Here is a 54,165-nt window from a genome sequence, read left to right on the forward strand (position 1 = left end):
ATCCGTATAATGGATGTCCCGGGCATTCTATTGTCTTTTTTCAGGTTAGCGAATCATTCGGAAGGTGAATTCCATTCCTTACTTCAATACTAAGGCATTAGGGATTTTCACAGAAAAAAAGCACGCTCTCGCTGGTGATGAGCACGTGCTTCTTCCCGATCAGAAAGTTATACACAAGAGCATGCTGCATTCTGTGCATAACCTGTATATAAGCTGTTTATAACTGGGTGAATCTCTGCCGGCTGTGCCCCTGTCCGTCCTGTCCACGATTAGAAAAGACGGCAGCCGCAACTGGTTTCCACCTGCCGCTATTTCCCCTCTGCAGCAAGTTCCTTTGCGATTTTGGCGTGGCAATCGCAAGTAACAAGATGATCATTGACCATCCCTACAGCCTGCATAAACGCGTAGCAAATGGTCGAGCCCACGAAGGTGAAGCCCCGCTTCTTCAGGTCTTTGCTCATTTTGTCGCTCACTTCTGTCATCGCCGGCACTTCTCCCGCGGAACGGAACTGGTTCTGGATAGGCTTGCCGCCGACGAACGACCAGATGTAGTCGCGGAACGAGCCGAACTCCTCGACGACGCGAAAGTATGCCCTGGCATTGGTTACGACTGCCCTGACCTTCAACCGGTTGCGGACGATGCCTTCATTGTTCAGCAGCTCTTCGATTTTTCGCTCGTCGTAGCGGATGATTTTTTCCGGCTCGAAATTGTCAAATGCCTTGCGATAGTTTTCCCGCTTTTTCAGGATCGTGTACCAGCTAAGTCCCGCCTGCGCGCCTTCGAGATTGAGGTATTCAAACAGGAGCCGGTCGTCGTAGACGGGGACTCCCCACTCATGATCGTGATAGTCTATGTACAACGGATCTTCATTTACCCAGCCGCAGCGATTCATAACATGCATCCCCCTTATTTTTGCGAACATATATTCCTGTCTACAGAATATACGATCATAAGGGGGATGGCAAGTTTACTATTTTCCGCTTCCTTCCTGTGCGCCTGCCGAACGGGCTTTCCCGAAGCCTTCCGCTATTTCACCAGATCTGCCATTTTGACAAAGGTATACCCTCTGCTCTTCAGACCATCCAGCACAACAGGCAGCGCCTCGATCGTATGGATGTCGTCGAGCATGTGCAGGAGGATGACGCTGCCATTTTTCGTCTGGGTAAGCACGCCTTTCTCGATGTCCGCCGCGCTGTGCCGGTTGTCCCAGTCGAGTGTGGTGACGTCGTACATGGCGATGACCTTGTAGCCCGTTGCCGCAATCACCTTGCCCGTGTGATCGTCGACGACCCCTGTCGGCGGCCGGAACATCATGACGGGAGGCTGCTGGATGGCTTCGGTGATGACCTGATGGGCTTTCACAATGTCCTTTTGCAAATCCTCATCACTAAGCGTCGTGACGACGGGATGGCTGTAGGAATGGTTGGCAACGTCGTGTCCGGCCTCCACTATGGCCCGTGCCAGATTCGGATTGCTCTCGACTCCTTTGGCTCGCAGGAAAAAGGTCGCTTTTACATCATGCGCTGCCAGGATGTCCAATATTTTGGTGATCGTTTTGTCCGATCCCCAGTCGTCAAAGGTAAGGGCAACTTGCTTCTTGTCCGTCTCTGCCCTGTAGAAGAGCTTGTACTCCGCCGTTTGATCATGCAGATTCACCTTTGCCGCATCGTAGCCCGGGATCTGCTCCAACGGCTTGCGCTCCCCGCCGTTTTTCACCAGCTCGCTTAGCGTGGTGAACTTGTAGCCGATCTCCTTTGCTGCTTTGGCAATGATCGGGATGGACGGGATGACTTCCGGATTCAGGTCCGTGTTCATGGAAATGATGCCGCCGCGGGACAGGTAGCGGGCGACGTACTCGCCGATCGCCTTGGCATCCTTGGTCAGATCCCGGTCCTTCGGATTGATGTTGTAGCTGACGACCGCCTCCATCCCCAGTTGGGCTGCCGCCAATCGGACGTCGTCTGTGAAATCGCCGGATTTCGTCCGGACATAGCGGGGAGTAACTCCCGTCTCCCGCTTGATGACTTCATTGCTCAACTCGATTTCCCGATAAATCTGCTCGTAGCCAAGCTTGGTCATATCCAGCTGGTTCAGCGTGTTATTTTCAATCTCGTGTCCACGCGCGAGGATCTCCTTTGCAATGTTCGGTTCCTCGGCTACCCGCATACCCGGCAGGAAAAAGGTCGCCTTGATCTGATAGGCATCCAGTTGATCCAGCAAACGTTTCATCGTTTGTTCGTCGCCCATGCCGTTGAACGTCAGCGCAAACTCTTTGCGGGCTGTATACACGTACGGCAGCACCTTGCTTTTTTCCCCGGTGTAGCGGTCGATTTTCTGTGCGGAATGGGCTGTGCTCGTCCCGCTTTTCTCCGTAGCGCCCATGCCCGCAAACATCGAGCAGCCTGACAGAAGCACCATTGTCATAAACAGGGCGAATTTGCTGCAGATTGCACCTCTTAGGCGCGCGCTTCTTCCCATGGCCGTCCTCCTTCACTATCCATCTGAAGTATCTTCGCTGTGGCCATTCCTGGTCAGGAAATATGATAACACCAAAATTCCCCCCGGTCACAGAAAATGAGTCCCCCTAAAAGAAAAGCTAGTATCGAGGACAAAAACCACATACTATCATAGTAACAGGTACGAGCAGCCGACGAGAACTCGCCCGCTGCCTTTCCAAAGGAGGAACCTACCCGTGAAAGAGTTAGTGATTGCAGGGGCCATTATTGCCGCTATTTCTTCCATCGTTTTAAGGGCGTCGCTGGCTTCCCCTATGGATGCTCCTGACGGCATGATTGCGCTGCATGATGTGGTCGACGGAGTGTTCGTGCGAGACGGGATGCTGCTCGACTACCACTAAATAGCAGAACGGCAGCCACACCCAAAAACCCACTAAAAAACGAGACCCGCTTCACTCGGGCCTCGCTTCCTGCTTTTGTCCCTACGCCTTTCTTTTCCGACGCAGCTGGTAGTACGTCACTGCCAGAGCCAATGCCAGCACGACGCCTTTGATGATGTCGTAGGCATAGTAGGGCAGATTGAGCATGGTCATGCCGTTGAGCAGCACCCCGATGAGGATCGCTCCCACGAAGGTGCCAAAGACGTTCGGTTTCCCCGCTCCAAAGACGGAGAAGCCGACGAACGACGCTGCCACCGCATCCATCAGCATCGAGCCGCCGCTGCTGACCTGCCCGGTTCCGATCCGCGCAGAGAGCAGCATGCCGCCCAGTCCCGCGAACAAGGCCGACAGCACGTAGGCGAGTGTCCGATAGCGGTCGACCGGGATACCGGACAGGCGCGCCGCTTCGAGATTACCCCCGGTCATGTAGAGCATCCGCCCTTGACGGGTATAGGTCAAATAGACGTGCGTAATCGCCACGAGCAGGAAGGTCAAAATCACCGGCACGGGAACGGATGCAATCTCCCCCTGGCCCAGCCACAGGAACCAGTCCTGGAATTTCCCCGGTGCGGTCGTGCCATCTTCCAACGGCATGTTTGCGTAGATGGAATACCCTTTGGAGTATGTCATATGAATCCCGTTTACAATATAGAGCATCGCCAGCGTCGCGAGCAAGTCCGGAATGCGGATCTTGACCACGAGCAGCGCGTTGATGAGCCCTACCAGAAGGCTCAGTGCGATCGGTACGACCAGCGTCAGCAACGGACCTTGTTCGTACCACACCATCATCGAAGCCGCCGCGACCGTCGTCAGAGACACCGTCGATCCTACCGAGAGATCGAAGCCGCCGACAATCAAGGAAAAGGTCACCCCGATGGCCACGAAGGTCACGATCGAAATGGACCGCAAAATATCGGTAATGTTGTCATAGGTAAAGAAATACGGGTTGGTCAGGCTGAAGAGGAGCATGACGAGGACAATCACCGCGACCGTCCCATACTTGTATACAAAATCAAAAAGACTGGATTTCTTTCCTTCCAAACTACTCACCTCCGCTTGCGTAGTACATGATCAATTCCTGGGTAGCCTGCTCGCGGTCCAGCTCCTTCACGATCTGCCCCTCGAACATGACGAGAATCCGGTCCGCGATCCCGATGACCTCCTGAAACTCGCAGGAGAAGTAGAGAACCCCTTTTCGCTGCTCGACCAGTTTCCCGATCAGGCGGTAAATGTCGCTTTTCGCGCCGATGTCCACGCCTTTTGTCGGCTCGTCGAACATAAAGACGCTGGCGTCCGTATCCAGCCATTTGCCGATGGCGACCTTCTGCTGGTTGCCCCCGCTCAGGAAGCCGACCAGCTGGCTGATGTCCGCCGTCTTGACCCCAAGGCGCTGAACCAGTTCTTTTGCTTGTCCTGCTTCCAGTCCGCTGCGGATAAAGCCAAGGGGCGACCATTTGGCAATCGTCGCGACAGACAGGTTGTTTTTGACCGATTCCTCGACGAAAATGCCCTCCTTGCGCCGCTCCTCCGGGACGAGCACAATACCCGCGTCCACCGCGTCTTTCGGGCTGCAAATCCGCAGCTGCGCCCCCTTCAGCCTGATCTCTCCCGCTTCAGCCTCATCGGCTCCGAACAACAGCCGGGCCAGCTCGGTTTTCCCGGCCCCGACCAAGCCGACGACACCGACGATCTCTCCCTCGCGCACCGACAGATCGGCGTGGCGCACCTTGCCGCCTTTTGCCCCGGTTACCTCGAGCAGCGTTTCCCCGATGGGGACATGCGCTTTCGGAAACTCCTCCGCAAAGCTTTTGCCGAGCATGTGCCCGATGACCTCATCCATGTTCGTCCTGGCCGTCTCGGTCGTAATCACATGCTGGCCGTCCCGCATGATCGTGATCCGGTCACAAATCTCGAAAATCTCCGGCAGGCGATGGGATATGTAGATGATGCCGACGCCCGCTTTTTTCAGCTGGTCGATGATCTGGAACAGCCGCTCGCATTCCTTGGTGCTAAGCGGCGCGGTCGGCTCGTCGAAAATGACGAACTTCGCCTTTTGCACGGTCGCACGCGCAATCAAAATCAGCTGCTTCTCCGAAAGCGAGCACTCCTCGACCGTCATCCTCACCGGGATGGAAAAGCCAAAGCCGCGCAAAAGCTCCTCCGACTCCGCGTACAACTGCTGCCAGCGAATCAGGCCTGCTCCCTTCGACTGAACGAGTCTGTCGAGCAAAATGTTTTCCGCTACGCTGAGGTATGGAATCAGCGCCGTATCCACTTCCTGGTATACGCATTGGATGCCCAGCGCCTTGGCGTCCTGCGGCGATTGGATGGAGACCTGCCGTCCGTCGATGGAGATGGTGCCTCCGTCCGCCTGATAAGCACCTGTAAGAATTTTCATCAGGGTGCTTTTCCCGGCCCCGTTTGCTCCGAGCAAGGCGTGAACTTCCCCTGCCTTCACCTCGAAGCTGACGCTTTTAAGTGCAGGCACACCGGAAAACTGCTTCTCGATTCCTTGCATGCGCAATACAGACATTATGTACACCCCCTATAGAAAGGAAGATTCCCGTTGAGCGTTCAACGGGAATAGCCAACCATCCGATCCGAGCTTACTTGCCCCAGTCTTTTACGTATTGGGGAAGATCAGCCATCGTCACTTTTTTGTCCTTTGGCAAATCTTCTTGTTTCACGAGCACAGGGTTCAGGTTGACCAGATCAGGCACTTGTTCCCCTTTGATCTTTTTGAACACGGTCTCAGCCTGCAGGCGGCCGATATTGGACGGGTCTACCGCTGCCGTTGCAGCCCAAGGAGAATTCGCTTCCTGGATCATTTGCAGGTCTTCGTCGCTCAAGTCAATGGAATACACTTTGATCTCCGTGCGTCCCGCTTGCTGGATCGCGCGGGTCGCACCTTTGGCGAATTCGTCCCATGATGCCCAGACTGCAGTGATGTCGCCCTTGTTCGGATATTTTTTCAGAATCGCTTCCATTTGCGATTGCGTGTCAAGGGCCGTGTTGTTGGTCGCCGATCCGAACGCCGCGATTTCTTTAATATCCGGGTATTTTTTCTGGAACGCCTCATAGGTGATCTGGCGCTTTTCCATCGGCGCAAAGCCCGCAACCCAGATTTTCACGATGTTTCCTTTGCCGCCGCCGTCCGCAGCCAGTTTTTCCAGGCTAAGTTCAGCCAGCTTCTGGTCATCCTGGGCAACTGTCGGAACGCCCGGGATACTGATGTCGGTGTCGAACAGGACGACCGGGATCTTTTTGTCTACGGCCTTTTGCGTACCTTGCTGCAGCGCTTCTGCTGTACCGTGGTCGATCAGGATGCCGTCAAAGTGCTGGTTGATGGCTGCATCGAGGTTGGACGCCATTTTCGCGAGGTCGGTATCCGCGTTGAAGACAGTCAGTTCGCCGCCGTTTTTCTCCACTTCGGTCTTGACGCCGTTAATGTACTGGGCCGAGAAAGTCCCAACATTCTGCCGCATGATGAGCGCGATTTTCTTTTTCTCGCCGCCGGATGCGCCTCCGGAAGCAGCTGTTCCGGCTCCCCCGCCGTTGCCGCAGGCGGTCAGGGCGAGTGATGCTGTCAGGGCAAGTGTGACCAACAGGCCAAATTTCTTTTTCATGGTTGTTCCCCCTTGGTAATCAGCTCGTCGCAGAAAAGGGCTCGTTCTTTGCCAATGAGAAAAGCCTCTTCCCACCAGAAAGAGGCTAAAATCAGCGATTTTCCGCCTCTCATCTGTCAGGTATCGCTACCTGTTGGAGTTAGCACCTTGGCGCGGGAGAAATCCATCTCGCGTGCTAGGTTGCCGGGCTTCATAGGGCCAGTCCCTCAGCCTTCTCTGGATAAGAGTAGTAATTGTTTTCCATACGTTTGCTTGAATATATACAGACTATAATCAATGTATTTCCATCTGTCAACTAGGTTTTTTGTAAAATCCAGTTCTTTTATGGCAAATTCCCCTCCAAACTGGAAGGGATTGGCGCAGGAGATGTCGAAATTACGGGAGGTGATTGAGAGTCAGCTCGCGGTGGAGATGCTTGATGAATTTATTAAAAGATGTAATTCTTCAGCTTTTCTTTGTTCTGATTCCGTTTGTCTTCTTCAATATTTATTATCGTGACAAAATGCGAAACTACAGCCGTGCCTTCATACTTGTCACCAGTTCGATCAGCTTGTTCCTCGGCATGACTTTTGCAGCCAGTGTAAAAGAGGGCGTCATCTTTGACGTTCGGTACGTCATCATGTTTTTCGGCCTTGTTCACGGCGGTATCCGGACAGGCTTGATCCTGCTTGGCGAATTTGCCGTTTACCGGCTCTACCTGGGAGGGGAGGGAACGCTGGTCGCCCTGATCAATTCGATATGCTCCTTTTCGGTGTCTCTCCTCATGTACAAAACCTACAAGCTTACTCACCGGAAATCGTTGTTCGTCCTGATGACCGGCTTCATTTTTTCCATCAACGCCCTTGCCCTTACCTATGCTTACTTTCCCCTCTATTTTGTAAAAAACCTGACGTACCACCTGGTAGTCATCACGACGCAAAATTCTCTCGGCATCTGGATTCTGATGTCCCTGTTCAGCAAAGCGATCTCCGACAAGGAGCTTTTCATCCGGCACGCACAGAACGAAAAAATCGAAACGATGAGCCACGTCGCCGCATCCCTCGCCCACGAGGTGCGCAATCCGCTCACCGCTGTCAAAGGCTTTCTGCGCCTGATGCAGGAGAACCCGACGGACCTCGCCAAGAGCCAGCAGTACATGAATATTTGCATGGACGAAATCCAGCGGACGGAAATGATCCTCTCCGAATACCTCGCCATCTCCAAGCCGCTGACCATTCGGCACGAGAGTGTGGACGTCGTTGAGCTGCTCAAGGTCATGCGCGAGGTGATGTCGCCCTTCGCCATCCTGCACAACGTCGAGCTGGAGGTGCGCACGCCGGAGTTGTCTGTCAACATAATGGCCAATCCGGACGAAATCAAGCAGGTGCTCGTCAACTTCATCAAAAACGCGATCGAAGCCTGCGCCAATGTGCGCAAAGGACGGGTGCATCTCGCGCTGTCCGTCGAGGAAGGCAAAGCGGTCCTGGTCATCAAGGACAACGGCGTAGGAATGGACGAAGGGCAAATCAAGCGACTGGGTTCTATCTACTTTTCTACCAAGTCTAGCGGGACCGGGCTTGGGCTGACCTATTCCTACCACGTGATCCACACGCTCGGCGGGACCGTGAGCGTGAACAGCAAGCCGAACGTCGGCACGAAATTTTCCATCACGTTTCCTTATCTGGAACAATAAATCATCCCCATACCCGGCTGGCGGAGGTATGGGGATTTTCGTGCGGTGCCGGAATCCGTAAATGAGCAAAATATCGAGTCTGCCTTCGAGACGATGAAAACGTCCGACAGCCCGTTAGGCTATCGGCTCCAGCGCTCTGTTCTGCTTGCCCTCTCCCTCACGGCCAAAAACAAAAAGCCGCCTACCCGTGCAATCCTCCCTGCAGCCTGGGACGATGCCGATAAGGCCCGACCGGAATTTGGATCAGACTCGTTTCTCCCCGCGGGGTAAGCCGATAAAGCTCGTCGCAGGCGTGCGAATCGTAGCCGAGCAGCGGGTGGCCACCCAGCTCTGCGGCTGCGCTCGCCAAAAGCAGCCGCTGGACGAGCATTCCCGCCTCCATCTGCTGGATGCGGTATCCCCGATAGCCCCATAACTCCCGCAGGTGCCCGCGATCCCCCGCCACGTGGAAGCAGAGCGGCACTTGCAGCAGGTTTACATTATCCAGCGACATGGCGTATTGCAGCCGCAGCCGGTGATCTCCCGTCCGGACCGCGCAAAGTGCATGTACTGCCGGATCGTAGCGGTATGCGCCGTCCGCGATGCCATCTACGCAATGCAGGCAGCCGTACAATTTGACACGCCAAGCAGCAGCGGACTGGTTTGCGTCCAGGTCGTTCCGATAAGAAAAGGACGCGGCCGCCTCGTGGAGCAGAGCCGAGAGCTGCAACAAGCTGATCTTGCCCATGCAAAAGTCCAGCTCTGGCGAAAAGCGCCTCCTGCAAGCGGCGGCCATGTCGTACGCCATTCTTGGCACGCGTGGCAGCGCGATGGTCTCCCCTGCACGGGAGTCCGCGTCCGCAGTCGCTTCCTGCGTACGGAACGAGCGCGGTGACTCCAGCTGCGCCGCTGCGTTTATGCGAATCAGCTGCGGATACGGTTTGATCGTTCGCGAGCGGACGTAGTGTTCGTGCGCCAGTGCGGGCAGCTGCCGACACAACTCATCGGCAGTCGCTCCCGCTCCTTCGCCGCCGCTGCTCTGCCACGCGCGCCCGCCGCGATCAACCGACAGCGGCAGGACAGCGTAGACGCTCTCCTCCTGTTCCGACAGCCCGAGCAAATGATGGACCGCCCGATCGAGAAACTGGAAGTACACGCCCGTTTCATAGCCGAACCGTTTGGCCACTTCCAACAGCTGGCCGATGACGACTCCCGCATCCAGCCCCTGCAGCCGGTAGGCGAAGTTGTGGTATTTGAAAAAGTTTTTCCAGTACATCGTCGACACGAACACGGTGGCAAAGCAAGCCGAAAGGTCGCAGCGCCCCCCCAAAGCTGCCCCTACATACTCGTCAAACTGTCCTTCGCGCAGAAAGACCAGACGGTGATGCGCCGAATCGTAATGGTAGATGCCGCGCCGCCCCTCCTCCCGCAAATAGACGTACAGCTCGCAAGGGTACAGCCCCCCGCCGGAAGGAACGAACCGTCTGACCGACTGCAGCAGCGCCCCGCCGCCCTGACCATGCGCCCCCTCTCCCAACACCGTCTGCGTGAAATGGGCGAGGCCGTACACATACCAGAGAAAATGGCCGATTTCCTGCAAGCCAGGCTGAACGGACACCTGCCGATCTGCCAGCGTGAGAGGCACCTCCAGAGACAGCGGCAGCGTCGGCAAACCCCGATACAGCTTATACGGCAGCGGCGCGTCTGCCCAGTCCACCGCATAATCCGGCGGCTTCAGCCGTTCCGAGTCAAAGTGCAGCTCGCGCAAAAAGTCCGTCAGCTCCATCCCTTCTCCTCCTCGCGCGCGGCTCATGGAAACGGGTGCGGGTGCGGATTGAGCTGCCCGTATGTCAACGGCTCTGTCCGATACCCCAGCTCCACCGGCACACGCAGCACCCTCTCCAGTCCGGATACGCGCGTCAAATGATGTCCGAACGTCATCGGCAGCATCCCCGGAATCAGCACCTTGACACAGTGCAGGCCGTTCCGCGATATTTCCGGCGTCGTCTGGTCCACCACGATGACGTCGAGATTGCACGCAGCGAGCTTGCCCACAAGCCCCTGCAAATCGTCGGTCAGGTCGGCATTCCACTCCTGCGGCCTGAATTCCTCGGCAAACTTGCGCAGCGGCCGGCGGTCATCGAGCAAGAAGCGCAGCCGTTCCTCGGCTTCCGGCAGCGCGTACAGCATCGAATGATCGTCCATTTTACGCACCTTGTCCGGGTCGTGGAGCATCTGCACATACTCCTGCCGATTTGCTTCCCATTTGTCGGTCAGCGTCAGGACCATCGCGGCCACCTCGTAGAGCGAGCTTTTCACCGCCCGCACCGGGTCCGGGTGCGCGCCGCCTGCACAAATCACGTTCAGCCCGCTCTCCCGCGTGTTTTTCGCGAGCGTCCACACACTCGGGATTCCGTTTTCCATGGTCGCATTGAACAGATGCACCTCATATCCCGCCACCGCCAGCAGCCGCTCCAGCATCAGGTTCAATTCGCGGTCGCCGGCAGAATACGGATCGAGGCGCGGGAGTCCGAGCTGCGCATACCACGTCAGCAGAAACGAATCCCGCTCCACCACTTCCAAAATCCCGTAGAAGATCGCCTCCTCCAGGCTGCCCCCGAGCGCGCAGCCGTTGGACGTTTCAAAGACGAAGCCGTCTCCATGGCCCAGACTGTAATAGGCAAGCAGCTCCGGCACCAGAATCGGCCTCTTTTGCAAAAAGGAGTAGCCCCATACCCAGTTCAACGGACGGTCGGGATGAAAGGGGCGAAACGGATAGCCGGGCCTGTCGTACTGCTCCTTGGCGTGCAGTCCGACCGTGACCGGATCGAGCGCCTGCTGCCCGAGCCTGCGGTACGTGTCCCGGATGACGGTCCGTTTGCCCCGCGGCGCCATGCCGCAATACCGCTCCAGCCCTTCCAGGATGGCCGTCATTTCGCTCTCCGCATAGGAATGCGTCCGCCCGGCAGTCGCTTCGTCTCCCCGGAACAACGGCAAATTCACGCTCACGTCGGCGAACGGAGACACGAGGTCCGTCATTTTGCCGTTCAAAAAACCTGTCCGCGAGTCCAGATAGTCTCTGCGAAGCACGTTCTGCAGCTCCTCCAGCTTGCGGCAGCGATAACTGCCCGCACTAATTTTCGGGCTGGGCTGCAAGGAAATAACCGCCCGATCCGCGCTGTCCTCGGGAAGGTGCCCGCATATTTGGCAGGACGGATCGGGCAGGATGAAATGACGGGAGCTTTTGAGCGTCTTCAGGTTGAGCAAGTACACATGCCCCTCTGTGCTCGCCCGCTCTCCCGCCAGAATACGCTGTGTCTCCGCAGCCAGCAGGTGAGCCATCTGCAAAAGCGCGCTGCGCGAGGACCAGACATCCCGCTCCGTCCCGCCCCGCTCGTGGAGCCGCTGCTGCAGCCCCCACATCTCTTTGCGGTCACGCCCGCCCATGAGCATCCGCAGCTGCGCGCACCCGGAGCACCCCGACACGCCCGGACGCACCAGCGGCCCAATCACCCCTTCCCCGAAAGAAACGTACGCGCCAAGCCAAGGAATGCCGGCCGGCTGCAGCCGTTTTGCCGCTTCTGCAAGCAGAGCGGGCTGCCAGCCATCGTGCAGGACGAGAACCAAATCGGCTGCTGCGGGAGTGCCCCCCTGCCATCCCGACACCCGCACGACCTGGCAGGCGGCTGTCAGTTCCTCGCTCACCATGTCTGCCAGCAGTCCGGCTCCTGCGACCATCACCTTCGCGCTCACCCGGATTCCTCCTCTCGCAATACCGCGCCATAGACGCCGCCCAGCTCTCCTTGCCAGACAGGCTCCAGTGCCAGCTCCCAGAGAAAAAACCGCTTGCCGTGCTGCTGCAGCGTCTGCAAGGCGCGAAGTACCGCCTCCCTGTGCCAGCCTTCCTCACAAGCCGGAATGTCCAGGTGCAGCGACGCACGCTCCGCCCAGCGCAAAGCGGACGTCTTGCCCGCATACAGCGCGCTGCCCATCTCCCCGTTTTGCTCCCGCAGCAAGGCAAGCTGCAGCGCCTTTTTCAAAGCATCCGTGACGCTTACTCCTGCGCTGCCGCAGCCGATCCCGCCCACCTCCACCCAGACGACGGGCAGACCGTACAGCTCCGCTCCCAGACCGACTTTCGGCGCTGCCTGCATGGTCGCGAGCGCCTGCAAATAATACCGGCAAGCCGCATCCTCCACCCGCTCCAGCAGTACAGGCAAGACCAGCGGAATCTGCCCCTGCAGCTGTTTCTGCCATTCTGCCGCCAAACATTGCTGCAGCGCCCGGCACACGCCCTCTGCCGCTGTTTCCCCCGCGCCTACGCCGACGAATTCGCCCGGCTCTGCTGCGAGATACCGCCCCCTCGTTTCCGCGCATCTCTCCGCCCGCATCGCCTCCACCAGCCGTGCGGCATACGCCTCGATCCCGGCGAGTCCTGCTTCCGTGCGCGCCTCCTCATGTGTCATGCCGCTATAGATCCGCTCCGGCAACAGGTCTGCCGGACCGTCCCCCAGCGGGTCCACCGCCTGAATGAAGCATTGGGACAGCGGCAGCTGAATCAACTCCCCCTCCTCCCAGCGATGAAATACACCCGTCACCTGCGACACAAGCGTGCTGAAAAAAGGAATCAGCCCGCCCGGCTCCCGCTTTTGCCCGTCTGCTTCCAGATGCAGCCCGATGTCTGCAACTGGCGTGGCGGGCGGCAGACCGACTGCAAGCGGATGCGGCAAATACGTATGCCAGCTGCCCTCCAGCGTCTCCATATCCAGCACGAACAAAGAAGGCTCCCCCTCCTGTGCGGTCACACCCGCTGCCTTTTTCAGCCATTCAAAGGCGGCGACATTCGCCAGCATCGCCAAAGCCGTAGCCGAAGGGCCGCACAGCTGCTGGTCTTTACCCGCGAGCACAGACCGATGAAGCCGCCGCCACGCCGACTCCCAGCTCCCTGCCGAATCTGGCCCCGCGAGCGGTCCGACCAGCCCTGCCTGCGCGAAGGCAACGGCCGGCAGAAACTGCTTGCCCTCCTCGCGGCAATCGGCCTGCAGCTGCCGCACCAATTCCACGTTCCCGGTCTGGGAAACGTACAGGATCGCCTCAAAGGGCCTCACAGCCTCCCGCCAAAAACCTTCCCGCTCCGGCCGCCACGCCAGCTCCTCCACCGCCACCTCCGGGTCCCTGCTCCGGGCATGGGCGATCAGCTCTGCCACACGCTTCCGGTTCGTCGGCTGCTCCTCGGTGATCAGCAGGTGAAAGCGGGACAAGCCGGAGTCGAGCAGCGCCCCCACGAGCGCGACCAAAAACGGGCCAGCCCCCGCCGCCACTACCTTCGACTGGCGGAAGCGCATAAACCGGTACGCCCCCGAATCAGCCAGATTGCCCAAAAACTCGATTTGCGGCCCGTACTGCGCGCAGACCTCGTCCGTCAAGGAATGCGGCCGGTCACCGCTCACGTCCCGGGCAAAGCCGTTGCGAAGCAAGCTTTCCGCAATCTCGAACACCCGGTCGCGGTACTCGTCCGGCAAGCCGTCTGTCAACTCCCCGAGCGTGTACTCCCCCGTAAACATCGGCAGCAGCTTCTCGATCCACTGATCGATCATGCCGCCCTCCATGCGAAACGAGCCCGTGTTGTTCCGGAAATATACGCTGCCATCGGGAGACGGGAGATAAAACGTGTCCCGCTTCACCTTCGGCCGCAAAGAAGGGTTCCTTTCTGCCATGTCGCTCCTCCTTAACGAAAAGCCGTTCTCCTGCCCTGCCAGGTCGCCTCTCACCGTAATTGTATGTCCGGCAATTTGTCCGTCATGCCAACCCGGCACCCGCCAAAAAGGAGAACGCCCCTGCGGCTTGTGTCTGCCGCTGCAGGGGCGCTCTCGAATGGGCAGGAGATCGCGCAGCAGTCTACCCGGGAAAACGGGGACAATCAGATAAAGCAGTTGAAAAAGCAAGGGAAGAAACAGCTGCACGAACAGCTGCATGAGCATACGCAGGAACACGAGCAGCTACACGAGCAACTGCACGAGCAACTGCACGAGCAGCGATGACCGCACCGGCCACAGCCGCCGCACCTCCCGCGAACCATCATCGCCTCATTCTGGTTCCCGCTGTCCCATGGCTGTACTTCGCTTTCCTTGAATTTATCCACCTTCAGCTTTTTCAGCTCATTTTTGAATTCGTCCATGTTTACCACCTCCAGCATGAAACGATTGGGTACGAATGTCTTCTACTCGAATACCCATCGCCGTTTATACCATAGGTGTATGTGGCATCCACTGCCAGTGGTGACTCCTGCGCCCGCCTATTTTTTCTCCTCCAGGTAACAAGCCCTCTTGCGGGAAGGGCTGGCCGACACGAAGCTGACAGCGTGGAAGAAACCCGGCAGCAAAAAACAGCGGCTGGTCCCGGACCGGAAACGAACGTCCAGGACAGCCGCTGCTTTCTTTGCAGACTCTTTTCCGATTAATGAAACAGGGCAACGATTTTCCCCAAAATAATTCCGACAACCCCGAAGTCCGCGTCCCCGAAAGTGGTTCCTTCAAACCCAAGGGAGCCAAGGACTGGCAGCAGCATCGCTGGCAGAAAGCTGATCATAAGGCCGTTTACGAATGCCCCGGCAACGGCGCCGCGGCGTCCGCCTGTCGCATTCCCGAATACCCCGGCTGCAGCACCCGTAAAGAAGTGCGGGACGAGGCCGGGCACGATGACTTTCAGTCCGAACAGCGGCAGCAGGAACATGGAGACCAGCCCTGCCACGAAGCTGGCGAAAAATCCGATGACCACCGCATTGGACGCGAACGGGAAGACCGTCGGGCAATCCAGCGCCGGAATCGCGTTTGGCACTACTTTGTCCGCAATCCCTTTGAAGGCCGGGACGATCTCCGCGAGCAGGATGCGTACCCCCGCCAGGACGATGTATACGCCCGCCGCGAATGTAATCGCTTGCAGCACCGCGTAAACCAGATAGTTTTGGCCTGCGCTCAGCTTCTCTTCCACATAGCCGGGACCTGCCGCGAGTGCTACGATGATAAACAGGATCGTCATGGTCAGCGAGACGGACACCGACGTATCCCGCAAAAAGCCAAGCGATTTGGGCACTTTGATATCTTCCGTCGATTTTTCCGGATTCCCGGCGACTTTACCGATATACCCCGCGACCAGATAGCCGATGGAACCGAAGTGACCCATGGCGATGTCATTGGTGCCTGTAATTTTCCTCATGAACGGCTGCAGCATGGCAGGAGACAGAACCATCAAAGCTCCGAGAATAATCGATCCGATGAGTACCAGAGGGAAGCCTTTGACACCGCCAGTGGACAGGATGACGGCAATCAGGCACGCCATAAACATGGTGTGATGGCCTGTCAGGAAAATGTACCTGAAGGGCGTAAAACGAGCCAGCAAAATGTTGACGATCATACCGAACAGCATAATCATGGCGGTTTCCGCGCCGAAGGTTTGCTGTGCCAGCGCTACGATGGCTTCGTTGTTGGGAATGACGCCCTGAATCTGGAACGCCTTGTCGAACATGCTCCCGAATGAGCCGAGTGCGCCAACCAGAATTCCGGCACCGGCACCGAGGATCAGGAACCCCATGATCGTCTTCAAGGTTCCCGATACGACATCAGCGATGCCTTTCCTTTGCAGCAGGAGCCCAACCAAGGCAAACAAACCTACCAGAATCGAGGGAGTTCCCAAAATATCTTTCATGATCACGTCGAGCATCGCTCATCATTCCTTCGTGAAATATTTTTGGAGTGCTTCCTTGATTTCGGACTGATTCAGGATGTTTTGCAGGCCGATCACATACCGTTTGCCGTCTTCCAGCTGGCCGACAATGTCTTTCGAGCCAAGGTACACGTCAGCGTGCTCGGTTTTGCTGGTAGCCAGGTCGGTATGGGATACTTCTGCCTGGATTCCCAGTTCTCCCAAAATCTTTTTGACGTTCATCTCCACGATGAAACTGCTGCCCAAACCATTTCCGCAAACGACCAAAATTTTTGTCATGCCTCAATCCCCCTGTTCCTGGAATACGTTGTGATGTAGCGAAGGATGGTTTCCTTATCCGCGGCGGCGATCAAGCTGTCGATGTTGTTTTCTTCCGAGAGCATCATGGACAGCTGCGACAACGCTTGCAGATGGGTTTCATTATCGACAGCCGCCAGTACGATGATCAACTGCGCCTCCCGCTGTTCCGTTTCTGAAAAAGACACCGGCTGTTTCAAACGCAGCAGGCTCATGCCAACGCGCTGGACCCCTTGCTCCGGTCTGGCATGCGGCAAGGCCACTTTGGGCGCGATGACGATATAGGGACCGTTTTCCTCCACATTGGCGATCATCGCCTGCACATACGCCTCTGTGATGGAGCGGCTGTTCAGCAGCGGTTCGGATGCGATGCGGATCGCTTCCCGCCAATCGCGCACACTGTCCTTCAGCTGGATACATTCGTCTTGCAGCAACTCGTCAAGCATTGGTTTTCTCTCCCTCTTCAGCTGTTTCTGCTGTTGCAGCACTTGTCGGATTTCCTCTGCCAGCTGCCCTTCTTTCTCTACTACCGCATATTTTTTGACGATGTCTACAATCGTCTGCGCGGTAATGTGGGCGGGTGTTCTGCCCGAAGCTGCTTCCATTTGATGGAGCAATTGAACCTTGTCCCGATCTGTCAAAATCGGGTTGACCAAAATAATGCGATGGCGCGGATTCGCGATTTTCGTAGTAGAGACAACGAGGTCGACTTCATCCTGAAACTGCTCATACTGCCGCAGGGTAATCGGCCCGAGCAGATCGATATTGGAAAACAGCCCTTCCAGCTGCTGGGCCAATATCCGCGACGTGCCCACGCCATTCGCGCACACCAGCAGCACCCGCCTGAGCACAGTCGCGGTGATCCCTTGCCAGCGCATCCAGCCCCCGAAGTGAACCGCGATATAGGCGATCTCATCGTCGCTGATCGTCTTGCCGACCAGCTTTTCCAAAGGCTGCACGCTTTTTTTCGTCAACTCGTAAATATCGCGGTACTGGCGCTGAATCACTTCTTTTAACGGATTGGTCGCGTCCATGTCGTACAGGAAGCGATAATAGGCCGGCTGCAGATGGAGATACAGATTGTGCTCCAACTGCGCGCGCTGGTCAAACACGACACACGCGCGGACCTCAAACAGATCGACCATTTCCGCAATCGCCTGCCGCAGTGCGGGAATCCCGTTCGTCTCCGCTGCCTGCCCGAATTCGTTGACCTTGGCACTCAGCAGCAGCATGGTCAGGTAGCAGATTTCATCCGGCGGCAGCTCGAGCGGCAAGGTGCGCTCCAGTGTCTGGACGGCCTCGTAATGCCTCGTCTCCACGATCGGCCTGACTTGCCCCCGGGAAAAAGCAACCGTATGCCCGTACGCGATCCTTTTTATGTAGTAGGGAAAGAGATAGCTCAGAGGCTTCGTCGCATCCTCGGCAAACTGTACCTCCAATTGCCTTTCGCAATCGCTTAACCATTGCAGGATGGCGTCGGGATTCGGGATGTCTTTCTCCCCTCCGAGCAGTTCCTTGAGCAGCGGCTCCTGTCCATCATGCAGCAGGGAGTGGACATGGTGGCTGAGCAGGTTGCGGATCGCCAGCTCATCCCCGGTGATTTCGTACCCGTCTGTATAGGAGTATGCGAACTGCAGGCCGTGCTTTTCCACGTCTTCTTTCACGCTTTTCAAATCGTGCAAAATCGTGTTGCGGCTGACTCCCGTTTTCTCCATGCACTCGTGCGTGGTAATCCTCTCGTCTGCGAGCAGCACGTACAGCAGCAAGTAGACTTGCCTGTCTGCCGCGCGCAGTGCCTGCACATTCGGCTTGTTTTCCCCGATGATCCGGGCCGCTGCCTGCCTACTCGTCTCGTCCAGGTAAAATCCTTTCGCATAGATGTACTGGACCTGCAAAAGCCCTGCCTGTTTGAGCCAGTCATTGATTTTCCGGATATCGTAGTACAATGTTCTTCGTGAAATCGAGAACTGCTCCATCAACTCTTTGACGGACAAGGTATGATGGGACTGCACAAAAAGCTGCAACATTTGCATTGCTCTTTTGTCTAACATGGCGGCCACCTTTAGCACAAGATCATGCACAATTGCTGCACCAGACGTTGTCTTGCCTCGTCTTGATGCCTTTACTTTACAACAGAATCTTTTTGGACAGTTAGACCGAATTTGCCCCATAGAGTTGTGCAAAAAATGTGCTCGGGAGAACCTGTCCGGATTCACTTGTGTAGAGTAGAAATTAACGGCTTGCTGGGCACGCCTGCATGAGAAAACCCCGCACACGGGATTCCGTGACGCGGGGCGCTTGCCTCCGGTATTATGCCGACAGCGGCGATCTTAGCTTTGTATCTGTCTCTTTTCCTCGCCTGCGTGCTCGCGCTTTCAATTGCCAGATGACGACGCCCGTAATCATGAGCACGAGTGGCGTCATGCCAAACAGGAAGCTAAGCCATTTCAGCTCCTCTCCTCCCCAGGTAGCGAAGTGCAGCCCTTTTCTCCATGCGTTGTACAGGTTGATCGCCAAGTTCGGGTTGGTTTTGTACAACACTTCTCCATCTGCCGCATCGATATATACGGTGCTGTTGCTTTTTTCGGAAGCACCGAAGCCTTCTTTCAGGCCGACTTGGTAGTTCTGACCCGGCTTCAGCGGAATCTGAATGTTAACTACCTTACTATTTGGGTATGATTGATGGATGCGGCTGACAATCTGGTCGACCGGCAAAATCGTTCCGGTCTTCTGCTTGGGCGCCATGGCCGACTTCGGCACTTCCTCCTTTGCTTTGAAGCCTACCCATACCGGAATGGATTTTTCAAAAGCATTGATCACCCCAGTCCCCGCGAACACGAGCAGAACCGGAATGGAAATGATCCCGATCGTTTTGTGCAGCCCCATGTTGTGCAGCAGCTTGCCTCGATTGCGGACGATGCGGAACCCGCTTGCCAGCTTGCGTATCCCGGGCCACCAGAGGTACGCACCAGAGAGCAAAATGACCAGCATCCCTACCCCCAGGATTCCTACCACCCAGGCAGCAGGCTGTTTCCCGATGACCGGGGTCAGCAAAAAGTAGCGATGCAGGTTGTAAATCGTCTGAAATGGCTCTTTGCGCTCCTCTGCTATCTGTCCAAAAATCTCGCCTGTCCCGGGATCGGCATAAACCAGTTTGCCTTCCTTGCCATTGGCATCTGCCTTGGAGAGATGGACATGATAAAAACCGTCCTCGCCAGGGAAGTCGATCCGATCCGTTTTCAGGTCAGGACTGACCGCATCCCCATGCTGCTTGATCACAGCCACCCCGACATCGCCTGGAGTCGGCGTCCTGTCAATCGGATTCATCCAGCGCTCGATCGCAGGCTCCAGCATGAGCAGGCTCCCCGTCGTGCAGGTCGTGACGATAAACACCCCCAAAATCAAGCTAAGAAACAAATGGATACGTAAAATGGCCTTTCGCATGCGTAGACACCTCTGGACTTTTGTGATTGACACATGATCGATAATGAATATCACTATCGAAAACACGATAATAAGAATGATAATCAGAATCACTATTTCCGTCAATCGTTTTATGGTCCCGGTTATGAGCAGCCCACTTTGTAACGAATCGTGCGCACTACGCTTTTTCCTTGTGAGGCCGGTTGGCAGAGAGCATGCTGGCATTGCCGGGCCAGGGGCAGACTGGCCGCTTTCCCTACGGATCAATGTATCAGTCCGATTCTACTTGCTGCCCGCTTTTTTTCACGACAAAAAGCCCTGGCCTTACGGCTGCAGGGCTTTGCGCACAAGACGGCTCACACGCTGTCGGTCCTATTCTTCATGAAACCGGTCCAGCATGGAGATCGTGTCGATCATATGGTTGTTGAAGATTTGCCGCGCGACAGCCAAAAGCTCCGTGATCATCGGATCGCGCAGCGAATAGACGACCTTGTTCCCATCCTTCGTGCCGGAGACGATGTTTTTGTTGCGCAGAATCGCAAGCTGTTGGGACACCGCCGATCCTTCACTGCCGATCAACTCCTGCAGCTCATTGACGTTCTTGTCCCCCTCGGACAGCAGCTCCAGAATGCGAATCCGCAGCGGATGTCCCAGCGCCTTGAAAAATTCCGCTTTAAACTTTTGTAGCTCCAGATCCAAAGAGTACTCCCCCATTCTTCAGGTGTGCGGGCACTCCTTCCGACAAAAGCGCACATTCCCGGAAGGCATAATGACGGCAACCCAGGCACTTGTTCTGCTCCAAATGCTTCAGAGCGCAATCGATCGCATCCCCCGTATGTTCAAAAAACTGCCCGTGACCAATCGCCTCGTACAGCCCTGTTCGGGTAATGACCTCCTTGGGCTGCTCCTGAATGCCCGAGATGAACACCATCCCGCCGCGCGACTGAAACTCGCTTACCAGTCCGGCAAGCTTTGACGCACCTGTCGTATCCATGAACGGCACCTTCGCCATTCGCAGTATCAGTATTTTAGGACAAAGAGGAACGGTTTGCCTGATGCAATGCTCAAAATAGGTGGCCGCACCGAAAAAGAGCGCGCCTTCCACGGTGAAGATGCTGATTTGCGGGCAGTCATGCCCTTCCGTGACCATATACGGCTTGACCTTCCCGTGTCTGGCCGCCGGATCGGGGAGAACCTTGGATACCCGCAAGATGTCGCTCATCCGTTTTACGAACAGAACGACGGTCAGCAGCAACCCGATCTCCACGGCCGTCGTCAGCGTCGTCAACACCGTGAGCAGGAACGTCACCAGCAGCACAACAGAATCGCCTGTCCTGGTCTTGAGCAGGTGGGCAAATTCCTTGCGCTCGCTCATGTTCCACGCAACGACCATCAGGATGGGTGCCATGCTGGCAAGCGGGATGTCCGAAGCCAAAGGAGCAAACAGCATCAGAATGACCAGCACGACCAGCCCGTGGATCATGCCGGACATGGGAGAGACCGCACCGTTCTTGATGTTCGTCGCCGTCCTGGCAATGGCGCCGGTGGCCGGAATCCCGCCAAACAAAGGCGTAACGATATTTGCGATCCCTTGCCCGATCAGCTCCCGGTTGCTGTTATGCCGCTGCCCCGTCATCCCGTCTGCCACGACCGCAGACAGGAGCGATTCGATTCCGCCGAGCAAGGCAATGACAAAAGCGGGCGCCAGCAAATTCGCCAGATGCTCCCAGGAAAGATCCGGAACACGAAAACTCGGCAAAGCGCTCGGAATCGGGCCGAACGTAGACCCGATCGTCGGTACCTTGCCCGCAAAAAAGAGCGAGGCGACGACACTGGAAACGACCAGCCCCACGAGCGAACCAGGCACCTTCGGCAACACCCGTGGCGTAATCAGGATCATGGCCAGGCACAGGCAAGACGTTATCAGGCTGTATCCATTGACAGTCGACAGGTGCATCCCGATCTCCTTTATGTTGGAGAGGAAATCTTCATGCTTCTCGATGTTGCTCAGTCCCAGAAAGTTGGCAATCTGTCCCACAAAGATTATAACAGCGATTCCCGTAGTAAATCCAATCGTGACCGGCTTCGGAATGTATTTGATCAGGATGCCGAGCTTGAACACCCCGAGCAGCACCAGCATGATCCCTGCCATAATCCCTGCGACGAGCAAATTTTCATACCCGTACTGCATCACGATCGAAAACAAAATCGGGATAAACGCCCCTGTCGGCCCGCCAATCTGAAACTTCGAGCCACCAAACATGGAAATCAGAATCCCCGCAACGATCGTCGTATAAATCCCGTACTCCGGCCGCACTCCCGATGCAATAGCAAACGCCATCCCCAACGGAATGGCGATAATCCCTACAATCACCCCGGAAATGCAGTCTTTCTGAAAGGATTTCATACTGTACCCCTCAAACCGTCCCGTCCATTTCATGTTTAACCCTTCTTCTTCTAAATATTTGATTATTTGAATATACGTAAAGATTATTCCCAGGGCAGGGGCGGTGTCAATGGGGTAGTTTTGGTGGGGGTGAACTTCCACGGTGCATGAAGTTTGACAGCACAGGACGAAAAAAGCCGGCCCCACCTTGAGACGGTGAAACCGGACTTGCCCACCCTGCTAATTCTCAGGGGTGCTCACGATCGATTCCTTTTTCGCATGCTTGACGACTCCCCAAAACAGCAAAATCCCCGCGATCAGGAAAATATACATCCCCGTGGAAGCGACATTGATCGATTTCCCAAAAATCTCAATCGTTTTCGACATCATAAAACCGATAATGCCCACGATGGAGAGAACAGAACAAATCAAGCCAATCGTTTTGTTGATGCGCTTGTTCTGGATGGCTTGTGCAAAAGGATACAGAAAAAGAAGCAAGAAAAGATACCCTTGTTGTTGAAACCCATTCACGGCTACAATCCCTGCGTCGATCCAATTAAAAAATAAGGACAAAAATGCTACTGCAGTTGCAACCACTACCATTTTACTCCCGCTATCCAATTCCCGGAAATTCACAATCCCCCTCCTAGCATAGTAAATTTTATACAAGACTATTATACTGCATTCTACCAAAAATTGTTAGGCTAATTTGTCGAAAGAGAGAGTCTCGCCCCGAAAACTGACGTACGCATGCACAATGATTTCTGCCAGACCTTCCATGCGTGAATGTGCCATTTTACCCTCCTCCCTTCACCTTGACCAGTTTTGCCCGCATCTGCTGCCTTTGTGCAGCGACGAACATCGGCATCGCGAGCAGCGTCATCATCATCAACAGGCCAAAAACGATTCCGCCTTGCGAAAAGCCAAAAGACTCAAGCAGCACGCCGCCAAACCAAGGCCCTATGCTTTGCCCAATAAACTGAAATCCGCTTGCTCCGAAATACGTGCCGCGCAGATGCTCCGGCGCAATCTCCTGAATCACCACTTCTGCCATTACAAAACTCAGCAATTCCCCTATCGTGAACAAGACCATGGACAGAATGAGCAGGAAAAGGGAATGAAACACGCCGAACCCAAGCATAGCCAAGGCAAGACATACGCTGCCGGCCTGCATGCAAGCCATGGAAGAAAATTTGCGAGCGAGCCGCATAACCGGCACTTGCAACAGCATGACGGCAACCGTGTTCGTCGTGACCAGCACAGAGAAAAGCTGTACCCCGTTCACAAATCCCGGTGCGTTTCCCATGTACTGGACCAAGGTCGATTCCATCTGGGCGTACGCGGCAGTCAGGAACATCATGCCGATCAAGAAGCAGCGGAATACGCCGTCCCGAAGTACGACACCGAACGCCTGCCGTAGACCAATGCGCTCCGGCTGAACGCGATTGGCGGACGCGAGCGGATACATTCCTTTCAGGAGCAAGACCAGTACGAGGAACAAGGCATAGGTGCCTGCCGTAAGAAAAAAGGGCGCTGTCGACTCGGCGCTTCCCAGATAGACACCGGCAATCGGCCCAAGTGCCGCCCCGGCATTGATGGCAAAATACCGGGCATTGAATACGGCCAGCTGATCTTCCGGCTTCGTAATATCGGAAAGCAGCGCCTTGGACGCAGGCTCGAAAATATTCCGGAAAAATCCGTTCAGTCCACTGATCAAAAAGAAGCTGGTGACGGACTCCGCAAATGCATATCCAGCGAATGTCATGCACCATCCCAGCAAGGAAAGAATCATGACGGGATAACGCCCGTACCTGTCAGACCAGACTCCTCCCAGAAAACTGCTAAAGGTCCCGACCAGGAAGCTCACGCCAATAATCGCTCCCGTAATATCCGCCTCGATGCCCCTGCTTTTGTATAAATAAATCGCCAAAAAGGGCATCGTCATGTACGTCGCCGCCCTGGACAAAAACGTTCCGGCGATCATACACCAGACGATCGGATGAAACCGCGCCACATGAACCACCTGCTCTCTTTCTCCAAGGGATATTTGCAATTCCCCCGTTACTATAGCGCAATATTTTGAGCAGGACTCCCCAAGAATTGAAGGCGAACGGAAGCAATAATTGATAGGCAATAAAAAAAGCAGTTTCATGGATCTCTCCATCAAAATGCTTCTTGGCCAAAATGCTATTTGTTTCAATCAGACGCCTTTTCTGAATTCGCTCGCGGACATGCCGTACTTCTTTTTAAACAGCCGCTCAAACGTGCTCAAGCTGCCAAACCCTGCTTCAAACGCAATATCCGTTACTTCATAGGGAGTTGTTCGCAGCAGCAGTTCCGCTTGCCGAAGCCGCAAGTCCGCAATGTACTGGCTGGGCGTCTGTCCAACATGCTCTCGGAACAGGCGGATTAAATAATATTTGCTGATTCCCGCCGCCCTTGACAATGTATCGAGGTCCAGCTCTTTGGCAAAGTCGTCGTGGATGTAATCCATGGCTTTGCGCAGCGAAGGGTGGTCCGTATACGCTGCCGCGCTTCCCCAGGCATCGGAGTGAGCCCCCTTGGCATGCGAAAAGAGCAAGGAGGCCAGTTCGTACTCAAACTCTTGCAGCTCTTCCAGCTGAAGCGAGCTGTCCAGCGTATGCTTCATCACATGGGCAGCGATCTTTTTGAAGCCTTCCACCGAGCTTTCCACCCAGGGCGCAAATTCGAGCCGATCCGCCTTCCCCTCCAGCCGCTCTGCCAGCACCCTCTCCAAAAATGACCGTTGCAAGTTGATCAGCAGCAGTCTCGACCCTTCTTCATTTGAATAATGGTAGTGTGTTTCACCGGGAGAAGTAATGCACCAGCGTCGCTCTTCAAACTTTCGCTCGTGGTTGTTGATTTGAATATACGGAGTCCCGATCAGCGGAATGCTCAACTGAAAATCCGACCCATGGCCGTGAACTTCGGGATCAGCCGTTTTCGGTGAAAATTGAATCATCATCAGCTTGCTCTGTCCCAAATTCAGTTCAAACACTTTCACGGTGACTCCCCCAGCCCTACCCTTTATCGCTCACCAAGACCTTGGTCATAACCTCTCTCAATTCCGACTCGTCCCGGTGCGAAAGAATCATTGCCCTTCGTATTTGGTTTCTCTCAACTCTGGTCCAATCTATCTGGTATCCGGCTTGCAAAGCCAGGCAGCGGATAAACTCACGCTGTGTTCTGCCGTTTCCATCCCGAAACGGGTGCAGGACATTCAGCTCTGTTACGTAATAGGTTAACCTGTCCACAAAATGGTCATAGGCTAAATCTTTCAGGTCATTTTCCTGTTTCAGTTTGTGCAGCAACTCGTCTGTTTGTTCATGTAAAAAGCGGGCTGAGGCAAAACGAAAATTCCCCTTTGAAATATTTTCATCACGCAATTTACCTGCGAAGGGGTAAACATCGCCAAAAATAAACTTGTGGATGTCGCATAAATGCTTTTTATCGAATGTTCCCTTCAATGGTTTCAGATACAGCAACCGCAAACGCTCGGCCGTCACCATCCGCTCAAACGCATCGAGCTGCTCCTGCTTTTTGAAACCAGGAATATTTATGAAAACTTCACTGCCGGGATAACAATACCTGGACTGTTCTGATTCAAACATTTCTCGCAATTTCCTTCGCACGTGCCAAAAATTCGCTATACGTCATGCTTCCATTCGCCCGCTCCAACAACAACCGATCCTCTTGCTCGATTAAAAAGAGATCTTCCATCGCCAAAGTTGCTTTCACATATTTTAGCGCGCGACTTTCCTGTTGCTGTGAGTATTTTCTCAAGTTCGTCACCCTTTTTCGATTGGCAAACTTTTTTTCGTGTAAACTCAATACATGTATATGCAGCGAAGTTTGTCCCGCTTGCCTTTTGAAAATACCCTTGGTTCTATTATAGCAAAATCACATTGGTGATGGTTTCCACAGGATTTTGGTATGACGAGGCTTGCAGCTTGAGCATGAAAAACTGCACCTCCAGCTGTTGAGTATGTCCAGCAATTGGGTTGCAGTCCGGAAGCGGGTAAACACCTCTAAAGCCCTGTCACTTACTCAAGTAGGTTCTATTCAATAAAGAACATTAACCGCCGGTGTCCCCGTTTTCATTATTCATTTTTTCTCAGACTCACCATTCCGGGCGAATATCCCTCGTAAACCAAACGAGCCCCAATTATTTTGTCATTAACCTCATAGATGTGAAAATAAATCTTTCCATGTTCTTGCCGTTCCCGCAAAAGATAAATGAACTCTTTAATTTGCGAGTCAGTATAAGGGGTTATATCCAAACCGACGCTTTTTAGCAGCGTCAGTCTCTCCCCGTTGTAAAAGCCTTTCTCATGCAGTATGGAATCAATTCGTTTCTCAACGTGCCAATTATATGAAGTGATATAATCCTGATGTGCTTTCGGTACTTGCACATCATTACCCGCTTCTGAAGTGCACCCCATCAAGCCAGGTAATATCAACATCAACAATGACAGTATCAAAACATTGACACGGGAAAAAAACATGTGTCTCCACCTCGTGAGGTAAGTGTAGCGGCAACTAATGATGCAACCACATTCAGTTTTCCCTAGGATGTAGCCCAATTTTTTAGATCATGTCAAGGTTACTTGACCAATATTAACATTACATTATGTCTGAACAGTTATATCAAGCCATTTTAGAGCTAAAAAATAATTGACAATTATTAGAGGGAATGATACATTTTTGTGAACAAAGTTCACATTTCATACGTTTTTTTGTGAACAAAATTTGAGGTGATACTTTATGGCTATGATCAATTCCCAAAATATTGTCGGGACAAAGGAGATTGCAGATTTATTTGGAATAAGTTCTTCGGCAGTTGTAAACTTGCAAAACCGTTATACAGATTTCCCCCCTCCAATAAAGAGATTAGAGTCCGGCCCAATATTCAATTTACTGGAAATCCAAGAGTGGGGGGGGAAACACAACCGTATTCCCATTAGAAATACAGTTCCGATTGAAGCTGGAGATCATAAGTCTATAGCAATCGTAGGGCTTCCTAGAACAGGGAAAAGCTACACATCATCGGTGTTTGTAGCAGAACATGAGTGTTTTGTCCTTCGTCGTGCTTTCAGTGGAGCTGGTGATGACTTTACACAATGTGCGGTAAAAATCATTGTTTCCCCAAAAATCTTAGAGCCATATGCTCAATTCAATACAGACAATGAAGAAGAACGTAAATATTCGCGAATAGATGAAAAAAGGCTAATAAATTTTGTTGCTGAAACCAATGACTACTTAAAACAAAAACGAGAGTCTGGCAAAGAGATTTCACCATCTGAATATATTGAAATATTTGTACAGCCAAGCCAACTAGCATCAGAAATCATGAACGAAAACAAATTGTCCTACTTGATTATCACCGATACACCAGGTGTATCAGCTTCTTATGAACTGGTACAAATAGCAGAAGCACATCTTGTAATGCTTGTTTTATCAGACAGCGGTGGCGACACTGCACGGACGGGATTCAAAAAAATCGTAGAAGGCATAGCCCCATTAGTAGCTGCCGGAGATGCTTGTTTTCTATACAATTTAAAAAAACCTTGCGATGATGAGGAAGAATATGCCGATATGCAGCGTGAAGCCGAAAAAGCCATGCAAAGCTTTGAAGCGGATTTCGCACCACTTAGGAAGAGTGTTATCGATACCTCAATGAATATTCTTCATCCTTCTAAATCTGTGTTAGGGATACCAGGAATGAAGGACAGAAGAATAAACTTTGCAGAAGAAACGTTCAGGCAAGAACTAAAAGAAGTCATTAACCGTTCTTTTAAAGGCGAGGGGCTAGATCTAATTGTCAAAGAGTTTCACGACTCGCTAAAAGAAGTTCTCTCAGCCGATGAACGGCATACCGAAGAGCACATATGCAGAGAGTTGGTTAACTTCCTGACGAATGTTCTATCGGATATACCACGCTTGACAAGTGATATTACCAAGGCTGACCATTTCCAAACATTTAAAACTAAAAACCATGCCCGAGTAAAAACTCAGGACGGCTACAGGATCGATAATGCCGTAAAAATAGAACGTAAAAATTTATTGCAAAAACTTTATCACTCATTTAGTGCATACACAGTTGAAAACACTCCAGATATCTTGAAACAAGCTGGAATAAAGCTCTTTTACAGACTTGTCACAGAGGAGCTAAAAAGTGATTCTGGTATCGGTATTGGAGTACACCCTTGGGAGGATTACCCTCCTGTAACAATGCGTGCAATTGAGTATATTTTAGCAATGGAACTAGAAAATGCCTTTCAAAAAGAAACTAATGATCCCGCGAAAACTTATTGTGACACTATGAAGAAGAACGGAATTGTCAGCAAATCATGGAACTGTGTTCGCGTCGATATGAACAACCTATATTTACTATCAATCCTGAATAATAGCGGTGTTTTATCAATGCACTCTTCTAATCTTACGGAACTTGTACGCAATCGATACATTGGTGGGCTTAGAAAAATCGGAGAGTTCAAAGCATGGAAGCTGTGTTTATCAGCTTTCGATGCGAAGATCACAACAAATTATCCCCCAAATACTCTTGTAAGGTTAACAGGAATCTAATGATTCACCTTGCAACAGCCGTAGCCGGCTGTTGCACTCACTTTTTCTCTCTCTATTTCATCCCTTCGCTACAAGAAACTCACCAAAAATTGTTATCTATAAAAAATAATACCTACAATTGTTTGAATGCCTGAAAAGCTCAAAACCAGCTAATAGTTTGTCAATGCTGCTATTGGTTGACCTATAAAAATTTGTTATCCTTATTTAAGGGCTTACCAAATAAACCTCCAGAAACTGGAGGCTTATGGCTTATTTACGATTATACGGTGTAGGGCGACCCGCTTTTTAGCATAGCGTAGACGTGATGGAGTAACTTGTTGGCGCAAGCAATCACTGCCACTTTATGGGGCTTGCCCTCACTTTTTTTCTTGTCGTAATACTCTCGTGTTCGATGGTTAAGCCCTCCTCTTAAACCACAGACTACTGCCAAATAAGTGGCGCGCCTCAATCTTTTGGAGCCTCGTTTCGTAATTCTGTTATCGCTTGCAGTGAATCACCAGAACTACATACACTCGGATCAAGCCCTGTGAAGGCAACAAGTTGTTTCCGATTGCTGATCTGCGAATCATCCCCAATTTCGGCTACAATTGCTGTCGCCAGCTTCGTGGTGAATCGTGGAAACTGATGTACGATCCGATACTTGCTACAGCTATTCTGGATCGAATCTTACACCATTCTCACATCGTCAACATTAGAGGGAATAGTTACCGCCTTCGTAAAAAGTTGAGGACCGGGGCCTACGTCTCCCCCTCTACTACCTAACCAACAAAAAACCGGTGGGTGGGTCCATTCTAAACCGGCGATGGTGGGTCAAAATAAAAACGGTATTGACAGGATATCATCTGCAAACCGCCTGAGTAATTGGCTTTCATAAAAAACAAAAGCGAGAGTCAATAAAGATGACGCTCGCTTTTGTTGAGTAGTTTAGCCAATGTAGTGGTTTTCCCTCTTCATACAAGAATGATGCCTTTGTCAAACTCCATCACAATGGCAATTTCAAAAGGTCGAACCGATTATGCAGCGACCTGCTCTTCTTGTTTTTCAATTTTCCGTTTTTTCAACCAACCCGCCAAAATAACACCCGCAGTAATCACAATGACCCCTACGATTCCTACAGTATCCGGAATATATTCATCCAATCTACGATCATGAACCATCATATCACCAGCTGTGTATGCAAGAATACCTGAACCAACATAGGTAATAATCGGGAATTTCTCGATAGCTTTCAAAATGATGGCCGAACCCAAGAGGATAATTGGAATAGAAACGATAACCCCAATCGCAATCAACAGAATATCCCCATGGCCGACACCAGCAACAGCGATTACATTATCCAGACTCATCAAAACGTCAGAATAAATGATTGTTCCAACAGCTGCGAGAAGGGTCGTACCACCTTTTACCTCTCCATCCCCCTCTTCTTCCACCAGAAGCTTATAAGCGACGTGAAGCAAAAGGAGCCCGCCGACAGCTTGGAGGTATGGTATTTTAATGAGCCATACAACGAGCGCAGCAAAAAGAATTCGCATACAAATCGCACCGAATGTGCCAAGAAAAATAGCCTTGCCTTGTTTATTTTTCGGAAGGTTTCGAGCAGCCATCGCGATAACCACTGCGTTGTCACCACTTAAGATCATATCAATTACAATAATGGAAAGAAGTGCTCCCCATGAGTTAACAAAAAACTGGATTATTGCATCCATTTTTTACATGTCCTCCTATAAGTAAGATTATTATTTGCTGCCAGCTTCCCAGCGCATGCCCCAGCCATAGTGTCGATCCATTTCTCTATGACCGTTGAAGTATTCGACCAACCTGCTTATCTTAAATGAGTCTCCATCCCGCTCAATCATCGCGACGGCACACATGATTTTACGAGGGTCATGTACGTCCATTTTCACAACGATATCGGGATTATCGGCTTGCTTAATGGTAACCACACCATCAGTTTCCGCCCATTTCGCTACACCTTCATAGATATAGGCATAGATAAGAATGCGCTTAAACTCTCGAATTTGGCCACCATTGATCCGAAGATTCTCCCCTTCCGAAATAGAGCCTGTCCGATCATCGCCATCCAGAGAAATATAAGGGAAGTAATTATATTCCCCGAAGGCTTCGCCGAGGGCTTGTACACACCCCTTGTATCCATCCGTCATTTCATAAAGACATCCCAGATCAAGATCGATATTACTGGTACGTCCAAAACCTAAAAATCCTATACCGCCAGTCTGCGACGTTTTTTGATTCCAGTTTAAGTTAACAGTGATTTCCCCAAGAGAACCCGAAGATTTTTTCAGACTTATGGATTCACCTTTCTTTTTCAACTCAATTTTTGAAAGGTTGATCGGAGGTGCTGGCGGAACGGGTGGTGGTACCGCAGGGGGTTGGTGTTGGTTTACAGGTGTCGTAGATTGCTCCTGGGAAACTTGCACACCGAAATTTTCGCAAAGTGCAGCTAGTCCACCATGGAAACCGCTTCCGATTGCATTAAACTTCCATTCACCATTATGACGGTAGAGTTCACCTGTAACGATCGCATTCTCCACAGTAAAATTCTCTATAGGAAAGCGTATCAGTTCTGTACCGTTCATTCCATGCAGAATTCTAAGATACAAATTGGATGTTTGTGCAAAAGTTTGTCTTCGTGCAACTGCATCGTAAATGGTTATCGTGAAGGCGATTTTTTCAACTTTAGTAGGCAACCTAGAGAAATCGATTTCAAACCTTTGTTGATCCCCTGCCCCATCTTGCAAAAGCAGCGCACCTTCTTGGGAACGAGGATTTCCATAGAAGATAAAATCCTCTTCTTTATTTACTTTGCCGGTTGAACCGAGTTGAAATGCCGATGCATCTAATTCCATTCCATTGCCAGCATTCCACCCAAGCCCAACAATTACCTTGGTTAAGCCGGGTGTTGTTTTCGTTACATCAACTTTTTGACCTTTTACAACCGTCAACGCCACGTTTATCACCTGCATTAATAATTGGTAAGAAAAAAGTGCTAGCCCTTGCAGCAACTAGCACTTTTACGTTAATAATTAGCTAACTTGCAGTCCAAAATTCTGGCAAAGTGCTTTGAGACCACCCGAGAAACCACTGCCTACCGCCGAAAACTTCCATTCACCTTGATATCGATAAATTTCGCAAACGACAATGGCAGTTTCAACGGAGAAGTCTTCACCAAGATCATAGCGAAGTACCTCACGACCTGTTACCTCATCAACAACACGTACGAATGCATTAGAAACCTGACCGAAGTTTTGTTTTCTGATATCTGCATCGTGAATGGTGATAGTAATGGCGATCTTCTCAATTTCATTTGGAATGCGAGCAAGGTCTATCTTAATCTGCTCATCATCACCATCGCCTTCACCAGTCAGGTTATCACCGGTATGAATGACCGAATCATTAGCGCCTTTAAGGTTATTGTAAAATACAAAATCTTGAATGCCTGTAGCCTTTCCGCCTGCACGAAGAAGAAAAGCAGCAGCATCGAGGTCAAAATCATTACCGCCAGAGTATTTATTGGTATCCCATCCGAGCCCAACAACCAATTTAGAAAGATTGGTACCTTTCGTAAGATCGATTTTTTGGCCTTTCGTTAAGCTAATAACGGACATCTATGCTCATCCTTTCAGGAAAATGTGTAAGGGACTCCTGAAAGAAGTTCCTTCAGGAGTGCCACAGCTATCCTTAACCGATGTTTACGCCAAAATCACGGCACAGGCCTGCAAGCCCATCTTTATAGCCTGCACCAACAGCATTGAATTTCCATTCAGATCCATGGCGATAGAGCTCAGCAACGACCAACGCGGTTTCTACGGAGTAATCCTCACCGAGATCGTAACGAATCAGTTCTTCACCGGTTGCCTTGTTCAAAACGCGTACGTATGCGTTGGAAACTTGACCAAAGTTTTGGCCACGCTCAGCAGCCTCATAAATGGTAATAGTGAAAGAAACCTTTTCCGCTTCAGCTGGAAGGTTAGCCAGTTTCACTTCAATTGTTTCATCATCCCCATCACCTACTCCAGTACGGTTATCTCCTGAGTGTAATACAGAAGCGCTTGCGTTTTGTTTGTTGCCGTAGAAAACGAAGTCAGAATCTGCCGCAACTTTACCTTGTCCATTCAGAACAAATGCAGAGGCATCCAAATCGAAGTCTTTTCCGCCATCGTATTTATTGGTATCCCATCCCAAACCGATAACGACTTCAGTAAGACCAGGATTTGTTTTGGTGAGATCTACCTTTTGACCTTTTTGCAATGAAACTGCCATTTGAAATACCTCCCATAATTATGATTTGTATAAGTTTTAATTACTACCGAAACATTGCCACATTTGACCTAGTAGCGTCTTGCAAGTTGGCTGATAGATGTATCCGACGTACCTTCCCCAATTGCAGAAAACTTCCATTCTCCGTCATGTCGGTACAATTCCCCGACTATCAAAGAGGTTTTTCCGGAGTAGTTTTCTGTCAGGTTAAACTTGCAAAGTTCTTGATTATTGGTGGGATTAACAACCCGGATGTAGGCATTTCCAATCATACCAAAGTCTTGGCGTCTGCTTACACAATCATAGATGTTTACGACGAACACGAGCCTATGTACATCATTTGGCACCCTGGAGAGATCCACTCGAATTTGCTCGTCATCTCCGTCGCCATCTCCAGTCAAATTATCACCGGTATGTTGAACGCTGCCGCAAGGACTGGTCTTGTTTCCAAAGTAAACGAGATTGTTATTCTTTGACAACTTCCCGTTTTGGTCTAACAAAAAGACGGATGCATCGCAGTCAATATCTGCTTGTCCGCCAAACAAGCCTTTCAAGAATCCGCCACCGGACTTATTAACTGGGTCCCAGCCAAGCCCAACAAGCAACTTAGTTAACCCAGCGTTACCTTTTGTGAGGTCAATTTTCTGGCCCTTTTGTAAGCTAATGACAGACATAGACACCCTCCTGATCTATCAGGAATAATCTCTAAGAACTATCCCTAAAACAAAATTATATAATTACTGTATTCTTCCATTATTCCATATATCTACAAAGATGGCTACAAAATTTTTCATTTTTCGCTAAAATTGTCCAAAATCGAAACGATATGGCATTTAAAATATATGAAAAAACCGAAAAATTCTATCAGCGACTCTATTTAACAAGTCTTTCCTTCAAAACATAATTCAATATTTCTTCTGATGCCAACATCCCGTTGCTCTTTGTAAAGATGACGCGTTTAACAGTCCTTATCTTCGAGGACTGCCTATAAAGTTCTCCGTGATTGGGTGCAATGGCTATATCAGCTATTAACAGCAACGGGAGATCTAACAATGAATCTCCGGCAGCGATGATCATCTCTTCGTTTTCACGCTCGGCGATGAACTGAATCGCATCACCTTTATTTATTCCATTCGGCACAAGATACAGTTTTCTACCTTGAATAGACATGCTCCAATTTCGTTCTTCAACCCAGTTTCCAAACTCTTCTATTTTTTGCAAAGGCAATTTGTCCCGATCAATAATGTAATAAAAGAAAAGATCTTCAGCCATTTTTAACGAGAGAATCCATGTATCATCCCCAAAGATCTGTTTAAATCTCCCATTGATTTCTTTATACGATGCACTTTCATTTTGAATTCGTTTTTCTATAATTTTCTTCCACGACTTGACAATTTCCCCGTTATGCATGATTACACCACCATTACTCATCACGGCATACTGTGGTTGTATGTCATTATGAAATAGGGAAATACGTTGATATTGCTCTACAGTTCTGGTAGTTACTGGAATAAACATGTGTTGTTCATTGATTTTCTTCAGCAAGTCAAATGATTTACACGAAACAAATGAGATTTCTCTGCCTTCATATAATTCAATTGGTTTTACGAAGTAATGATACTCTCCTAAGAACTTGGTTGAATAAATAAGGGTTTGATCAAGATCGCTTGCGAAAATCATGATTCTCCCCCTAATACTGGTTTAATGATACCGCAACACGAGTAAGACAACCCAGGATACTCAATGACTGGCACACCTCTATCTTCTGCCAGTAATAGGATGTGCTTAAGATTTGGATTATCGATTCGATCCACAAGAATCTGCCAAGGGACCCTACGAAGCAAAACTCTGGTTGTCTCGCCAACCCCAGGCTTTATCATGTTAATATCGCAAATGCTGTAGTCGTGTTGGATTCTCTGGATATCCTGAAAACCCTTCCAAGTCGGAGCACTTTCCCCAATCACCAGATGAAGCCGAGCTGCAGCTTTGGCTTCTTCTTCGATGTCTTTAAAATACTTTGAAATCGTATCGACGAATATACGGGAAACATCTTCCTCAAACCATTCTTTGTAGAATTTCGCTCCATGAAAGTCATACTCTCCTACTAAATCACTTCGATGTACCGTTCTACTTATCAATCCTGAAACCGTGGAATTTAAACATGCGCTCGGAATCAAGAAGTCTTCCCTAGTACCAAAAGTGCTAACACAATGACCGGGGTCAGCCAGAACAGCTAAGTCATCGTTTAGTCGAATTCCATATTTATGATCAAACTGGATAACCGCCTCTTGAAGAACTTTCGTAATAGCCCCCTTTCCCGTCCAACCATCAACAAACTGAATCTCAGAGTCAGGGTGATTGGTCAAAATATAAATGAGTGCATTTTCGTCTATACCTTTACCTCGAATGATTGAAATACTATAATGCTTTGCTTCAATTTGATGGATTTGCTTTAAATATCGCCGAATCAATATACCGATCGGTGTACCCGCCCGTGCCAAAGATGCCAGAATGACATTTGACCCTCGCTTTGCTTTAATCAATTCACCAACGATCCCAGTTGCTAGCGCAACTTTTTTTGCGGTACTCTTCAACATTTTGTGAAAGAGATCCAAATATTCGTTAGTGGGTTTATATTCAATGGGCAACATCTCTGAATAATGCACCCCTGACTGAATATTTTTCTCACGATCTTGCGTAGAGGTTTCTTTCATTTTAGCGCCCAACTCTTTTAATAGAAATGTAACGTCCTCTTCAGCATAGCTACCCATCGGAACTGGTGGTTGGATACGCAGAGTCCATAAAGGCTTGGATGTATTTTCCATAGTTACTTCCCCCGTTCTCCCGAGAAAAAAAAGGCAATTTTATTCGGAATGCCAAACTTACTTATTGCTTGATAAAACGACTTTAGACTAATATGATCCGTCTTTCTTTCGATGAATACAAAAAGATCATCATAGTATCCCTCAGGAATGTTGTAAAAATAATTGGTAACTGCAGGATCATCTGGGCAAATAAAAGAGGCTTTATTTTTCACAGCGTATCCTTCGCAATCCGCTGGATGAATTGGACTCCTCGTCGTAGATTGATACCATACTTCTTCTCCCATATAAGCGGATAGCATCATTGGAACGTACATAAATTCTCCGGTCCCCATACATAGCGTTTTACCTGTTCTGTACTTTTGCAAAAAAGTTCCCAGCGCTTCACTCTCAAATTCGAATTTTCTCTGATCTGATACGCACAAGCCAAACCGTCCTGTCGCTTGAAGATAAGGCGTATAATTTACTGATCCAGTAGAATTAATCGAAGGGAAAGCGATCCTTTTCATTCCCACTGTATTTAAATTGATCTCCTTTACGCACTCTACGTCATCACTAGTAAAATACTCAGTTGTATCACTTTCACTTCCAACAGGCGAACCACTTACTTGGATCTCTCCTTTTAAAAGGGATACCGAAGTGATTTGAATCCCCAATTCTTCCTCAGTCTCTTTATATCGCAAACAATCTTCTTTCGATCTCCAATCTAACAGAGAAACCACCGCATAGTGTTTCCTTGGGTACTTTGATTGAATTTCACGAATGATATTCAGTGCAGTTCTACCAGTTGTTATTTCATCATCGATGAGAACAATCGGTGATGTAGATCTTAGTACCTCCAAGTCGATTGGATAAAAACGATGGGCCACAGCGTGAGAATGCTCTTCCTCAAATGTAATGACCGGTTCAATTCCCTCAATTATTTCCCTCGTTGTATGAACATATGTCGCTTGGCTTTGAAAGCGTGAGAAAACGCTATGACCTAAAGCTGTTGCCGTTTCTGCAAAACCAATAAATATTACTGGCTCGGGCAAAGACAGCAACTGACCAGATACTTCTTTAAATACAGAGTTACTTAGATCCGTTTTCACTAAACCCTCAATAATCGCGGAGATTTCAGAAGGTCTCTGATAAAAGACTTCCATGAACCTTGCCGCCAAAGCTGCTCCGCTCAATAAAGAGGTCGATGGTTTGACAGGGATATGTTTACCTAACACTTTGCTTACAAAAAGAAATCCTCTCTTCTTATTAATCCTTGCTGCCATTTCAAACAATGAGTTGAGAGGGATATTATAGGGGTTCTCTTGTATCTGTATAGATACATGTAAGTCACCGAGAATACTGTAGTTGTATATTGGCTGTTCTTGCGAGAAGGTTGATAAAGTTATTGTGTTCATGATAGACTCCAAATAATTTTGACTTAATAAGCACTTTCCTGGCCCAAGAAGTATGGGGTTTTACCTCGTTCATTTTATTAGAGTAGTTACTTTTAAGAACTCCGTTGGATTTACTATGCAAAATGCTCACCGCGTCTTCATATTCTTCATGGCTAACTACAGATAACGAATGAACGATTTTAATGTGACTTGGATGAATGATCGTCTTGCCTGTTAAACCATTTTCCTTGTCTAATAGAACTTCCTTTATGAGGCCATCTTGCCACTGTTTCAACAGTTGCTGCCTGAGGTTTCTCCCAAATGCACCACCCAGTTGTTTTTCAAAAGGAGATTGGCGAAGTTGTGGTTTAAGCAACCGATCACCATTGATAAAATACTCCCATACTGGACCAGAAACAACAAAATTGCTTCCCTCACGAGTGAAGATATTTACAATATCCGCAATACAGTCTCGAATCGTAGAAATGTCATAAATGGTGACGTCTGGCCCTCTCCTAATGCCAAATAAACTGGAGAAATCTGTCGCTCCTATTCTTACGTTTAGAACCAGGTGCCGATATTCTTCCAGAATCTTATGTATACGTAATAGTTCATCTATTCGACTTTCCTTGAAAATTACTTCTGCCGACTCCAAGATCGGCATCCCATATACTATAAATTGATGACGATCGTTACATTCCTGAAGAGCTCGAAAGTACTGCTCACCATTATTACCCGTAAACTTCGGGAATACGAATCCTGTCAGAACACAGAGTGATTCCTCAAGTTTTTGAATAATTATATTCATCTGATTAACATTTCGTATTCGCACAAAAATTAGAGGGATATCAGTAATACTAAGTACACCTTTGCAGATCAGCTGATAAACTTCTCTAATTTGCTCCACTAACTTACCCTCTGCTTCAACTATTTCATGATCTCCAATAGAGTCCTCCAGACAAATGACAGTTGAAATAAGACCCTCGTATTTCTTTGAAAGAATGTCTGATAAGATCGTAGTTTTTGTTGCAGGCGTATACAAACTTGCGCCTAATGCATATGAAAGAATCTCTCTTTCTGTGTTGCGATTTATAGAAATTGGCTTCTGGTAGAAGAGTTCATCCATTTCATCATGTGTCAAATAGTCGAAATGTCTCATGAAGTAAAATTGTCCCTCCCTTGTATTTTCACTTCGCCAGTAAAGCGGGACGAGTAAACCTCTTTTCTTTTGGTTGCTGATAAAATGCTTTATTTCCTCGTAAGGAAAGTTCTCTTCCGTACTTACAAAGAATGTCCGTGTCCAGAGACTGGGCAAGTGATTAAGATGTTCAAACTCATCTCTTAGATGTCGAGAAGTGACACCTTTCAATTTAGTCATAATGTCCTCTGGAGTTGGCAGACTGTGTAGAAGAATACCCATTCCGGTTGAATACTGATTCCAACAACTGCCCAACTATTCTCGTTGCACATCACTAAAACCAATTCTCGTAATCTCGGTCCCACTTGATCCACCAAAATTTTTCTTTAATAGCGAGTGCAAAAAGCAAAACAGTAAGAAATATAGGAAACTAGCGCATTATTTACCTTGTAATCTTTTTCCAACCTAATTCTATCAGTATGTAATATTGGCCGCAACTTGAATTGAGATAATTCTCCCCAATTTAGTAAATACTCAATATTTTACTACAAAAAAAGGAGGTAGACCTAATAACCACTTCCATAAGAATCATTCTTATCGTGAAAAGTGTTGAATTATCTCATCTAAACAATGTGATAGATGACGTCAACAAGAGAGGAGCATCAAAGAACATCTGGTAGCGATCCAGCGAAAATACCCATTTTATGGATATACGCGGATGCAAATTGCTTTGAGAAAGGGCAAGTTCTGTTTCTTGTCAGCGATACAGGATCTTTTCAACAAGGAGATAGTGGCTTGGAAGGTCTCCAAGAGGAACGCTCTTCCATTGGTCATGGACACCGTAGAAAAACTAAACAAGGAAAGAAACGTGCAAGGTGCCATTCTCCAATCATGAACGCTTCCAAAAACGACTAAACCAGTGTGCTCCTGTGTTTGGCAATCTTAAAGTGCCGAATATTGCCGTATATTCATACGGAAAATACACCGTTTATGCGGTGGCTTGACATGGAGCCTAGTATAGTAATGTTATCTCCCCTTCATGTTTGAGATACAATGCTCGTATAAAGGTCGGGGAGCCACGTATGGAGCCTTGGGACAAGATCCCGCTCAGAGAGTGTGGTCCCCGAACTTACGAGTATATACGAATGAGCTGGATGTGGCTTGACCACGAATATCGAACTAGGTTGTATCTCGTAAGTTTCTGCGGGTCCGACCACGAGGGGAGAAAAAATAATGTTTTACTTGGGAATTGATATTAGTAAACGCAGCCATGAAGCTTGCTTAATTGATTCAACTGGAAAACCAGTAGGAAAAACGTTGAAATTTACAAATAGCCAAGCTGGTGGGCAAAAACTTTTACAATGGATTCGTACACATGTACCTTCTAGTGAGGGTGTACTCATTGGCATGGAAGCAACAGGACATTACTGGCTTGCATTACATTCATTTTTACGCAAACAAGGATACACGATCGACATTTTAAACCCGATCCAATCAGATGCCCTACGTAACCTGTATATTCGTCAGACCAAAACAGACTCTAAAGACGCCTTCCTCATTGCAGAACTTGTTCGCATTGGCCGGTACACAAAGACCAAAGTTGCTGAAGAGGGAATGATTGGTCTTCGTCAACTTACACGATTTCGTTTTAGCTTTGTCGATTCGATTAGTGATTTGAAGCGCCAGGTCATTTCGGTTTTGGATACGATTTTTCCAGAATATGAGCAGTTGTTCAGCGATATATTTGGTAGAGCCTCTACCGAGTTACTTATGACTTATACAACTCCAGAGGAATTATTACATGTAGACACTGAAGAGCTGGCTAAACTATTAGCGGAACATAGCAAAAACCGATTGGGCAAACCAAAAGCTGAAAGGATTCAGGAGGCCGCACGGCAATCTTTTGGTGCTGATCTGGCTATTGATGCTTATTTCTTTCAATTGCGAATGATTATGGAACAGATTCGCTTTATGGAGGGACAACTTCAGCGCTTGGAAGAAGAAATCGCCGAACGACTTTCTGAATTCGATCATCATTTGTTAACAATTCCTGGCATTGGTCCAGTGTTAGCTGCTAGCATATTGGCGGAGATTGGAGATATCACGCGCTTTCAAACTCCGAAGCAACTTGCGGCCTTTGCGGGTCTTGATCCTGCTGTTCGGCAATCCGGACAGTTTACCGGAACTACTAATCATATATCAAAGAGGGGTTCTGTCTATTTACGACGAGCTCTCTGGCTTGGAGCTAATTCGGCACGCTTGTACGATCCTGTATTTAAATCGTTTTATGATGATAAAATTTCCCGAGGTAAGCATGGCAAAGCAGCTCTCGGTGCAGTTAGCCGTAAGTTATCGGCTGTAATTTTTGCAATTTTACGGGATAATCAACCCTATGCGCCAGACTTGGCCACAAAGTAACTCTTAGAAATCTGGAGTCAGTCTGTCAAGGCATGCCTTTTGCCTTGACAGATGAGATATTCCACCCACACTCGTTCCCTTCTCCAGCATGCATTGCTGGAGCTGCCTCACGGCGAGTGACGGGGTGCAGGGGGTGTGCCCCCTGCGTAGTCAATTAAAAGAATCATCCATGAAGGGGTATTGACATTGCATAGCTGGTCTCTACGGGTATGATACAGGCTGAAAGGGCGATATCAATATGATTTCGCTTGGCGATTCAGCCTATCATACCCGCCTCTCCATGTAAAGCCACGATTGTATAAATGCATTGCAAAACTCAGCACTTTTAAATTGAAATAAACAGTATGATACCTTGTGCTTTTCGCCCCGCTCCTTCCCGTTTTCCGCCTCTGGAGATGTCCGTCACCTCTATGATTTAAGTTACTCGTATCATAACTTGATGTTTGGACTTTTGAATTAGGTAACTTTAATCTGATGGAGAAAAGTACGGATATAAAATAAAAAGCCCAAGCCATGTTTCGCTTGAGCCAAAAATTCGGAATATTATAAATCACGATATGTTAAAGAACAAATTTATCTTCTAATGTTTCTATAATTTCTTCAATACTATCATATTGTCCATCGATCCCAGAATAATGCTTGTCTAATTCAAACTTAAAACTAATTTTGTCTTTATCTGCTATTAGTCTTAAGATCTCCTTTTTATTCCTCTCTAGTTTATCAATTTGTTCTTGAGCAAATTCGATACTGCTGTTATCCTTTATTTTATCGACTAACAATTGCTTGTATTGACCTTCGAATTCTTTAGCCATTTGCAAACTGAAAACCTTACAATCACGAAGATCTCGACCAATGTAGAAATGAATACTGTATGCATACCCTTCATTTGAAGTAAATGTTATCTTAATATCATTGTAGGTTGCTTCCAATTTCGAAGCATTTCCTGTTACATTGAATCCTTTATTGAGAAAATAATTTTCAAATCTTTTAATTGCTTTTGCTTCTAATGAATCTTTTGCATCAGTTGTTTCCACGTCAAACTGCAAATAGTATCTAGTACACTCAATATCCAATTCTTCCCAACGCTTTTTTAATTCCATAATCGTCTTTTCATTATCTTTTCTTTGATCTGACTTGTGTTTAAGGTTATCCCAATCCATATCCACTATACCTTCTCTCATTTAAAGTTTCTAAAGCATTTTTTAGGTTGAGTTAAACAATATGCGATAAATTATGGGATAATAGTACCACAATTCTATATCATTTGACATGCGTTTATATGTCTTATAATGTTCACCACTATAAACTTCGAACTATACTGTCACATCTCAGGCATTGTAAACCATCAATATTAGACACTCCACATGTATGGGCTGCGTAAAATGGACAGATTTAGATATGGAATTCGCTAATGTGTTTTTGGATTTCTCAGAAAAGAAATGGTAATTTCACATGAGTCTTCACAACAGTTTCGGAAGCGAAGAAACTTTTATTAAATTCTATTCGAAAAGCTTTGTTTTCAAAGTTTATGTATTTATTTTTGAACACTTCATTTACAAAAACCATATTTATTTCAAAGAAGTCAATCGGATTTTGAACAATGAAAAGGTCAGCATATTTCTCATTTCGATTTACAACCAACAAATAAATATAATAACTACTCTTGTACTGGTTTGCTTTGTTAAGTTCATTGCGTGTAATATAAACTGCACTATCGAAGGACTGAACAGTTTTAACCTCTATTCTTAGTGTTACATTCGCTAAATCAACGACTTTGAAATCATATCCCTCTGCATCCTTGACTTTTTCTACTGAATTATATTGTTTTGATAGGTAATTAAGAACAGTTGCTTCTCCTTCTTTCCCAAACTCTTCGGCAACCTTCCACCACTCATAGTTCCTCAGCATTTTTTCATTACTATTCTCATAATCAGAAGTCTGAGGTTGTATAGGGTTCCCAGAATTGTTCTCTATAGTGGCATAGTATACTGGTAGTAAATCAAATAATGAAAATATCTTTGCCATCAATATCCCTCGCCACATTCAAATCGACAAACAAGCCATAACGAACCTTCCGGTTCAAATTGTTTTAGACACCAATTATCTGCAATAGCTTCATAAGTATTGCCGCAACCAACACATTTATAATGGGTAACTTCCTCAACCGTTTTCCAAATATCACTAGGCTTAAAACTTGCCTTTCTAATTCCACTTCCAATAATATCCTGCCTCATGCTTTTTATTAACTCGTTATAATCCCTCGATACATTAAAATATTCAGTATCCCCTTTAATATTCTCGATTATCGGAAGTAGAGAGCTAGGTACTGAAATACGTCTATTTTTTAATACAAACTCCAAAGATGAATTGTTAAAATTAGAGTAATTACACTCTTTTAGTTCTTCCAATATAATATCAGTTTGATACAACATCTCAAAACAAAAAAGTTTAATATATTGGTTTTTGAAAAGCTTTCGTATACTCTCAATTTCCGTAATAGTTAGTGCGACAGCAGGATTAGTCTTATCAATTTCTTCTTTTCGAGGTATCAAATAAAACGCAATTGGGTTTGGCAATTTTATAAAGTCAAACAGTTTCTGAACATAACTGATTCGAGAATTATATGTTTGAGGTTTTTCAACTTCATATTTTCTCCTGAAATATGATTCTACGTCTGCTTGAGATATTTCAGTTAGTGACTTGGAGTTGATTTCATCGTCTAATAAGAAATCAAGAATTTTTGAACGATAGCCCTTATAGCTTACAAAATCCTCTTCGCCCTCAATGATCTTTGAATAAAAGTAATTATGGAACTCAATAAACACTTTACGATTATGGATGTTCAGGCTTTTAATTTTTGTGATAGTTGGCTTTCCCGTTACAACTTTCCCATTATAAGTTTCAGTTAATAGCCTACTATACTCTGATTCAAAGTCCATGGACACACCTCCAATTGTCACTAGGATAATACTACCATTTTTCCGGGCATTGTTGACAGACTTTTTAGATTCTGGTGTTATTTGTACAACACTGAGTATCTACATGAGCCTTGTTTTTTTTATTGCGTCACATCGCCAATTCGAAAAAATTTAGTACGACGTGGGTAAACTTTGCCGCGACATCAAAAAGCGATTCATTCGTTAGTGGATGGGTTCTATTTTGAGACATTTAAGCAATACAGAAGGCTTCTAAACAAGCAAAAGAGCCGCCCTTTGGGTGGATCTCTTGATTTAGTCCTTATAAAGCCCTTCTACAGCTTGTAGCTTGTATTCTTCTATCGTCTTCGAGTATCGCATAATCATATTTGCCGAACTGTGTCCGCTGAGTGTTTGTATGAGGGAGAAATCATGGTTAGACCGCACATGTTCCGTAATGAAGGTATGCCGTAATTGGCAGGGATGGATGTCTTATTGGGATTGATAAGGAGTTGTTCAACGCTTGTTGTGGGGCGATAAAGAATGAACGTCAAGTATTGGAGGAACGAAAATCCCGGCTCGAATCGGAAATAGCCATTGAACATGAAACGGAATCGAGGATTACAGCGTTTAAGAGAGAATTAATGAGATTCGCCACCCTAGATGTGAGTAATGAGGAAATCCTTCGGGAAATGATTCACAAGATGATTAAACGAATTGACGTTCAAACTGACGGTTCTATCGAAATCAGTTACAACTTCCAAAATCCATTGAAGAAGGGGGCATAAGCCGTTTAGGATTGCCCCCTCAATTTCATCAATATTACACACTCCACATGAGCGAAGAGTGTCAAAAAACGATAATTAAAAGCAGCATCTTTACCTTTAAAGTATAGGTATTGCTGGAGAATAGGGCTCGACACACAACACATTCATATGTTGAAAAAACTTGTTACGATTTAGTTGTAGACAACTCGTCTACAAGATTTACAGAAATCCGACTCTTTCAAGGCTCTTGTCTACGAGACGTCTACAAATTCGCACATAAGAAAAGCCCAGACCGCATAAGGTCAATATTTTTATGGTGGAGGCGGGGGGATTCGAACCCCCGTCCGAAAACAGCGATACATGAGCATCTCCGAAAGTGGTCACGGTTTTGATATCACCGCAAAAACGCCCCGGTATCGACTTCGATTGCGGTCAGCCTAATTGTCTCTTCAGTTCAGCTAACCCTATGCGGAGAATAGAGGACGAAACCCAATAAAGTTTAAGGTTCACCAAACGAGTTACAGGTTATTTTCACAGTCAACGCAAAATGCTCCAGCCAACTCCCCTTTTTCAAAGAATAATCCACAGTTTGGGCAAACTTCATAACTGGAAGAGCAGTTTTCACAAATCGGATCGCCATTAGATAATTGATGGGAAGGATTTTTACGATTACAAATAACACATTTTTCTTCCCAGCCATCATCCTCTGGTGTATATTGGACACTATCAATTTCAAAACCACCCACTGAAATATGCACTGTATCTTCAATAATGTTATTATCAAACTGCCCTTCTAAATCAATATCAAACTCGAGCGTAATACTTCCACGTATACATATTACAGCATCCGAGGAATAATCATGATCACTGAAGGCAGATTCCGATATTGAAGCCTCAACAGTAATAGAAAATGTTCCCTCCATTACAACAGAAGATTCTTCTGAATCTACATAATCAATCTCCAATTGTGCATTAGAGAATTCGTATGGTTCAACATCAGAAATGGGGTCAGAAACATATTCCTGCAGTTCCCCGCTATGTATAAGATACCTTGTTAAATCTCCATCCCCATTTAAAACGAGGTCCCATCCTTCTTTCTCTATCAAGTCTTCAGCAACGCTTGTTGCGTTTAATTCGAGATATGACAGTGTATTTTCCTTATTGATGATTTTGCTAACATGTTGGTCAAATTCTGCAAGACTGACCATCGTAAACGTTTGGTTGCTATAATCACGAAATTCCTCCAAAAGTTCTGTTCTTGGGCGAATCGGATTGCCGTCTCCATCAAGCTCCCACCAATCCTCTTTCTTATCTTTTGAGATAAATAGAATTGGACGCTGAGATTGCCGAGCGTATTCTAAAATTTGCTTCCAAACGAATAAATCGCCGAATTTCTGCGTAAGGGTATTATCCTTTTTATCCTTTTTAATGTCCATGTAACCCGGAGGTATTTTGCGGGCATACCTAGCATCACCTTCTGCGTATAGAGACATTTTCTCTGAATAAGTAAAGGCTCTGCCGACTTTTCCATTTTCAACCATTTGGTCCATGAATTTTTTTACTTTATCCTCTTGAATCATACGTTCGTTATTTTCGATTTCATCCCTAATCTGATTCCCAAACTCTTTAGCCTGAACTTCGATTTCTGATATTTTTGTATTGATAAAAGCCTCCAACTCGTTGATTTTGGGGAACCGAAACCCACTATATCTAGTTAATTGCTTAGCTACTTCATTTCTAGCCTTTTGAATAATAGTTTGGATTTTTTCTGTTACGTCACCGTACTTTTTTAGAGCGTTGGCTTTTACCTCTCGGTAGTTCTTCACGTATTCCGCCAAAACTTGATGCGGTATCCAGATCTGATCTTGAATCTCTTGGAGCAACTCTAAAATGTGCTCGCATGTGTGAGATGAAAACCTGTATAAATCGAGGATTATATTTGTGTCAGGAATAACTACTGGTCTCTCTTCCCATCGCTCGATGAAATCTTCAAAAGAAAAAACAACACTCAAAACAAACCCACCTTCGTGAAAAATCAAATTTATATGTGAATTGATTATGCTAAGAAACTACTTAATTTCATCCTATATTCTGTTTAATATTTTTATACGATCAAAACGTCCCATCTTCACTGCATGAATTCATCTTCTAACTAATTTATTCAGTAATTTATTAATAAAATCCTTCAAAATTAAATTACTGGTGCAACGCGTATTAAGAAAACGTCGCACCAGTTTGGAAGAAGTAAACCCCATTAATAGCTACATTAAAGAATCCCACTCAGCAACAATCATCTTCTGATACAATACTTGCTCCCCATACTTGAGATGCATTGCTATTTGCACCATCCTTGTCTCCCTTTGAATCATCACACTAGAGACAAATTTGCCGACATACTCATTAAGCAGTTGAGGATTCGGCACCTCTTCATTAAGCAAGTTTATCAGGTTTCTGATGTCATGCTTGATTGAGTCTATGGCCGTTTCAGGAAGTATCAGCTCTTGATATAAATTCTTCTTGTGAGCATACTCAGCTTCCTTCTCTTTCAACTCTGCCTGCATTTCATTGATGACATCCGCATAGTACGCTTTTCCACCACCTGTTTGAAGTTCGTGCCGCATTTGCTCAATCTTCTTCTTCAGAAAACTGATTTCCGTTTCCAATCCTGTTAATGACGCGGTAATGTGTTTATTTGAGTCTCTATGGTACTGGTGAATCTCCCCTTCAATCTGATCATCAAAAGTCAGTCGGAGCAATGCACTTCGTAGTTTATTAGCAACGATTTTCTCTATCTGTTCTTTCCGCCAACCAACGTAAGGGCAAAAATCCTTACCTTTTCGCATATACCCACCGCAGATGTAATACTTTTGTCCGCCGTATTTCCTGGTTGTCGATGTCGAATGGCCGACCATCCGTGAGTTGCATTGGTCGCAGTAAAAGATTCCCCTGAGCCAGAATGGAGAGTTAGGCTTCGTTTGGAACGGCTTATGCGTTTCACCCCCGCCGTTGTTCCTTTCTTTCGCTCTCTTTTGGCATAGATTAAACAACTCCTCAGTGATGACGGCCGGATGTGCATTTTCGGTTACGATCCATTCAGAGCGGTCTTTCCACTTCTTCCCCTTCGTTTGATAGTCTTGTTTGTTCCACACTTTCCGGCCAATATACGATTCATTGAAGATAATAGCCCGAATTGTGCTTGCCGACCATTTCCCGCCTTTCTGTGTGGGTACTCCTTTCTCATTAAGTGTATTGGCGATTTTCTTGTACCCTGAACCTTCGTAAGCATACTGATGGAAAATCCAACGAACAATATCAATCTCTTCCCGCGGGCCGAGTACCCATACCGCTTTTGTTTTGCTGGCTCCCAACGCAATATGTTCGGTACGGTATCCGTAGGGAGGTGTACCACCGTTGTTGTATCCTTGCTTCGCGTTTTGCGTCATTCCCTTTTTGACCTCAGATGCAAGATTCGCGTTGTAGAATTCACTGATTACCTCAAGCATCCCTTCCAAAAGCAAATCCTGTGGAGTTTCCGCCTCTGTCTGTTCGGTAACGGATATCACCTTAACGCCGCACTTGTTAAGTAACGCTTTGTAGATAACGTGATCATCCCGTTTACGCGAAAAGCGATCAAACTTGTGAACTACAATTGTATCAAAAGGTCTGTTTGGCCTCTTCGCTAATGCGATCATCTTCTGAAACTCAGGGCGATTATCAGTCTTTGCTGACTTCGCCTTCTCAATGTACTCACCAACTATGATCCAGCCTTTCTCCTGACAATATTGCTGGATGGCTTTCAATTGAGCGGGAATAGACAATTCCTTTTCTGCTTGACGCTCCGACGATACACGAACATAAGCAACTACTTTCATTGATCAACCTCTCCTTGTATGTTGATTTTTGGGCATAAAAAAAGCAGGTACACCGTTGTTTGGCATACCTGCATGAAAACGATATTTGGTCACTTGCATAACTTACGTGTCATTAGAGATGATTGAGCGGCGTTCCAGAGATCCTGATCAATAATGGCTGGATGACTCTTCTCTGTAACAATCCACTTACCTTGATCATTTGGACGACCGTCAGACCTCTTATTCCACACGCGACGACCGAGATACGCTTCATTGCTGAGAATGGAAAGTACGGTTGAAGGGCTCCACTTTTTTTCTTGTGGTTGCGATCGCTGATTCAACAGACGTGCAATTTTCTTGCCTCCCATGCCCTCTGCGGCCATGCTGAATATTTGTTTAACAGTCTGCACCTCATGTTCTGGCCCAAGTTCGTATGTCACTCTGTTTCCAATCTTACACAAACGATAACCATAGGGGGCACGACCACCGCAGTGAAAACCTTGCAATGCGTTTTCTCGTAGACCCTTCAGTGTTTCATGCTTCAGGTTGACGTTATAAAACTCGCTGATAACCTCCAGCATTCCTTCAAGCAAGATGCCATGTGGGGTTTCCGGGTCAGTTGGTTCGGTTACAGAAAGCACAACAATACCCTGCTTTTTTAGCAGGGCTTTGTAGATAATATGATCTTCACGTCTTCGGCAGAAGCGGTCAAACTTGTGCACGAGAATCGCGTCGAACGGTTTGTCAGGCTTTTGAGCCAAAGCAATCATTCTTTGAAAAGCAGGGCGATCCGCCGTCTTCGCCGATTTTGCTTCGTCAACGAATTCTTCAACGATATTCCATCCTTTTGCATCAGCGTAGGCCTTCAACGCCTCTCTCTGTGCCGGAATGGACAATTCACGGTTTGCCTGTTGTTCTGATGAAACTCTTAAATACGTGGCAACATTCATATTGACTACTCCTTCCGGTATTCTTTCATCCGTTGATTAAATGAGATTGCAAGAGATACGTCACTATACAAGCTTATGTCTTCACCTCCTCTCTGCTGTTCAACGCCTCTCACCGTTGATTTTTCGCTGTAAATAAAAAAGCACTCATCACATTGGTTAATGTGACAAGCGCGATAGATAGTATCATCTAGCATTCAGTAATCTCTATTAAATGTTCATACTTTGGTCTACATCAAAGAACGGTTTAACCTTAGAGCCTCAAGGATTTTACTGCTCTCGGTCGTGTATACATCTATTGCAAGACAATCAATGTACTACTCTGTTGATGCCCTTGTACTGGTTGTTTGTACAAATGAATAGCGTTTACCTCCTCCTCGTTAACTCCGAGATACCAAAGGATCGGCAAATAAACCCTAGCCATGTTATCGATGTCCATACCCGCAACCTTTCCACCGATGAACGTCATATTCACTTGAAGGGGGCCGCCAACTCCTGAAAGTTGCATTCCATCGTTCTGTAGGGCCTCCGCCACGTCTTTTTGCAAATCCCAATTGTATGGCTCCCAACGTGTGTCATTGTCGAAGTCGATTAAAAGCGGCTCTTCCTTCGGGACAATATAAATAGGAACATCAAAAAAACTAACCACAGGTGAACCTGTATTCGCACTCAATGGATAAATCCTAACTGACAGATTATCCAAAGGTTGCGTAGAACGACTTTGAACATTTTGGGGCCCGGCGTTTGTGATGCAACATTCATAAATACTGCGGTCATTCCCGATAATCTCTTTGTTGATTCCATCAACAACCGATTTCATTACTTCGATTAATGGCAACTCCTTCTTCGGCCTTCTGGAAACAACATCAATTTCAACACGATACCTTTCAGCAGGAAGCGGGGGAAGCATACCCATCCTCTTCAATTCCGCCCGTAACAGCATTGCGACCTTTGCCTGAAAATCCATCATTTGAATGGATTGTAGAATCCCTTCTTCCTTTGTTGAATCATATTCAATCGACTGAGAATGAGGCTCCCCCAAAATCTCTATTGTAGATGATCCATCATGAAGAACATCAACCATTTCGGTTGCCACCTTTACTTTCAACTTCCTCCATGTTGTCGTCATATTTCCATATACCCCTTTTTAGATTTCATAACATCGGTTTCGACTTGATGAAGAATTAAATGAGTCGGGCGTAACACAATTCGTTCAACGACTTTTGCATTTGAATTCGGTTGATATGTTCCTACATCACCCGTGTATATCCCTTCCTCAAACCAACACCTAACTGGAATAAATAAACCATCCTTTATCAAAGAAATAACCGTTCTCGATATCACTGTGGTCGAACCTTTTAACGCATAACAGAAGCCTGGATTAAGATCAACTTTACCTTGCTGATCGATCTGCACGATTCTCGGATCGATTCCCCCGTAAAATTCAAGCCAACAATATGCGTACAGTAGCAAAATTGTTTTCAACTTAGTGATTGTCCACTGACGTTTGGCAAGGGTTGTGTCAGCCAGCATTTTTTCTGTTAATACTGTTTTTGGCACCATAATGTAGCCTTTGTTATGTGCTTTTAACTCATCAAAATCAAAGTTCAGTTCATGACAAGAATAGAATTTTTGTTGACCGTAGTGGTAATCTGGAGCGACAAGAATAGTGGAGCGGAACCACTGCTGTTTTCCACTAACACGTTTAATAAAACCTTCTCGCTCAAGCCAGGCTAATGCATTCTGAACCTTCCTTGAATACTTCGGTCTATGTGCAGTTGGCAAGTTATACTTCAGATCCTTGTGAATTGTATCAATGCATCGATATGTCTTTTTGGATGTGTAGTCAAAATGTTTACACAAATATAGATAGATAACAAAAGCGTCACGGTCTTTAAAATCACCATATACCTCGCTTAATATCTGTCTTTGAAAAGGGAACCACGATGGAGAAAGAATAATCTTATTCCCCGCACCGGTGTTTCTGAAATAGCTCTGAAAGTTAGGTATCTGCACAGCAACTTCCTCCAGTCAATTCCTATACTTTAATTTAAACAGAATAGACTCAACATGACCACTTCAGGCCTACTAGTCGTTATGGGAATGGGAGCCAGTTACCTTATAACGACTCCCATACCACCAATACTTCTTATGCCCACCCTCTATCCTTGAAGCTGAGATACTCTGAATTTGTCATATGGATTACATCAAGAATTGCTATCCCACACACATTCCCGGTCTCAGCAATCGTTTTGGCCACTGTGATTTGTTCAGGAGTTGGATAAAGGTTGCCCTCCTTTAGAATTTGTACCAGTATCCCTGTAGCGGCGTTCCGCAATATGAGTTCGCGGAAGATAAATCGCTGGCAAGTGGGGATGTCGGCCATCACTTTCTCATCAATAGTAGTTTGGCTCAGGACATGATTCTTGGTCGTTAATGCCAGCAGTACCGTTCGACCATCGCCGACCATCTCAAACTTTTCCTTGCAATACTGGTAGGCATCTCTAGGCATGCGGATAACGAACCTATCCTGCCTGCCGGGGTTAGAAAGTAAATGTGCAAGTTTCAGGGTAGCATGAAGCTGTTTTCCTTCCGCAGATGAACTGACTATTTCAGATAAATCCTCTGGAGATAGCCCTTTAAGTTGATTCGGGTGATCATAGTGATGTAACAATGCTTGAATCGTCAACAAATCGCTCTCCCGTAGTATGTGGGAGCTTACTAGGTTTTTGATGAGTTTCGCCATGCTTTCCGCCTCCTGACTAGATTTACATAAATCCCTGCTCAGCTAAAGAGCAGTACGAATTCATGCCGCAAACAATCGAATCGAGAACTTCCACGCCAATGATTTCTCCTACTTTCTTGAGAGTATTGCTTATGGTTATATCTTCCCTTGATGGAGTAGGATCACCTGAAGGATGGTTGTGCACGAATATTGCCTTCTCTACTTGTGAATGCTTTAACAATGGAAGGAAGGTCTGTCTCGGCGTAACTATTGCCGCATCGAGGCTTCCTACACTAACTATCTTCCAGAACAAAATCCGATTCCGCTTGTCTAATCCGACAACAACAAAGTGCTCTTGGGGTAAGTAAATCATGTCAGCCTTGAGAAAGTCGTAAATTTCCTTGGCCGAACGAACAACATGCGGACGAGATATTTCAGTGCAGAGAGTTCGAGCACTAGCTAAAGCGGCCATAATTTTTCTCGCCTTAACTACACCGATGCGAGGAAGGGCTCTAAAATCCTCTTCTGTGGCCTGAAGCAAATCATAGAGTGTTGGAAAGCTGGTCAGTAAAGTGCGAATGGTGTGGCTGTCAGGCTTCTCCCGCAAAATCTGTGCGAAGATATCAGCCAGAGCAGGCTTGTTGTCATATCTATCAGTCACCGTAAATTACCTCCGTGAAATGAAAATAAGGAGGGCGGTGAACCCTCCTTGTGTTGGTGAAGTCAAATCCTGTACAATACAATCAGCTAAGTTGTTTGGTGTGATCCTTCAAGGTCGCACCTCTTTTTGTTTCTCTAACTGCTCCAGCTTCATTTCAACGAGCACCAGCTTGACAAGTATCCGTGCATAAAGCCGCCCCCAATCAGGACGCAACTTCTTGACACTTCTCAGATGTTTCAGTGCCGCCAGTAACCACTGCCTCTTTTCATATAGATCAACGTGTCTCTTCATCAGCCTCACCTCCCACCAAGGACATAAAAATAGCCCTCCTGCCATTAATCAGTGCAGAAGAGCCGCTCAGTTCCGATGTCTTCTCTTTTTCACATACCACTGTAACTGCTTTGGATAATGCTTTTCAAAGTAGCAAATGACGAATCTGGTTGCATCATCCCTCTCCATCTTCCAGAAGCGGATCAGGTATGCGTGCAAGACGTGACCGGCCATTCGAATGTCTCCGTTCAGAGCCAACCTATTTAACAACACTACAAGGTCATCAGACAGATTCATTTTGTTCTGTTGCATGTGTTACAGCTCCTTTCTTATTGGTTTCGAGTTCAATCGACCGCAGGATGTCGATCATATCCAATTTAATTTGCAGGGTTTTAAGCTCCTCCCGAACCTGTTGTAGGCTGAACATGTTTCTTGGGTGGTTCATGTCAGAGTTTCTCAGCAACCGTTCCCTGACAAGCAGATCGGCCTGTTTCAACTCCAGCCTTTTCAACAAATCCCTCATAGTCATCTCACCTCCTTTCATCGTCCCGTTGTCTTGCAACCCGTCGTTTTCGCTTTTTTCGCAACGACAAATAACCCGCTTTGATTCAAGCAGGCACCATTACACAAATCCTTGTTACAAATGAACGGCGTGATTAAGAATGCGGGCGGACGGCAACTCTCAGCTCGTAATTCATGTACCAACCGTCCATCTTCAAATCTCTGGCGATACTTTCATAATCGATGTAGCAACTTAGTGAGGAAGGAACGGAACCAAAGCAACCTTCATCGATCATTTCAGCCGCGACATCACATAAGTTGTCTACGTCAAAATACACACTGTAGTCGCCGCTCTCCAACAGCCGCACAACCTCTTCCACGTTGTCCACGCATTCACAAAGAGCGATAACAACCCTGCTGTCGTATCGAGCCAAAACGGCGGCGGCTTCATTGATCGCAAACACATTGTCATACTCGCTTATGGAGAATGGTGCTTCGTAATCATGAATGGCGTATTCTTCATCCTCGCCCAGAATCTGCTTTAGCCGTTCCTCTAACTCTTCACTTCTCAGCGGCAGTGTTAGCCACATGCCAACCAATTTACCTTCGTTGTACTTCGCCAGATTGGCAACGTAAATTCTAACCTCCATACAGACTCCCTCCGATTTACCGAAATTTGTTTACCAAAAAAGTCACGACAATAACCACACTGCTTCTTTCATTCAAAACAACACTGCCTGATTATCCAGATTCACCTCCTCTCTGTGTGGTGTTTATTGCACAATAGAAATGCCTAATATTGCAGCGTAAAAATGCTCAAGGCAAATACAAAAAAGGCACTTGTCAGCACCCATATTTCCTCCTACCGTTAGGTTTGCGACAACTTAG

47 protein-coding genes, 3 pseudogenes and 1 riboswitch are annotated in these 54,165 nt (G+C 47.8%); of the genes and pseudogenes, 5 read left to right on the forward strand and 45 right to left on the reverse strand.

Annotated features, from left to right (window positions below; all coding sequences use genetic code 11):
- Window positions 1-308: 308 nt before the first annotated feature.
- Complete coding sequence (locus ACFSO0_RS11610) at window positions 309-893, reverse strand: DNA-3-methyladenine glycosylase I (RefSeq protein WP_376880272.1); 585 nt, start codon at window positions 891-893, stop codon at window positions 309-311.
- 134 nt (window positions 894-1,027) lie between these two features.
- Entirely contained in the window at window positions 1,028-2,479 is a 1,452-nt protein-coding gene (locus tag ACFSO0_RS11615; RefSeq protein ID WP_376880275.1) for a polysaccharide deacetylase family protein, read from the reverse strand.
- Between the two features lie 214 nt (window positions 2,480-2,693).
- On the opposite strand from ACFSO0_RS11615, the gene ACFSO0_RS11620 reads away from it, so the two are divergent.
- Window positions 2,694-2,858 carry a hypothetical protein gene (locus tag ACFSO0_RS11620; protein ID WP_376880277.1) on the forward strand — a complete coding sequence of 55 codons (165 nt, stop codon included), beginning with the start codon at window positions 2,694-2,696 and terminating at the stop codon, window positions 2,856-2,858.
- A gap of 81 nt (window positions 2,859-2,939) precedes the next feature.
- On the opposite strand, the gene ACFSO0_RS11625 is transcribed toward ACFSO0_RS11620, so the two are convergent.
- The 3 genes from ACFSO0_RS11625 to ACFSO0_RS11635 form a co-directional block, all read right to left on the reverse strand.
- Window positions 2,940-3,938, reverse strand: coding sequence for an ABC transporter permease (locus ACFSO0_RS11625; protein WP_376880279.1), 999 nt, complete (start codon window positions 3,936-3,938; stop codon window positions 2,940-2,942).
- Between the two features lies 1 nt (window position 3,939).
- On the reverse strand, window positions 3,940-5,430 hold the full coding sequence (locus ACFSO0_RS11630; RefSeq protein WP_376880282.1) for a sugar ABC transporter ATP-binding protein: 1,491 nt from the start codon (window positions 5,428-5,430) through the stop codon (window positions 3,940-3,942).
- 73 nt (window positions 5,431-5,503) lie between these two features.
- Window positions 5,504-6,523, reverse strand: coding sequence for a sugar ABC transporter substrate-binding protein (locus tag ACFSO0_RS11635; RefSeq protein ID WP_376880285.1), 1,020 nt, complete (start codon window positions 6,521-6,523; stop codon window positions 5,504-5,506).
- A gap of 106 nt (window positions 6,524-6,629) precedes the next feature.
- Window positions 6,630-6,750, reverse strand: a riboswitch (SAM riboswitch).
- 191 nt (window positions 6,751-6,941) lie between these two features.
- On the opposite strand from ACFSO0_RS11635, the gene ACFSO0_RS11640 reads away from it, so the two are divergent.
- Window positions 6,942-8,195 carry an ATP-binding protein gene (locus ACFSO0_RS11640; RefSeq protein WP_376880288.1) on the forward strand — a complete coding sequence of 418 codons (1,254 nt, stop codon included), beginning with the start codon at window positions 6,942-6,944 and terminating at the stop codon, window positions 8,193-8,195.
- 181 nt (window positions 8,196-8,376) lie between these two features.
- On the opposite strand, the gene ACFSO0_RS11645 is transcribed toward ACFSO0_RS11640, so the two are convergent.
- The 15 genes from ACFSO0_RS11645 to ACFSO0_RS11715 all read right to left on the reverse strand — a co-directional run bounded on the left by ACFSO0_RS11645 (window position 8,377) and on the right by ACFSO0_RS11715 (window position 26,528).
- Window positions 8,377-9,960, reverse strand: a complete 1,584-nt coding sequence (locus tag ACFSO0_RS11645; protein ID WP_376880291.1) for a SagB family peptide dehydrogenase — start codon at window positions 9,958-9,960, stop codon at window positions 8,377-8,379.
- Window positions 9,961-9,983: 23 nt separating this feature from the next.
- Window positions 9,984-11,927 (reverse strand): TOMM precursor leader peptide-binding protein, encoded by a 1,944-nt coding sequence (locus ACFSO0_RS11650; RefSeq protein ID WP_376880293.1) that lies wholly within the window; start codon window positions 11,925-11,927, stop codon window positions 9,984-9,986.
- Window positions 11,924-13,891 carry a putative thiazole-containing bacteriocin maturation protein gene (locus ACFSO0_RS11655; protein ID WP_376880295.1) on the reverse strand — a complete coding sequence of 656 codons (1,968 nt, stop codon included), beginning with the start codon at window positions 13,889-13,891 and terminating at the stop codon, window positions 11,924-11,926. Before ACFSO0_RS11655 ends, ACFSO0_RS11650 begins: the two co-directional genes overlap by 4 nt.
- A gap of 203 nt (window positions 13,892-14,094) precedes the next feature.
- Window positions 14,095-14,370 carry a heterocycloanthracin/sonorensin family bacteriocin gene (locus tag ACFSO0_RS11660; RefSeq protein WP_376880298.1) on the reverse strand — a complete coding sequence of 92 codons (276 nt, stop codon included), beginning with the start codon at window positions 14,368-14,370 and terminating at the stop codon, window positions 14,095-14,097.
- A gap of 260 nt (window positions 14,371-14,630) precedes the next feature.
- Complete coding sequence (locus ACFSO0_RS11665; RefSeq protein ID WP_376880300.1) at window positions 14,631-15,893, reverse strand: PTS ascorbate transporter subunit IIC; 1,263 nt, start codon at window positions 15,891-15,893, stop codon at window positions 14,631-14,633.
- Between the two features lie 6 nt (window positions 15,894-15,899).
- Window positions 15,900-16,175: a PTS sugar transporter subunit IIB gene (locus ACFSO0_RS11670; protein WP_376880302.1), complete on the reverse strand. Its 276-nt coding sequence runs from the start codon at window positions 16,173-16,175 to the stop codon at window positions 15,900-15,902.
- Complete coding sequence (locus ACFSO0_RS11675; protein ID WP_376880304.1) at window positions 16,172-18,244, reverse strand: BglG family transcription antiterminator; 2,073 nt, start codon at window positions 18,242-18,244, stop codon at window positions 16,172-16,174. The genes ACFSO0_RS11670 and ACFSO0_RS11675 overlap by 4 nt, the downstream gene beginning before the upstream one ends.
- Window positions 18,245-18,503: 259 nt before the next feature.
- Window positions 18,504-19,637, reverse strand: coding sequence for a PepSY-associated TM helix domain-containing protein (locus tag ACFSO0_RS11680; protein ID WP_376880307.1), 1,134 nt, complete (start codon window positions 19,635-19,637; stop codon window positions 18,504-18,506).
- 351 nt (window positions 19,638-19,988) lie between these two features.
- The gene (locus ACFSO0_RS11685; RefSeq protein WP_376880310.1) at window positions 19,989-20,315 is read right to left on the reverse strand and encodes an ArsR/SmtB family transcription factor; all 327 of its coding nucleotides are present in this window, start codon (window positions 20,313-20,315) and stop codon (window positions 19,989-19,991) included.
- Window positions 20,290-22,056 (reverse strand): SulP family inorganic anion transporter, encoded by a 1,767-nt coding sequence (locus tag ACFSO0_RS11690; RefSeq protein WP_376880313.1) that lies wholly within the window; start codon window positions 22,054-22,056, stop codon window positions 20,290-20,292. The genes ACFSO0_RS11685 and ACFSO0_RS11690 overlap by 26 nt, the downstream gene beginning before the upstream one ends.
- Before the next feature lie 186 nt (window positions 22,057-22,242).
- Window positions 22,243-22,638: a hypothetical protein gene (locus ACFSO0_RS11695; protein ID WP_376880315.1), complete on the reverse strand. Its 396-nt coding sequence runs from the start codon at window positions 22,636-22,638 to the stop codon at window positions 22,243-22,245.
- A gap of 160 nt (window positions 22,639-22,798) precedes the next feature.
- Window positions 22,799-24,016: an MDR family MFS transporter gene (locus ACFSO0_RS11700; RefSeq protein WP_376880318.1), complete on the reverse strand. Its 1,218-nt coding sequence runs from the start codon at window positions 24,014-24,016 to the stop codon at window positions 22,799-22,801.
- Window positions 24,017-24,202: 186 nt separating this feature from the next.
- The gene (locus ACFSO0_RS11705; RefSeq protein WP_376880321.1) at window positions 24,203-25,027 is read right to left on the reverse strand and encodes a helix-turn-helix domain-containing protein; all 825 of its coding nucleotides are present in this window, start codon (window positions 25,025-25,027) and stop codon (window positions 24,203-24,205) included.
- A 16-nt stretch (window positions 25,028-25,043) separates the two neighbouring features.
- Window positions 25,044-25,634: a Fic/DOC family protein gene (locus tag ACFSO0_RS11710; RefSeq protein ID WP_376880323.1), complete on the reverse strand. Its 591-nt coding sequence runs from the start codon at window positions 25,632-25,634 to the stop codon at window positions 25,044-25,046.
- A 489-nt stretch (window positions 25,635-26,123) separates the two neighbouring features.
- The gene (locus ACFSO0_RS11715) at window positions 26,124-26,528 is read right to left on the reverse strand and encodes a DUF4830 domain-containing protein (protein ID WP_376880325.1); all 405 of its coding nucleotides are present in this window, start codon (window positions 26,526-26,528) and stop codon (window positions 26,124-26,126) included.
- 259 nt (window positions 26,529-26,787) lie between these two features.
- Here ACFSO0_RS11715 and ACFSO0_RS11720 point away from each other — a divergent pair, with 259 nt between their 5' ends.
- The gene (locus ACFSO0_RS11720; protein ID WP_376880327.1) at window positions 26,788-28,608 is read left to right on the forward strand and encodes a helix-turn-helix transcriptional regulator; all 1,821 of its coding nucleotides are present in this window, start codon (window positions 26,788-26,790) and stop codon (window positions 28,606-28,608) included.
- Between the two features lie 259 nt (window positions 28,609-28,867).
- On the opposite strand, the pseudogene ACFSO0_RS19765 reads toward ACFSO0_RS11720, so the two are convergent.
- A pseudogene (locus tag ACFSO0_RS19765) lies at window positions 28,868-29,217 on the reverse strand (transposase); the annotation flags it as partial.
- 21 nt (window positions 29,218-29,238) lie between these two features.
- Here ACFSO0_RS19765 and ACFSO0_RS11730 point away from each other — a divergent pair.
- Window positions 29,239-29,370, forward strand: a pseudogene (locus ACFSO0_RS11730) (ATP-binding protein); the annotation flags it as partial.
- A gap of 251 nt (window positions 29,371-29,621) precedes the next feature.
- Here the strand turns inward: ACFSO0_RS11730 and ACFSO0_RS11735 are convergent.
- The 10 genes and pseudogenes from ACFSO0_RS11735 to tnpA all read right to left on the reverse strand — a co-directional run.
- On the reverse strand, window positions 29,622-30,314 hold the full coding sequence (locus tag ACFSO0_RS11735; protein WP_376880329.1) for a TerC family protein: 693 nt from the start codon (window positions 30,312-30,314) through the stop codon (window positions 29,622-29,624).
- Between the two features lie 30 nt (window positions 30,315-30,344).
- Entirely contained in the window at window positions 30,345-31,577 is a 1,233-nt protein-coding gene (locus ACFSO0_RS11740) for a TerD family protein (protein WP_376880332.1), read from the reverse strand.
- Between the two features lie 75 nt (window positions 31,578-31,652).
- The gene (locus ACFSO0_RS11745) at window positions 31,653-32,234 is read right to left on the reverse strand and encodes a TerD family protein (protein WP_376880334.1); all 582 of its coding nucleotides are present in this window, start codon (window positions 32,232-32,234) and stop codon (window positions 31,653-31,655) included.
- Window positions 32,235-32,307: 73 nt separating this feature from the next.
- On the reverse strand, window positions 32,308-32,889 hold the full coding sequence (locus ACFSO0_RS11750) for a TerD family protein (RefSeq protein WP_376880336.1): 582 nt from the start codon (window positions 32,887-32,889) through the stop codon (window positions 32,308-32,310).
- Between the two features lie 68 nt (window positions 32,890-32,957).
- On the reverse strand, window positions 32,958-33,560 hold the full coding sequence (locus ACFSO0_RS11755; protein WP_376880339.1) for a TerD family protein: 603 nt from the start codon (window positions 33,558-33,560) through the stop codon (window positions 32,958-32,960).
- A gap of 199 nt (window positions 33,561-33,759) precedes the next feature.
- Window positions 33,760-34,566, reverse strand: a complete 807-nt coding sequence (locus ACFSO0_RS11760) for an HAD hydrolase family protein (RefSeq protein ID WP_376880341.1) — start codon at window positions 34,564-34,566, stop codon at window positions 33,760-33,762.
- Window positions 34,563-35,711: a cysteine protease StiP family protein gene (locus ACFSO0_RS11765; protein WP_376880343.1), complete on the reverse strand. Its 1,149-nt coding sequence runs from the start codon at window positions 35,709-35,711 to the stop codon at window positions 34,563-34,565. Before ACFSO0_RS11765 ends, ACFSO0_RS11760 begins: the two co-directional genes overlap by 4 nt.
- Window positions 35,712-35,713: 2 nt before the next feature.
- Window positions 35,714-37,105: a phosphoribosyltransferase family protein gene (locus ACFSO0_RS11770; RefSeq protein ID WP_376880345.1), complete on the reverse strand. Its 1,392-nt coding sequence runs from the start codon at window positions 37,103-37,105 to the stop codon at window positions 35,714-35,716.
- Complete coding sequence (locus ACFSO0_RS11775; protein WP_376880385.1) at window positions 37,038-38,243, reverse strand: HpcH/HpaI aldolase/citrate lyase family protein; 1,206 nt, start codon at window positions 38,241-38,243, stop codon at window positions 37,038-37,040. Before ACFSO0_RS11775 ends, ACFSO0_RS11770 begins: the two co-directional genes overlap by 68 nt.
- Window positions 38,244-38,300: 57 nt before the next feature.
- A pseudogene (gene tnpA / locus ACFSO0_RS11780) lies at window positions 38,301-38,686 on the reverse strand (IS200/IS605 family transposase); the annotation flags it as partial.
- 769 nt (window positions 38,687-39,455) lie between these two features.
- Between tnpA and ACFSO0_RS11785 the strand changes: the two are divergent.
- The gene (locus ACFSO0_RS11785; protein ID WP_376880347.1) at window positions 39,456-40,640 is read left to right on the forward strand and encodes an IS110 family RNA-guided transposase; all 1,185 of its coding nucleotides are present in this window, start codon (window positions 39,456-39,458) and stop codon (window positions 40,638-40,640) included.
- Window positions 40,641-41,200: 560 nt separating this feature from the next.
- Here the strand turns inward: ACFSO0_RS11785 and ACFSO0_RS11790 are convergent.
- The 14 genes from ACFSO0_RS11790 to ACFSO0_RS11855 all read right to left on the reverse strand — a co-directional run bounded on the left by ACFSO0_RS11790 (window position 41,201) and on the right by ACFSO0_RS11855 (window position 53,927).
- Window positions 41,201-41,806, reverse strand: coding sequence for a hypothetical protein (locus ACFSO0_RS11790; RefSeq protein WP_376880350.1), 606 nt, complete (start codon window positions 41,804-41,806; stop codon window positions 41,201-41,203).
- Between the two features lie 262 nt (window positions 41,807-42,068).
- Window positions 42,069-42,665, reverse strand: coding sequence for a protein NO VEIN domain-containing protein (locus tag ACFSO0_RS11795; protein ID WP_376880352.1), 597 nt, complete (start codon window positions 42,663-42,665; stop codon window positions 42,069-42,071).
- Window positions 42,665-43,579 (reverse strand): hypothetical protein, encoded by a 915-nt coding sequence (locus ACFSO0_RS11800; protein WP_376880354.1) that lies wholly within the window; start codon window positions 43,577-43,579, stop codon window positions 42,665-42,667. Before ACFSO0_RS11800 ends, ACFSO0_RS11795 begins: the two co-directional genes overlap by 1 nt.
- 291 nt (window positions 43,580-43,870) lie before the next feature.
- Window positions 43,871-44,044: a tyrosine-type recombinase/integrase gene (locus tag ACFSO0_RS11805; RefSeq protein WP_376880388.1), complete on the reverse strand. Its 174-nt coding sequence runs from the start codon at window positions 44,042-44,044 to the stop codon at window positions 43,871-43,873.
- Between the two features lie 796 nt (window positions 44,045-44,840).
- Entirely contained in the window at window positions 44,841-46,334 is a 1,494-nt protein-coding gene (locus ACFSO0_RS11810) for a PIN domain-containing protein (RefSeq protein ID WP_376880356.1), read from the reverse strand.
- 249 nt (window positions 46,335-46,583) lie between these two features.
- Window positions 46,584-48,194: a recombinase family protein gene (locus tag ACFSO0_RS11815; protein ID WP_376880359.1), complete on the reverse strand. Its 1,611-nt coding sequence runs from the start codon at window positions 48,192-48,194 to the stop codon at window positions 46,584-46,586.
- An 89-nt stretch (window positions 48,195-48,283) separates the two neighbouring features.
- Window positions 48,284-49,123: a recombinase family protein gene (locus tag ACFSO0_RS11820; protein ID WP_376880361.1), complete on the reverse strand. Its 840-nt coding sequence runs from the start codon at window positions 49,121-49,123 to the stop codon at window positions 48,284-48,286.
- A 292-nt stretch (window positions 49,124-49,415) separates the two neighbouring features.
- Window positions 49,416-50,249 carry a hypothetical protein gene (locus tag ACFSO0_RS11825; protein WP_376880364.1) on the reverse strand — a complete coding sequence of 278 codons (834 nt, stop codon included), beginning with the start codon at window positions 50,247-50,249 and terminating at the stop codon, window positions 49,416-49,418.
- Window positions 50,246-51,136, reverse strand: a complete 891-nt coding sequence (locus ACFSO0_RS11830; protein WP_376880366.1) for a hypothetical protein — start codon at window positions 51,134-51,136, stop codon at window positions 50,246-50,248. The genes ACFSO0_RS11825 and ACFSO0_RS11830 overlap by 4 nt, the downstream gene beginning before the upstream one ends.
- A 133-nt stretch (window positions 51,137-51,269) precedes the next feature.
- A complete protein-coding gene (locus tag ACFSO0_RS11835; protein WP_376880369.1) occupies window positions 51,270-51,866 on the reverse strand; it encodes a JAB domain-containing protein in 597 nt (198 codons plus the stop codon).
- 22 nt (window positions 51,867-51,888) lie between these two features.
- Window positions 51,889-52,506, reverse strand: coding sequence for a JAB domain-containing protein (locus ACFSO0_RS11840; RefSeq protein WP_376880372.1), 618 nt, complete (start codon window positions 52,504-52,506; stop codon window positions 51,889-51,891).
- Between the two features lie 108 nt (window positions 52,507-52,614).
- Window positions 52,615-52,797, reverse strand: coding sequence for a hypothetical protein (locus ACFSO0_RS11845; protein ID WP_376880374.1), 183 nt, complete (start codon window positions 52,795-52,797; stop codon window positions 52,615-52,617).
- Window positions 52,798-53,059: 262 nt separating this feature from the next.
- Window positions 53,060-53,299 (reverse strand): hypothetical protein, encoded by a 240-nt coding sequence (locus ACFSO0_RS11850; RefSeq protein WP_376880377.1) that lies wholly within the window; start codon window positions 53,297-53,299, stop codon window positions 53,060-53,062.
- 133 nt (window positions 53,300-53,432) lie between these two features.
- Window positions 53,433-53,927, reverse strand: coding sequence for an antirestriction protein ArdA (locus ACFSO0_RS11855; protein ID WP_376880380.1), 495 nt, complete (start codon window positions 53,925-53,927; stop codon window positions 53,433-53,435).
- Window positions 53,928-54,165: the final 238 nt, after the last annotated feature.

This window comes from Brevibacillus sp. GCM10020057 (assembly GCF_042683565.1).
Classification (GTDB): Bacteria; Bacillota; Bacilli; order Brevibacillales; family Brevibacillaceae; genus Brevibacillus.

Excerpts from the sequence above, each read along its gene's own strand:
- ACFSO0_RS11610 (WP_376880272.1), bottom strand. The coding sequence starts at position 893 with ATGAATCGCTGCGGCTGGGTAAATGAAGATCCGTTGTACATAGACTAT.
- ACFSO0_RS11615 (WP_376880275.1), bottom strand. The coding sequence starts at position 2,479 with ATGGGAAGAAGCGCGCGCCTAAGAGGTGCAATCTGCAGCAAATTCGCC.
- ACFSO0_RS11630 (WP_376880282.1), bottom strand. The coding sequence starts at position 5,430 with ATGTCTGTATTGCGCATGCAAGGAATCGAGAAGCAGTTTTCCGGTGTG.
- ACFSO0_RS11635 (WP_376880285.1), bottom strand. The coding sequence starts at position 6,523 with ATGAAAAAGAAATTTGGCCTGTTGGTCACACTTGCCCTGACAGCATCA.
- ACFSO0_RS11640 (WP_376880288.1), top strand. The coding sequence starts at position 6,942 with ATGAATTTATTAAAAGATGTAATTCTTCAGCTTTTCTTTGTTCTGATT.
- ACFSO0_RS11645 (WP_376880291.1), bottom strand. The coding sequence starts at position 9,960 with ATGGAGCTGACGGACTTTTTGCGCGAGCTGCACTTTGACTCGGAACGG.
- ACFSO0_RS11655 (WP_376880295.1), bottom strand. The coding sequence starts at position 13,891 with ATGGCAGAAAGGAACCCTTCTTTGCGGCCGAAGGTGAAGCGGGACACG.
- ACFSO0_RS11660 (WP_376880298.1), bottom strand. The coding sequence starts at position 14,370 with ATGCTGGAGGTGGTAAACATGGACGAATTCAAAAATGAGCTGAAAAAG.
- ACFSO0_RS11665 (WP_376880300.1), bottom strand. The coding sequence starts at position 15,893 with ATGCTCGACGTGATCATGAAAGATATTTTGGGAACTCCCTCGATTCTG.
- ACFSO0_RS11670 (WP_376880302.1), bottom strand. The coding sequence starts at position 16,175 with ATGACAAAAATTTTGGTCGTTTGCGGAAATGGTTTGGGCAGCAGTTTC.
- ACFSO0_RS11675 (WP_376880304.1), bottom strand. The coding sequence starts at position 18,244 with ATGTTAGACAAAAGAGCAATGCAAATGTTGCAGCTTTTTGTGCAGTCC.
- ACFSO0_RS11680 (WP_376880307.1), bottom strand. The coding sequence starts at position 19,637 with ATGCGAAAGGCCATTTTACGTATCCATTTGTTTCTTAGCTTGATTTTG.
- ACFSO0_RS11690 (WP_376880313.1), bottom strand. The coding sequence starts at position 22,056 with ATGAAATGGACGGGACGGTTTGAGGGGTACAGTATGAAATCCTTTCAG.
- ACFSO0_RS11710 (WP_376880323.1), bottom strand. The coding sequence starts at position 25,634 with ATGTTTGAATCAGAACAGTCCAGGTATTGTTATCCCGGCAGTGAAGTT.
- ACFSO0_RS11715 (WP_376880325.1), bottom strand. The coding sequence starts at position 26,528 with ATGTTTTTTTCCCGTGTCAATGTTTTGATACTGTCATTGTTGATGTTG.
- ACFSO0_RS11720 (WP_376880327.1), top strand. The coding sequence starts at position 26,788 with ATGGCTATGATCAATTCCCAAAATATTGTCGGGACAAAGGAGATTGCA.
- ACFSO0_RS11735 (WP_376880329.1), bottom strand. The coding sequence starts at position 30,314 with ATGGATGCAATAATCCAGTTTTTTGTTAACTCATGGGGAGCACTTCTT.
- ACFSO0_RS11745 (WP_376880334.1), bottom strand. The coding sequence starts at position 32,234 with ATGTCCGTTATTAGCTTAACGAAAGGCCAAAAAATCGATCTTACGAAA.
- ACFSO0_RS11750 (WP_376880336.1), bottom strand. The coding sequence starts at position 32,889 with ATGGCAGTTTCATTGCAAAAAGGTCAAAAGGTAGATCTCACCAAAACA.
- ACFSO0_RS11755 (WP_376880339.1), bottom strand. The coding sequence starts at position 33,560 with ATGTCTGTCATTAGCTTACAAAAGGGCCAGAAAATTGACCTCACAAAA.
- ACFSO0_RS11760 (WP_376880341.1), bottom strand. The coding sequence starts at position 34,566 with ATGATTTTCGCAAGCGATCTTGATCAAACCCTTATTTATTCAACCAAG.
- ACFSO0_RS11765 (WP_376880343.1), bottom strand. The coding sequence starts at position 35,711 with ATGGAAAATACATCCAAGCCTTTATGGACTCTGCGTATCCAACCACCA.
- ACFSO0_RS11770 (WP_376880345.1), bottom strand. The coding sequence starts at position 37,105 with ATGAACACAATAACTTTATCAACCTTCTCGCAAGAACAGCCAATATAC.
- ACFSO0_RS11775 (WP_376880385.1), bottom strand. The coding sequence starts at position 38,243 with ATGAGACATTTCGACTATTTGACACATGATGAAATGGATGAACTCTTC.
- ACFSO0_RS11785 (WP_376880347.1), top strand. The coding sequence starts at position 39,456 with ATGTTTTACTTGGGAATTGATATTAGTAAACGCAGCCATGAAGCTTGC.
- ACFSO0_RS11795 (WP_376880352.1), bottom strand. The coding sequence starts at position 42,665 with ATGGCAAAGATATTTTCATTATTTGATTTACTACCAGTATACTATGCC.
- ACFSO0_RS11800 (WP_376880354.1), bottom strand. The coding sequence starts at position 43,579 with ATGGACTTTGAATCAGAGTATAGTAGGCTATTAACTGAAACTTATAAT.
- ACFSO0_RS11815 (WP_376880359.1), bottom strand. The coding sequence starts at position 48,194 with ATGAAAGTAGTTGCTTATGTTCGTGTATCGTCGGAGCGTCAAGCAGAA.
- ACFSO0_RS11820 (WP_376880361.1), bottom strand. The coding sequence starts at position 49,123 with ATGAATGTTGCCACGTATTTAAGAGTTTCATCAGAACAACAGGCAAAC.
- ACFSO0_RS11825 (WP_376880364.1), bottom strand. The coding sequence starts at position 50,249 with ATGACGACAACATGGAGGAAGTTGAAAGTAAAGGTGGCAACCGAAATG.
- ACFSO0_RS11835 (WP_376880369.1), bottom strand. The coding sequence starts at position 51,866 with ATGGCGAAACTCATCAAAAACCTAGTAAGCTCCCACATACTACGGGAG.
- ACFSO0_RS11845 (WP_376880374.1), bottom strand. The coding sequence starts at position 52,797 with ATGAAGAGACACGTTGATCTATATGAAAAGAGGCAGTGGTTACTGGCG.
- ACFSO0_RS11850 (WP_376880377.1), bottom strand. The coding sequence starts at position 53,299 with ATGAGGGATTTGTTGAAAAGGCTGGAGTTGAAACAGGCCGATCTGCTT.
- ACFSO0_RS11855 (WP_376880380.1), bottom strand. The coding sequence starts at position 53,927 with ATGGAGGTTAGAATTTACGTTGCCAATCTGGCGAAGTACAACGAAGGT.